This window comes from Mesorhizobium sp. WSM4848, from assembly GCF_055811375.1.
The window spans coordinates 57,672-108,607 of sequence record NZ_JBVVPX010000024.1; the positions used below are offsets into that span (position 1 = coordinate 57,672).

The window sequence follows — 50,936 nt, forward strand, 5'->3', positions numbered from 1 at the left end:
GTCGCCGCTGGAGCGCAGCTTGATTTCCGAGCCTATCCAGCTCGGAATCCGCGCCCTCGATGGGCTTCTCACCTGCGCGCGTGGGCAGCGCGTCGGCATCTTCGGCGAGCCTGGCGTCGGCAAGTCGATCCTGCTTTCGGATATCGTTAGCGGCACCGATGCAGATGTTGCCGTGGTGGCGCTTGTCGGCGAACGCGGACGTGAAGTGCGCGAATTCATCGAGCATCAGCTTGGGCCGGAAGGGCTGGTGCGCGCAGTCATCGTCGTCGCGACGTCCGACCGGCCGGCGATCGAGCGCGTCAAGGCCGCCTATGTGGCAACCAGCATCGCCGAATATTTTCGCGACCAGGGCAAGCATGTGATGCTGGCAATGGACAACATCACGCGCTTTGCCCGTGCGCAGCGCGAGATTGGCCTTGCTTCAGGCGAGCCGCCGACGCGTCGCGGTTTTCCGTCTTCGCTTTTTGCTGTTCTGCCCCGGTTGCTCGAGCGCTCAGGGCCTGGCCGCGTCGGCTCCATTACAAGCCTCTACAGCGTCCTTCTGGAGGGCGATGGCACGCTGGACCCGGTTGCCGAAGAAATCCAGGCGCTTCTCGACGGCCACGTCTTTCTGTCGAACGAGCTTGCGCAGCGCAATCATTTCCCGGCCATCGACGTGCTGCGCAGCCGCAGTCGCCTCATGGACACGGTGGTGCCGGCTGAGCATCGGTCGGACGCCGGCCGCTTGCGGGAGTTGCTCGCCCGCTACGCCGACGTCGAATTGCTGCTGCGCGTCGGCGAATACGAAAAGGGCAGCGATGCGGTGGCGGACGAGGCGGTGGCGAAGATCGACACCATCAACGCCTTCCTGCGACAGCCGTCCGCCACCCACGAGACAATCGAGCAGACACGCGAACGCATGCGGGGGATCGTCAATGAAGGATCGTGACATGATCGCACGATTGCGCGACCTCAGGCGCCACGGTGAACAGCGCGCAAACGAGGCGGTCATCAGGAGATACGCCGCTGCGCAGCGGGCCGCCGGGGCGGTTCGGGAGGCGGCCGCCGCGGTCAGCGAACACCTGCAGCACACAGTCGACGCTGAGGATGCAGCATTCGGTTCGCTTGTTGGACAACCGGTGAAGGCCGCCACCCTCTATCGGCTTCAGGGACAGTTCGAGAACGCCGCCAGGCAAACCGAACAGCTCCGGGAAAACCAGAAGATGGCCGGCGTCACCGAGCAACGACGCAAAACGGAGTTATCGGCCGCCCGCAACGATCATCGCGCCAGCATGAAGGCGGTGACGAAGCTGGACGGGCTGTTGCAGCATCTGACCAAGCGCACTGCGCGTCGCAGCCTGGCGCTTGCCGAGCTTTCAGAGGAAGACGAGCGCAATCCACTGCGCTTGCCCACAGAACGATAGTCCAATCCGTGATCGTGAATATGGAAGTGTGATGCCTCAGGCCTTGGCGTCGGCAAAAAAGAAAGCGCGCGCAGAACCGGTCAGACGCACAGGCTCGAGCGTTAGCGAGCCGCTGACATTGGAATCTGTTGCGGCCGTGGAGGTTGTGGCATTGAACGCCTTCTACCGCCGCCGTGCTCCCGCGCAGATCACCATTGCCGGGAAAACCATGTCGATCGCGGCCGTCTGGCCGGCGCCGAACCGTCAGGACCAGCCGTTGTGCACGATTGCGTTCACTCTCGGAGACGCGACGGGCAAATTGCGCTTGCCGTTTTCTGTTGTCGAACGGGGTCTTGCTAAGGCTGACGAGCTGATCGACGTGAAACGGCTGGCGCCCGCTCACGCCGCACTGCTGCTGGAGTCCGAATTCGAAAAAGATCTCGAATGGATCGAGAGCAGGCTCGGCGCGACGATCACTATTACGTCGATCGAACAAGAAGACAGCGTTCTGGACGAAACCGCGCTGGCTTTCGCCCTGACCGGCAAGGATGAAACCATAGGTTGCGCCTTGCACACCGACAGCGTCGATCTGGCCGTGCGGGCCGGGGCATTTCTCGACGCGATCGGCAAAGCGAGCCCCCCGGTCCCTGCCGAATTCCCGTTGCCCGTCTGCCTCTGGCGCCACGCGCTTACAATCAGCCTTGGCGAGCTTCAAAGTCTGCAACCTGAGGACGTGGTACTCTTCGATGACGAAGAGGAAGAGGCGGCATTGGTCATTGCCGAGCGGCTTTATGCCCCGGCCGTGCTGACTGCCAGCGGGCCGCAACTGCTTGCCGCGCCGACGGCAATCGCTGGATCGAAATGGGAGTGGACCATGAACCAAAACACGCCGCCGCATGCCGACCAGGTATTGGATGAGGCAACTCTGGACGAGCTGCCGGTTGCGCTTGCCTTCGAGCTCGGCCGCACGGCGATGCCGCTCGGCGAGGTAAGGCAGCTTGCGCCCGGCGCCATCGTTCCGCTCGCCAATGTGACGAAGGAGACGGTCGACATCATCGCCAATGGCAAACGCGTCGGCCGTGGCGAGATCGTGCGGATTGGGGAGAGCCTGGGCGTGCGGATTGCCCGCATGTTCGACAATGCTTGACAATTCGCCCAACCTGCTTGGGATCCTGATTGCCGTCGGCTTTGTCGGTTTGCTGCCGCTGGCAGTCGTCACCATGACCGGGTTCCTGAAAATCTCGGTCGTGCTGTTCCTCATCCGCAACGCGCTCGGCGTCCAGCAGATGCCGCCCAATCTGGTCCTCTACGGCATAGCGCTGGTGCTCACGGTCTATGTCACGACGCCGTTGCTGAGCGAGATGTCGGACCGGCTTCAGGAAGGGCAGGTTCAGTTCCAGACGACCGACGACCTCGCCAGGGCGGCGCAACTGGCGAGGGAACCATTGCAGCAGCACCTGATCAAGTTCACCCAGCCGGAAGAGCGGCAGTTCTTTCTCGACGGGACCAACCGCCTGTGGCCGGAACAGGTACGACAAAATCTGAAGGACGACGATCTTTCGATACTTGTTCCTGCCTTTGTCGCGTCCGAGCTTACACGGGCGTTTGAAATCGGCTTTCTGCTTTATCTTCCCTTCCTCATCATCGACATCGTCGTTGCCAACATCCTGATGACGCTCGGCATGATCATGGTCTCGCCGGTCCTCATTTCGGTCCCGCTGAAACTGTTCCTTTTCGTCGCCATAGATGGCTGGTCGCGGCTGATGCACGGCCTGATCCTGAGTTACGTCTGACGCCGCCGGGAGGTTTGCATGAGCAATGACTTCATCCTGGCGAAGGTCCAGGGCGCGCTGCTGACGGTGCTGTTCGCGTCAGGCCCGGCGATTATCGCGGCGCTGGCCGTCGGCATCCTGGTCGGGCTGGCCCAGGCGCTGACGCAAATTCAGGACCAGTCCCTGCCGCAGACGATCAAGCTTGTCGTGATCCTGCTGGTCATCATCGTCTTCGGCCCACTGCTTGGCCAGCAGATCGCCGAGCAGGCCTCGACGGCGCTGGACGAATTTCCCGTCGTCACGCGTTGAGGCGCGCGGATGCCGGTCGAACCTTTCTTCGCGTCGGTCAAGGAGCTTCAGTTGTTTCTTCTGGCGGGAGCTTTCGCGCTCGCCCGCATGACCGGGTTCATGCTACTGATGCCGCTCTTTTCGCGTGTGCCGCTGTCGGGCCTTCTGCGCAACGGCGTTGCCCTGGCGCTGGCGGTTCCGGTCTTTCCGATGATCGTCGACAGACTGACGAACACCGACATCGCGACGACGATGATCGTCGCCTACATGCTCAAGGAGGTCGTCGTCGGGGTAACGCTCGGGCTGGCGATGGGCATTCCGTTCTGGGCGGCCGAGGCCGCTGGCGATATCCTGGACCTGCAGCGCGGCTCGACGATGGGGACGCTGATCGATCCGATGATGACCCATGAGACAAGCGCCACCGGCACCTTGCTCGCCATCATCATGGTTACGGTCTACCTGGCCGCCGGCGGCCTCGAGCTTTCCTTGACCAGCCTTTACGACAGCTATGGCCTGTGGCCGATCGACCAGCTTCTGCCGGTGTTCAGCAAGGACGCAGCCGGCATCTTCCTCGATCTGCTGAACCGCATTCTGATGATGGCCTTGACCCTGGTTTTCCCGCTCATCATCAGCATGCTGTTGTCCGACCTTGTGCTGGCCTTTTTGGCGCGCGCCTCGCCGCACCTCAACGTTTTTGCGCTTTCGCTGATCGTGAAGACGCTGGTGTTTAGCCTCGTCTTCGTCCTCTATTCGGCTTTCCTGCTCTTCTACATGGAGCGCGACCTTGGCTTCCTGCACGAGGCAGGCCGACAGATAGAAGCGATCGGCTGCCGCAGCTGTCAATGACAGCAAGAAGCTTGGGACAAAGGCAAGGTTTGCGCAAGCGTCGATCGTAGGATGAAGCAATCGTTGGCCGGCCAATAAATACAATTTATCGTTGAGGAAAGATTCTGACGATTTGACAAGCAGCCGAGCCGCCAACGATCTTACGCCCTCCCGACTTGTCTCTGAAACGCGCTCGGAATCCATGGCTCGCCTGACCACTTCACCGATCTTCGAGGACCTGCGACTGGTCGATGCGGACAGGCTGCGCAGGCTTGTCAGAATGGGCGCCTATGAGGGGCATACAGGGGGGCTGGTGCACGGCAAGCTCCAGGCCAATGTGGTGATTGTGCCCCGCAGCTTTGCCAGCGATTTCCACCAGTTCTGCATCCGCAACCCGAAACCCTGTCCATTGGTCGGCGTCAATCGCGCCGGCAGCCCATTGATCCCGGCGCTGGGCGAAATCGACATCCGCACCGATGCCCCCCAGTACAACATCTATCATTTCGGCGAGCTGACCCGTCGGAGGACGGACATCATCGACCTGTGGCAGGATGATTTTGCCGCTTTCGCGCTCGGCAGTTCGCTGACCGTCGAAGCTGCACTTGCCGAAAAGAAACTGAGCCGCATCGGCTGCGGCAGGGCCTCACCCAAGTTCAAAACCAGGATCCAGACTTGCCGCGTCGGACCGTTTGGTGGCGAAATGGTCGTCTCGATGCGTCCGATAAGCCGTTGCGATGTCGACAGGGTTCGCGCTCTCACCGCACGCTTCCCGCATGCCCACGGCTCTCCCATCCATGTCGGAGATCCCACGCTCATCGGAATAGCCGACTTGATGGCTCCCGATTGGGGCGATGCGGTGAAAATCATGGACGGGGAGGTCCCTGTATTCTGGGCCAGCAGCATCACCGCGCAGGATGCACTTGCTCGTGCCGAACTGGCGACCTCGATCACGGTATCGCCGGGGCACATGCTGATCACCGATGTGGATGCACGAGCCGATGCCGGCGCTTTCAAAGTCTACTAGCAGTTCATCTGGCTTCGGGCCGGCAAATAGTCCCACGACGTGTTAAGCTTTTGCTAACTCTCCCAAGTGGAAAACCAAAACGAGCTGGCTCCTTTTGCCCTTCATAGATGTTAGGGCTGCTATCCAGCGAGACAAAGGAGAAAAGACCGCGATGGCCACGGTTCTGAACGCCAAGGGCGTTCCACTTCCCTACAGCGGGTCCTCCGTGAAGTGGTACTCGGCGACGAGTTCCAGCTCAACACTTTATGGCAGCACATACAACGACTCGATGTATGGGGACGGCAACGTCACCGTCACAATGCGTGGCGGTAAGGGCGATGACATCTATTATCTGTATTCCTCGAAAAACAAGGCGGTCGAGCTGTCCGGCGAGGGGGTGGACACCATCTCGACCTGGATGAGCTACAAGCTCCCAGCCAATTTCGAGAACCTGACGGTCACCGGCGACAAACGCTATGCTTTCGGAAACGAGCTGAACAACATCGTTAGCGGCGGCTCCGGTCAACAGACGCTCGACGGCTTAAAGGGCGATGACGTGCTCAAGGGCGGATCCGGGGCGGACATTTTCGTCGTCAACCCCGGCAACGGCAGTGATCTGATCCTGGACCTTGGCGCGACGGATACGGTTCGCGTCGGGAGCTACGGCTTCACCTCCTTCGAGGAGGTGCGCGCCAACATGGTCCAGTCGGGAGCGAACGTCCGACTTAATCTGTCCGATAGCGAGTTTCTCGTCTTCGCCAACGAGACCATCGGCGATTTCACCGCAAGCCAGTTCAAGCTGGCCGTGGACAGGTCGGCTCTGGAACTCACCTTTTCGGACGAGTTCGACACGCTGGACCTGTGGAACGGCTCGAGCGGCACCTGGGATTCGAACTACTGGTGGGGGGCCGCGAACGGCAGCACGCTCACGACCACAAACGATCTTCAATGGTACATCGATACCGACTACGCCCCGACACGGTCCGTCAATCCGTTCAGCATTGAGGACGGTGTTCTCACGATTACCGCCGCCCGGGCTCCTGAGGCGATCCGGCCCTATATAAATAATTACCAATACACGTCAGGTATGCTGACGACCTACGAATCCTTCGCGCAGACCTACGGCTATTTTGAGATTCGGGCCGATATGCCCGAAAAACAAGGAGCATGGCCGGCCTTCTGGCTTCTCCCGGAGGACGGCTCCTGGCCACCGGAACTGGACGTCATCGAGATGTTCGGTCAGGATCCAAACAAGCTCATCCTGACAGGCCACTCGAACGCGACGGGAACTCATACAACAGTGGGCTCGACGGCCTATACCGCGGATACCGGAGGGTTCCACACATACGGCGTGCTTTGGACAGAAGACGAACTCGTCTGGTATTTCGACGACGTCGAAGTCGCTCGTGCCGCAACGCCTGCCGACATGCATGACCCGATGTATATGCTGGTGAATATGGGGATCGGTGGCCAAGCGGGAGCGCCCGCCGACGGGCTCGCGACCCCTGCGGAAATGCAGATCGACTACATCCATGCCTATGCGTTGCAAGATTGGATTATCTAACATTTGACAGATGGGCTCGGCACCGACAATTTCGTCATCAGGCCTGATTTCGGGCGCGTCATTGCTGCCTGAGACCGAACTGGAACTGATTTGAAGCCGACGTCGCATCCCATTCCACCTGAACCGCCGCGGACGACACTCGCGGCGGTTCTGGCCGCGTTTCGGCGAGCGTTGGCAGGAATTGCATTGATGAGCGGCGTCGTCAATGTTCTGGCGCTGACCGGCTCGTTCTTCATGCTGCAGGTCTACGATCGCGTCATACCCGGCCGCAGCGTGCCGACGCTCGTCGGGCTTGCCGTGTTTGCCGGCACGCTTTTCGTCTTTCAGGGCGTTCTCGAACTCATCCGGTCGCGTTTGCTGGTGCGCATCGGCATGGCGCTGGACGCGCGCTTGAGCGGACAGGTCTATGCCGCCCTCATGCGTTTGCCGCTGCGCACCAAGCTCGCAGGCGACGGCCTTCAATCCTTGCGTGATCTTGACCAGGTGCGATCGTTCATGTCGAGCGCCGGTCCGACCGCGCTTTTCGACCTGCCATGGATGCCGCTCTATCTCGCAATCTGCTTCCTGTTCCATTTCTGGATCGGCATGACGGCGCTGGCCGGCGTGGTCATTCTCTTCAGCCTGGCATTGCTTGCCGAAATTCGCACAAGAGAGCCCGCCAGAAAGGCAAACAGTCAAGCGGCAGCGCGCAATACACTTGCCGAAGCGACGCGCCGCAATGTCGAGGTTCTGCAGGCCATGGGCTTTGGCTCGCGCATTGCCGAGCGCTGGTCCAGCGTCAACGCTGATTATCTAAACACCAACGCAACGGCCAGCGACCTTGCCGGGACGCTCGCAACGATCGCGAAGATCCTGCGCATGATGCTGCAATCGGGCATATTGGCGATCGGCGCGTATCTGGTCATCCATCAGCAAGCGACCGGCGGCATCATGATCGCCAGTTCGATCATGATGAGCCGGGCGCTCGCACCGATCGAACTGGCTATCGCCCACTGGAAGGGCTTCGTCACCGCCCGCCAGGCCTGGACCCGGCTGACCCAGCTTTTGGTCCTGCTTCCCGAAACTGCGACAAGTGTCTCGCTGCCTGCGCCGAGATCTGCTCTTTCGGTCGAAAGTATCAGTGTCACACCGCCGGGGGAGCGCCGTGTGGTCGTGCAGGACGCCACCTTTGCACTGGAAAAGGGCGTCGGCCTCGGCATCGTCGGACCAAGCGCTTCGGGAAAATCATCGCTGGTTCGGGCAATTGCCGGCATATGGCTCCCGATCCGCGGAACCGTCAGGCTGGATGGCGCAACGCTCGACCAGTGGTCGCCGGAAGAGCTGGGCAGCCATGTCGGCTATCTGCCGCAGGATGTGCAACTGTTCGACGGCACCATTGCCGAGAATATCGCGCGCTTCGAGCCGCAGGCGCCCTCGGACAAGATACTGGCGGCTGCGCGCGCGGCCGGCGTTCATGATCTGGTCATCCACCTGCCGAATGGCTACGAGACGCGCATCGGCGAGGCCGGGTCGGCGCTTTCGGCCGGCCAGAGGCAACGGGTGGCGCTTGCCCGGGCTCTTTACGGCGATCCGTTTCTTGTTATTCTCGACGAGCCTAACTCCAACCTCGATGTGGAAGGCGAGGCCGCGTTGACGATGGCGATCCAGGGTGTTCGCGCTCGAGGCGGTATTGCCATCGTGGTCGCACACCGGCCGAGCGCGCTGGCCAGCCTGGATCAGGTTCTCGTGATGGCGAATGGCCGTATTCAGGCCTTTGGCCCGAAGAATGAGATCTTGAGCAAGATCACCCGCCCAGCCGGCGTTCCCTTGAAGGTCGTTTCCGGGCTTGAGGAGTCGGCATCCTGATGGCGCAACGCACGATATTCGCGGCCGATCGCACTATTCGACGCTATCTGCTTGGCGGTGTCGCAACCTGCATCCTGCTGGTCGGCGGGGCGGGGAGCTTGGCCGCCGTCACCGAACTTTCCGGAGCTGTTATTGCTTCTGGAAAGCTGGTCGTCGATTCCAGCGTCAAGAAAGTGCAGCATCCCACCGGTGGCGTGGTCGGTCAGATCCTCGTCCGAGAAGGCGATGCGGTAAAGGCGGGCCAGGTTTTGATCCGCCTGGATGAGACCATCACCCGGGCCAATCTGGCGATCGTCACCAAGAGCCTGGACGAATTCGAGGCGCGCCTGGCTCGCCTTGAGGCCGAACGCGACGGCAAAGCAAGCATCAGCTTTCCAGCTTCGCTTGTGTCACGCCAGGATGCCCCCGAGATTGGTCGGGCGATGGCCGGCGAGCAATCTCTGTTCGAATTTCGCCGACAGGCGCGCTCCGGTCAGAAGGCTCAGTTGGCAGAGCGCATTGCGCAGCTTGCCGAAGAAGTTTCCGGCTTGACCGAGCAAAGAGAGGCCAAGAGCCAGGAAATCAAGTTGATCGGGTTTGAGCTCGAAGGCATGCGTAGCCTGTGGCAACGCAAGCTGGTTTCGATCGATCGCATCACTGCGCTTGAACGCGATGCCGTGCGGCTCAAAGGTGAGCACGGGCAACTGACTGCGGCCATTGCGCAATCAAAGGGTCGTACCTCCGAAATCCGTTTGCAGATCATCCAGATCGACCAGGATTTGCGCAGCGAAGTGGCGAGCGAACTGCGTGACGTCCAGGCAAAGATCTCCGAATCCGTCGAGCGCAAGGTTTCGGCCGAAGATCAGCTCAAACGCATCGATATACGCAGTCCGCAGAACGGTGTCGTTCATCAGCTTGGCGTGCACACGGTCAGTGGCGTCATTTCTCCGGGCGAGCTCATCATGCTGATTGTCCCGGTGACAGACGACCTGACCGTCGAGGCGCGCGTGGCACCCCAAGACATCGATCAATTGACGCCAGGGCAAAGCGCGACCCTGCGGTTGTCGGCATTCAATCAGCAAACGACGCCGGAACTGAACGGAGCCGTCAGCAAGATTTCCGCCGATCTCAATGTCGATGAGAAAACAGGCACCGGCTTTTACACCGTGCATGTTGTTTTACCGCGCACAGAGCTTAGCCGGCTCAAGGGCGTGGCCCTGGCGCCAGGCATGCCTGTCGAGGTGTTCTTTTCGACCGGCACCCGCACCATGCTGTCCTATCTCGTGAAACCCTTGGCGGATCAGATCCAGCGAGCTTTCAGGGAGCAGTAGGCTCTCTCGGCGAGCCGACGAGCTGAATTCCGGAACAAGGACGCGATTTTGCCGTTTCGCCTAAAACTGGAAGCGGTCCCACATGTCCGAGTTGACGAATGAAGAGATCGAGGGGCGGCTCAATGCCCAGCGAGAGACTCTGGCGCTGGTCGTCGCGCTGCTTGCCGGCCTCGACGCGACTTCCGAGCGAATATGGGCCGAACTGGAGGCCCGTTTTCAATTCCAGAACAATCAGGAAGACCCCGGCGCCCTGCCAAGCAGCGCGTTCGCCATTGAGAGCGCGATGATGCGGGAGTTCAAGCTGATCTTCGAGGAAGCGCGGGCACGCCAGGTGGAATGGAACACAGACAAGCCGTCCACAAGCGGCGCCAGTTCCTCTGGACAGGGGATGGGTCTTTGACTGACGGTGGCTGCCATCATCTCTGACGCTGGGGATTAGCCACAGGCCACCATGCCTTCGTCATCCCAGGGTCTCCGCCGCGTCGCTTCGCTCCTTGCTTGCCCCAGGATGACAAAGGGAGGGATGCATTCGCTAGTCTCAAAGGTTTGCGATTCGCTGCTGACTCGACGTTCACTGCCGATCGCCGATCTGTCAAAATCACTGTGCCGAGGAAAGCTGAAAATCGCGGTCGAGGGCATCGCTGGAGGTTCGTGCGAGCGTTGCGCCCGGGGGGCACAGTACCGAATGGCGGGGCGGCACAGATCCACTCCGGACGGGAAAGCCATATTTTTCTGGCCCGACTCGGAAACATTTCCGGCATGCCGGTGTTTACCGCACTAAGTGGGCGCGAGGCGCAGTTCCAAATTGCCGGGCGGGCCGAGCAAGGCCGAAGCGCATCGCGCCATTGGTCCGCTCTTCCAACGCGAACGGGCCTGGGACTTATGGCAAATCACGGCACGACCCTTCCGACGGTTCTTATCACCGGCAGCAGCGGCTTCCTGGGGCAGGCGATAGCGCGAGGCTCGATCGACCGCTATCGCGTCATCGGCCTCGACGTCGCAAAACCCAAGCATGCCCCCGCCGGCATGGAGACGATCGAGATCGATCTCACCTCCGATGAGGGCGTGAGCAGGGCTGTGCAGGCGGCACGGGAGCGCAGCGGCGACCGCATCGCGTCGGTCGTCCATCTTGCCGCCTACTACGACACAACCGGCGAGGACAACCCGAAATATGACGCCGTCACCGTCAAGGGCACGCGCCGGCTGCTGAAGGCGCTGACGGCGGTCGAGACCGAACAGTTCGTGTTCTCCAGCACGCTTCTCGTCCATGCGCCAAGCCCGGAGAAGGGCGCGAAAATCAATGAGGACTCGCCGCTTGACCCGGCCTGGGCCTACCCAAGATCGAAGGCCGAAACCGAGGCGCTGATTTCGAGGGAGCGCGGCCAGATCAAGACGGTGATCCTGCGGCTCGCCGGCGTCTATGACGAAAAATGCCGGGCGGCCTTCATTGCCCAGCAGATCGCCCGCATCTTTGAGCGCTTGCCGACCGCTTATCTGTTCGCCGGCGATATCACCGCCGGCCAGCCCTATCTGCACAAGGACGATCTCGTCGATGCGGTGGCGCGCACCGTCGACCGGCGCGCCGAACTTCCGGCCGAGACCGTGTTTTTGATCGGCGAAGAAGACACACCGTCATACGAGGAGATGCAGAAGCGCATCGGCCGGCTTATCCATGGCGAGGACTGGCGGACCCTGGCGCTGCCGAAGCAACTGACGAAGCTGGGCGCCTGGGTGCAGACGGAGGTGCTCGATCAGGACACCGACATCAAACCGTGGATGATCGAGAACTCGGACGATCATTACGAGATCGACGTCTCGCGGGCCAAAACCCTGCTGGGCTGGGCGCCCAGACACAATCTGCTGGACACATTGCCGGAGATGATCCGCCGGCTGAAGCATGACCCGACGGACTGGTACGCGGCCAACAAGCTCGATCCGCCGGTTGTCGCGGCTTCCAACCCCGAGATCGAGCAGGCCGAAAGGCGCCTCAAGGGACCGCTCGAGCGAAGCAAGGAAGACGTCGAAGCGGCGATAAAACGGCATCGGTCGAGGACGCTCTGGGCGCCGATGACCAACGCTGCGCTTGGGCTGTGGCTGGTCACCTCGCCAATGACGGTTGGCCTGTTCGATCCCGTCACAGCCGCGATACCTCCCGCTCTGGGGCACGCTGTCGCGGAGCCGCAATTGCGCAACGCAGGCCTCGGCGTCAGCGAGATCGTTTCCGGCCTGCTGGTGACGGTCTTTGCGTTGATGGGCATGTCCCGACGCTGGCGCTGGGTGCAGTGGATCACTGCGTCGCTCGGCGTTTGGGTGATGCTGGCGCCGTTGCTGTTTTGGACGACCAGCGCCGCCGCCTATGCCATCGACACGCTCGTCGGCATGCTGATCGTCGCCTTTGCGGTGATGATCCCGCCGACCCCTGGCATCAGCCGCCGCGCGCTGGCGGCCGACGACGACATTCCGCTGGGCTGGACCTATTCGCCATCGACCTTCACGCAGCGGATTCCGATCGTGGCGCTGGCCTTCGTCGGCCTGTTCGTCTCGCGCTATCTCGCCGCCTTCCAGATGGGCCACGCGGATGGGCTGTGGGATCCGTTCTTCGGCCCCGGCGGCGCGCCGGTGCGCAACGGCAGCGAGGCGGTGGTGACGTCATGGGTCTCAAAAGGTTTCCTGATCGCCGATGCCGGGCTCGGCGCGCTTGCCTATTGCCTGGATATCCTCGCCGGCGCGATCGGCGACCGCCGGCGCTGGCGCACCATGCCGTGGATGGTGCTCCTCTTCGGCTTGCTGATCGTTCCGCTTGGGGTGGTCAGCGTCTCCTTCATCATCATCCAGCCACCGCTGATTGGCGCGCTGTGCACGCTCTGCATTCTCCAGGCGGCCGTCACTGTGGTGCTGATCCCTTACTCCGTCGATGAGGTGCTGGCGACGATCCAGTATCTCTGGGGCGCGACGAGGGCGGGCGAGCCGTTCTGGCGTACCTTCTGGATGGGCGGACCGGCGCTGTCGGAGAACCAGACGCCCGGACCCGACCTCGACCGCCCGGTTTTCGAGGTGCTGAAGGAATTTGTCACCGGCGGCGTCAACTTCCCCTGGACGCTTATAGCAAGCACGCTGCTCGGCGCCTTGCTGATGACGACGCCATTGATCTTCGGCACGCAGCCACCGCTTTACTTCAGCGATCACGTCGTCGGCTGTCTCATCATCATGGTCGCAGTCACGGCCATGGCCGAAGTGGTCCGGCCGGTGCGCTTCCTCAATGTCGTGCTTGGCGCATGGATCGCGGTGTCCCCCTTCTTGCTTGCCGGCGGTGAAACCCAGGCGATCGTGGCGGACGTTGCGATCGGTCTGGCGCTGATCGTGCTCAGCCTGCCGCGCGGCACGCGCAGCGACCAGCACTATGGCGGTTGGGATCGAGCGATTGTCTGACCGGCTCGACTTCAGCACCTGGCCCGCGGCCGATATCGTCAGGGTCCAGAGTGCACACCGGGACATCAGAGCGTCACGACGATGCAGAACCTTTGATGTCGGCGGGACAGCGCCCTGGGGTGCTGTCCCGCCGACCAAGACTTGGGTTTAAAGCCCCCCCCGCGCGGGGGGGCAGGGGGGGCGGCGCGGGCCCGCGGGGGGGCGGTGGTGATTGGGCCGCCCCCCCCCCGAACCACTCTTGGGGCCCCCCCCCCCCGCCCGGGGGGGGTGTGGGGGCCGCGGCGCGCCCGGAGAGGGGGCCTTTCGTAAGGCGCAGCCCCCCTCTCCGTCTCGGCTTCGCCGAGCCACCTCTCCCCCACTCTCGTGGGGGCGAGGAACCCAAGCTGGAATAAAAACCGCGATCCGTCCCACTCCTTGTGGGGGAGATGTCCGGCAGGACAGAGGGGGGCGCGAAGGATCACTGTGTCGAGAAATTAGATCTGCTCGCCGAGCAGGATCCTCGCGTCCTTGGCCGCGACGATAAACGCCTGGCGCGCGACCCTTGGCGGCTTTTCGCCGCGGATAACAGCAAGGCAGGCTGCGATTGCAGCCAGTCGCGTCCTGGAGGCCGGCGTCGGCCAGTCCCTCAGCAGCACTTCGGCCGCATCGGAGACAGACAAAACAACCCTGTCACGATCGATCCGGCCGGGTTGAACGACAATTGGCTTTCTGAAAACGTCTCGTGCGCACGACACTCTCCAAAGCGAGGAGTATGTTAGCCCGTCTGATCTTGTTCGCCGCCTCAAATTGCAGCTGGAAGGCGAGGTTCGGACAACGTCCGCAAAGGCTGTGACGACCATGATCTATTTCACGGCCGACACACATTTCAGCGATCCCCGCATTCTGCGCATTGATCGCCGCCCATTCGGCACGCTGGCCGAACATGATCGAGCGCTGATCTCGTTCTGGAACGAAACCGTCAGCCCCGATGACGAGATCTGGCATCTCGGCGACTTTGCCAAGGGATCGGCCGAATTCGTTGCATCGCTGCTGCCGTCTCTCCATGGCGAGAAGCATCTGATCATCGGCAACAACGATGGCGCGGCGACCATAGAGGCTGCGGGTTGGTCCAGCACACAACATTACAAGGAACTGACGATCGACGGCAGGTTGCTGATCCTTTGCCACTATCCGTTTCGCACCTGGAATCAGATCGGCAAGAAATCGATCAATCTGCATGGCCATTCCCACGGCAGGCTGAGCCGGGTTACGCGCCAGTACGATGCAGGCGTCGACAGCTGGGATTTCCGCCCGGTCACCCTTTCCGCCATCCTTGCAAGCCGACGCCGGCGAACGGTCGGCCGGGAAATCCAACGCGAATGATTAAAAACGCGGATCGTCCCGAGCCTGCCTAGCCGGGCTGAACGTTTCTGCCATCTGCTGCGTTCTCCCGGGGCAGGGCGCGTACGGACCGCAACATCGGCGCCCAATTGGCATAACGATGAAGCAGCGGAACGAGCGAGATGACCGAGCACAGAGGCACTCAGCCGAGCCAGCCAAAAGGCACCGTGATCGCATTCTCCGCGCCGGGCTGCGAGCCTCTCTACGCGCACGAGCGGGAAGCCATAGCTGCCGTCGCCCGCACCATTGCCACCCTCAAGGGGTTTGCCTTCCGGCAGGGTCTAGGCAACAGCAGCGGCAATGGCGGGGGCTTGTACTTCGTGCCGGACGACAGCCTGCTTGCCAGCGATGCGGCGCGGCTGGGCATCAACGGGCCGCAAGACCTCTTCGGCGGCGTGGTGCCTTGGCGCTTCGCAACGACCAAGGCGATAACCCACGAACTGGTCGACGACTTGGCCGCACGACCGAAAGAATGGTCAACCGGCTTCGGCAGAACTGTCGCCGCCGCAGTATTGCCTGGCTACACCGTGTTTTCGCGGCACGATGCGCTGCGAGCAACGCGACGCCTGCTGAGGCTCGGGCCGGCCCGACTTAAGCCGCCGCATGCCTCGCGAGGCCAGGACCAGCACATCGTTCGCACGCTCGCTGACGTCGAGAGACTGCTCGAGCAATACCGCTCCCCCGACTTGGACGAGTGCGGTCTGGTGCTCGAAGCCGACCTTCGTGACGTCGTCACATTGAGTGTCGGCAGAACCGAGATCGACGAAATCATGGTCGCCTACTACGGCACTCAAACGACGACGACCGATAATGCGGGACAATCCGTTTATGGCGGATCGGATCTCATTGTAGTGCGCGGCGGATGGCAAGCTCTCGAAGACCTTCAGCTTCCTCGCGCACTGGCTTTGGCAATTGCGCAGGCGAGGGCCTATGACGCGGCGATGGCTGAGTATCCTGGTTTTTTTGCCTCGCGGCGCAACTACGATATCGGCCAGGGTGTCGATTCGTCGGGTATCTGGCGATCCGGTGTGCTCGAGGCCAGCTGGCGCATTGGCGGCAGCAGTACTGCCGAGCTTGCGGCAATAAAAATTATGAAGCAGGACCCGGAGATCCAACTGGTGCGTGCGTCCGCAGTCAAGACGTTCGGCAATACCAGCCGGCTACCTGACAACGCGGACGTGCACTTTCAAGGAGAAGACCCCGATGATGGTCCGATCACGCGCTATACCGTCGTCACCCATGCGACCCGGGAGCCGCCAAAGAAAGCGGCGGGTTAATGTCCCAAGCTCGGTGCGATCGTCTTGCACTGTTGGACTTGCCTTGCGCGTCGATGGTCGCTGCACAACCCGGTGCCATTTGCGCCGGTTTATGAGCGTCAGATTAAACCCCAAAACGCTTAGGCCAGGGAACATCCGTGGGTAGCACGCGTTCAATAACGTTATCCAGCGGGGCGCCCATGCCAACCATCTACAACAAACGGCAGGATTCGGAGGGCCTGTGGGAAGTCTATGACGACGAGAGCGAGGAAGCCGTCGTGGTTGACGGTTTGCCGCTTTCCGGGCTCGATGAACTCGAAGCCAATGAGGCCATTCGAAAACTCAAGCGGGGTGAGGTGACCTCCGACAACATTCCGCCGACGGCCCAGTCTGGCTGGCCTCCGTCCAAAGACGGCATATAATGGATGCAAGCGTCCTGCCCCTGCGCGAGCGAGGTTGCACGGGCCACATTTCCAGTGCATTCTTGCTGGCGTCGATGACCAAACAGTATCTTAACCACCAGTTGGAATGCCCTTATTGTCTGACAATAAGGCTGAGGATTCCGGCCGACGCCGGCCCTGAGGACCGGATCGTTTGCGACGACTGTGGCGAATTCCTGGGTACATGGGACGATCTGCTTACCGATTTTGAGAGGCAGGGCGGACAGGATGGGGTGTTCCGTCTCGACAAGGGCCGTATCAGGCGGATCGATTGAGCCGATTGCCCGGCGCGGTCTCACGGGGCTCGGGCCCGCAAGAGGAGCGGCTGCGCCTGCGGTCGCCGGCGAAACCCTTTGCAGCATCTGGCCCATGCATGTCGCGCAAAAGCATGCCCTCGGCCTGGCCCAGGGCCTGACCCGAGGGCGTGCAGCGGTTTTGCGATAACGACATGCATAAAACAACAACCTAAAGCGCGTCGGATGAGGCCGGTCAAATGCGACGCGCTTTATACGACCCCGAGGCATCGGAAAATTTCCAGCGGCTCGAATCATCAGGGAACTTGTTGCCGGCCGGCGGGGTTATCGGACGCCTTTCCTAGTTAGGGAGGCTAGCTCCAACCCCAGCGGGAGACGACCATGCCAACTGCGAAGAAAGCCGCGAAAGCGACAACCAAGGGTCTTGAGGACCTGTTCCTCGACGGGCTCAAAGATCTTTACTACGCCGAAAAGAAAATACTGAGGGCGCTGCCGAAAATGGCGAAAGGTGCGGAGTCGGAAAAAGTGACTGCTGCGTTCGAAAAACATCGCATGGAAACGGAAGCTCACGTCGACCGCCTCGAGGAAGTGTTCGAGAAATTCGGCAAGGCAGCACGCGGCAAGACCTGTCCGGCGATCGACGGCATCATTGAAGAAGGCTCTGAAATCCTCGAAGACTATGAAGGTGCTCCTGCACTCGATGCCGGACTGGTCGCAGCGGCGCAAGCCGTCGAGCATTACGAGATCGCCCGGTACGGCACTCTTATCGCCTGGGCCGAACAGATGGGAAAGGCCGATGTTGCCGCCCTTCTCAAAGCGACGCTCAAGGAAGAGGTCGCAACGGACGAAGCGCTGACGGGTCTAGGCGAGGGGGGTGTCAACCAACGCGCTCTTCAAGCGGCCGCATAATTCCTTGTGCCACCGGGTTGCGGAGCCCCGGCAGGAATCGCCAGGGCTCCGCTCCGAAGAGGCAGGTATCGGGCTTGCCATCCGGAATTCTTGAACCGGCCTGACTGACTGGCAGTTGCAGGAAAGGCACTGCGCAGTTGTCAGGCGGAGAGAGCAGGATCATGGATCCCGTGTTGTGGATAGCTTTCCTGGGGACAGTAATCTCGATGCAGGCCCCGCCCGGCCCCGACAGCATGCTTGTGACGGCACGCGGAATTGCTCACGGACGAAGTACGGCGTTTTTCACGGTGCTGGGCATGACCGTTGGTGCGGGGCTCGTTCAATTGCCTCTCCTCGCGTTAGGCGTGTCTTCATTGGTTGGGGCGTCGCCCCTCGCATTCAGTCTGCTCCGATGGTCTGGCGCCGCTTACCTTTGTTGGCTCGGAATAAGCCTATTGCTCTCGTCAGCCACGGAAATTGTCATCGAAGAGCATAGAAATCTTGGTCCGCTAGCGGCTGCAAGAGAAGGAATGATCGCCAACCTCATAAATCCCTGGCCAATGATGTTCATGGTTGCGTTCCTGCCGCAATTCGTTGACCCGGCTCGAGGATCGGTGACGCTGCAATTGCTGTTGCTGGGTGGCACACAAAAAATCACAGGTGTATTGGTGCTAGGCGTGTACGCACTCGCGTCCGGTGCGGTTGGCGAGTGGATCCTGAACCAGCCAAAGATAAGGCTCTGGCAACAGCGCATCGCCGGCTGTTTTATCATTGGCCTGGGCATTCGCATGGCCGTGAGTGGCGGAGCAACCCGTTAAACTAGCCGACCCCCGCGGCTATCGTATCTCTCCTGCCTTCACAGTCGCTAACCAAAAGGCGGGCCGTTGCCCGCCTTCCATGGTTCAGTTGTTCCCGGCGCCGTTCTTTTTGACACTGCTGCAGAATTCAGGGTGGCTGTTGGCGGCATTGGCGTTTGCCGCCTCCTCATCGCAGACTTTTGTCATTGCCATGCGGTCCTCGTCCGTAAGCGCTCTCCATGCCTTCGTGAATTCATCGTCGGACCGCAAAGTCTTCATGCTGGAGTCTGTGTAGAACGGCTCCATCTTTGCGGGGTCATCCAACGCAGACGTGCCTGTGTCAGTGCCTGCCGCGAGACAAACGCCGCTTACCATAGAAAGCGCCATCGCGCCTAAACAGATCATCTTGGAGGTCATGGTAAGACCCTTTCCGTTGTTTAAAGGTCGCTAATGCAACCGCCTGCTGGCAAACGGCGTGTCTTGGAAAAGGTTCCTATCTCACTTGCTGGCAGGCCGCCCGATCGGCGCTTTCTACAATCCGCGAGGCGTCCTGTGCATCCGGCCATTAATGCGGCGCCTACCGACGGAACAAAGCGCCTGCTTGGCTGTTCGATTCCAAACACGAGAACTGTCCGATGATCGCCTGCTGCAGCTTGTTGCCATAGAGGATGATTGTTCCGATGCATGTCTCCATTGGCCTCCACGTCAAGCCAGCGGCAGTGCGTGTTCAATGAGCGAACCGGCTGTCAAGGACCCCGGCCGAAAAAACGCCCGACAGGAGGGTAGCGGCATCGCCCGGGCTCTTGGGCTCGGGCTGATCACCGGCGCGGCCGATGACGACTGCTCGGCCATCGGAACCTACGCCAGTGCCGGGGCCAGGTTCGGCCCCGACCTGCTTTGGACCGCGCCACTTACCCTGCCGATGATGTACACTGTCGTGTATCTCTCATCGAAGCTGGGCCAGGTCTCCGGACGCGGGCTCTTCCAGGTCATTTCCGACTTTTACCCGCGATGGCTTTTGTGGTCGGTGTTGGTGGGCGTGCTGATCGGGAACACCATCGAGGCTGCCGCGGATCTTGGGGCGATGTCCGCGGCTCTCAATCTGTTCGTCCCTCTGCCGGTTCCATTGATCGTGGTTGGCGTGGCGGCCATTATTTTCGCTCTGCAGGTTTTCGGCTCCTACAAATTGATCCGAAACGCATTCCGATGGCTGGCGCTGACGCTGCTTGCCTATGTGGTTTCCGCCGTCCTCGCAAAACCGGACCCACTGTCTGTTCTGTACGGCACTCTGATCCCAAAAATCGAGTTCAGTCGCGAGTACCTGTCCATCCTCGTTGCCATCATCGGCACGACGCTCTCGGCATACCTTTATACCTGGCAGTCCAACCAGGAGGTCGAGGAAGAGATTGCAGAGGGCAGGGCGACTCTCAAAGAGCGCAAGGGAGCGACGGCAGGCGAACTCCGCCGGTCTCGCCGCGACATCTTGATCGGTATGACGTTTTCCAATTTGATTATGTATTTCATCATTCTTTCGACGGGATCAACCCTCTACGAGGCAGGTCAGACCCAGATTGAGACAGCCGCCCAGGCAGCCGAAGCGCTGCGGCCGCTTGCCGGTGATGCGGCAGGAATTGTCTTCGCAGCAGGCGTGATCGGCGTCGGCTTTCTGGCCGTTCCAGTCATGACGACCGGCGCTGCCTTTGATCTTGCGCAGGCGATGGGTTGGAAGCACGGCATGAACGACAAACCTCGCCAGGCTCCCAAATTCTACATCGCGACCGGAGTGATCACACTGTTGGCTGTGGGGCTCAATTTCATGGGCTTCAACCCGATGAAAGCCCTGGTCTGGGCCGGTATTGTGCAGGGCTTCTCCACTCCGCCTCTGCTGCTCCTGATCCTAATTATGACCAACAACCGCAAGATCATGGGCGACAAGGTGAACAGCCCCGGCACAAACGTCCTTGGCGGTGTGACGACGTTGGCGATCTTCGCTGCGTCAGTCGGGCTAGTGGCGACCTGGTTCATCTAGCGATACGCCGGCATCCCGCGATCTGTTGAAGAAGTGCTCGACCAAGTTTCGTAATCAGCAAACGCAACGGCTGAAGCAGATCGGCTGGGCGCAGCGGAACTCGCGCTGAACTCGCCCGTTAGCTTTTTTCAGTCGACATCCTTCGCATAGGAGCCCTCCATGCTTATCGAGCACCAGAGCAAGCGGCCGAACATCAACCGCTTATGTGGTGACGCCGCTACCCCAGATCTTTGTCATATCGAAGTGATCGGCGTCCGTCTCGCCTACGAAGACCTGGCGAAGGCCCGGGGTATTGTTCATCCATGGCTTCATGTTCGAGCGCACGATGTGGCTCGCGCGATAGGCGGCGGTTCGCTGAACGAGAGCGATGCATCGGAGCCGGTGAATGGAACATCTGCCGACAATTGCCGTTGATATGCTCACCAGGTGAAAGGGCTGCATATGTCAAAACTTCAGGCGGCAACTCGAGAGGATTTGCAACGGCTCAAGCTCGAGGCGTCGGCTTACTTCGGCCCGAAACTGCTCCAACAAGCACTATTGCGCCTTTGCCACGCTTGTGGAAGCGATAGCCTTGCCCGGTTCGAGAAGGCCATGGTCGATCAGATCGAGGCAATGCAGGACGATGATATAGCCAACTTCGAAACACTGAAGGAATTTGCCATCGAACAGCTTTATGCCTGTGTTCGAGAGGTCAAGTCGTCACCAGACATGAAGCAGCCGCTGGAAGAAGCAGAATCCCGAAGGACACTTGGTCGGTCGCAAAAGCCGGAAACCTTAGAAGACCAGTTGCAGGCCGGCCTAGAGGATTCTTTCCCCGCGAGCGACCCGCCTGCCGTGGTGTCCACAGCGATCCCCGGCGGGGCGAAAAAGCTGGTCGGGACTGACGAAGTCCTGAAAAAGCAGCGAGAAGAGGCGGCTAAGAACAACGACCGGTCATAGACGGCCGCCCGCCCAATCCGGATTTTCCAGCGCCTTATTTCGATGTCCGGAACGATCCAAACCTTCATGCATTTAGCTACGTCTGCGTTCATCAACTCTTTCTTGCTGGGAGCTGGACCATTGTCCTCCAGGGGCTACCCCTTGGCCAACCAGGAAACGGATGACGTTTCCATCGTTGACCTGATACCCGCCTTGCGAGCCTTCGCCCGCACCTTCTGCCGGGTCCCCGACGATGCCGACGACCTGGTCCAGGAGACATTGACCAAAGGGCTCGCGAACATCGACAAGTTCGAGCCCGGAACGCGTATGAAGTCATGGCTCTTCACCATCATGCGCAATACCTATTATACGCGCATCAAGGCCGCCGACAGGGAGAAGCCAGGCCTGCTTGACTGCGCCTCCGCAATCCCGATTACGGAAGCGACCCAGGAGTGGTCCGTTCAGAGCAAGGAAGTCTCCAACGCGGTGCAGAGGTTGCCGGAGCATCAGCGCGAGGTCCTGATGCTGATCGGGGTTCTTGGCGTCAGCTATGAAGAAACTGCCGAAATATGCGGTTGCGCGGTGGGAACGGTAAAAAGCCGCCTTAACCGAGCGCGTGCCAGCGTGCTTGAATATCTCGGCGAAAGTTCCTTGCAGACATTGGTGGAAAGACGCGATCACTTGTTAGAAGCCCGGCACTTGCCACAAGCCCAGGGAAACTTCGCAGTCGACAGGCGTCGATAGCTAGTCCTGTTTCTTTGCTTTGCATCGACGCTTCTCGACAAGCGCATTCTGCAGTTGAACCGCAAGGTCAGTCAGCCGGTCGGGGACCTTTTCCTGCTCGATAGCAGTCAGCAGAGATGCAATCTTCCGGTCTATTGCCAGCCGGAGTTGCGGGCTGATGCTATCGTCGCTCGAGCGAGACATAGTGTTCTCTTAAACGAATCAGTCCCTTCACCAGTGTGGTGACGGCAATCAGAGTTTGCAACGATTCGCGCGCCGTCCTCACAGTCAGCGCCGTCGCTGCACAGCCCGTCCCTTGCACAGCATTGTGTATCGAAGCTGCTGGTCTCATCGGGGAAGCCTATGCTTTCCCCTCGAGTCCTCCCGGCGCTATTCCCGGGTGCGCTCGACATTTCGACTCTTGCGACCTCGACTGGCCGCTGGTCATGATTGGCGTCTGCGGTTGCAGCAGTCAGTCTTGGGAGAGACGATCTGCGGCGTGATACTGATCGGAGTTGATCCGACTGCCATCGAGCCGGCGTTGCTCGGTGTGCTGCTTGCCAGGCTCTGCTGGACAAAGCCGCGTTTCCTCGACCTTGTCGCTGGCCAAATCGGTCATCGCGCCGGCGCCGGAGCCTTTATCTCGACGGCAGAGGTGATGTCTATCTTGCCGCCGGATGCCATCTAGTCCTCCTTCGGATTGTGAGCACTCTCAGGTGCCCTTGTCTCTTGTGACGCCCGAACAATCATGCGCCGTAATGTTCCGTCGGATGCCGTAAGAAGAAAGGCATTGCCGTCCCACAGCCGGAACGGCTTCTCGCCGTCAACCATCACCTGCATGCCGTAGGCTTCGGCGAGGCGGTGTACATCGGCGCGATCCAGCGCCGTCGATCCGCGATAGGAGTAATTCAGAAGTGCTGCCATGCCTGACGGTTTCAGAACACGCGCAATTTCCTCGAAGTACCGCTCCGCCAGGCCAGCCAGCACCAGGTAGGGGAAACTGTCGACAGCCAGCACGCAATCGAAGCTTGCGTTGCCGAAATCGGCAAGATCGAGACCAGAGGTCGGCCGCAGGTCCACATTGCGCAGCCCGGCACATCGCCGACGAGCGACCGAAATCATTTCTAGGGATATGTCGATGCCGACGATCCGGTGCGCTGCATCCGAGAGCGCGCATTCGAAACGCCCGATGCCACAACCAACGTCCAGTATGTCCTGGTCGGGGCCGGTGAAGCCTTGCCCCTCCAACCATGCGACGATCTCGTCGGTGGCGGCGGTGAGTTTCTCCTCGTCTCCCAACGAAGACAGTTGAACGCTCGCCGCCTCGGAAATCGTCGCCGCGGCATCAAAGCCGGCGGCCAGCCGCCTCACGACCGCGGCGTCAGTTTCCCATTCATCGCGTTTGTGGCGGACGGCCGCACCCGTTTCGCGCAGCGTGGCGAAGATGTCAGGCCTGTGACGAAGCAGATCGGCGATCCGCTCCAGTCTGTCACGTTTTCGAAGGTCGGCTGAACTCATTTCCAGCGCCACATTGGCCAATTCTCCGGCATCGACCCCCGTCTCGAAGCGCAGCGCCAGTCTGGCAATGATGGCTTCGACGCAGGCGCCGTCGGCCATGCACTCCTCGAGCAGCATTTTTGCTGTCGATGCCGCCTGTGGCGATGGCTTTCGTCCGGTGGTGCTCATTGAGCCATGCTCCGCGTCCAGACCTTTCGCATTGTCCATTGGTCGACGGCGCCCCAGCCATACTTGTAGCTCTCCTGGCCGCGCAGAAAGTCGAACTCCCGCGCCCCTTCGCGAGCCGCTTCGGCAATCGCGTGACCGATCAGGATTGCGCCGGGACTTTCCTCGGCATAGGCCGGATCAAAACCGCCAAGGTAGGCGTAGGCGCGGTGGCGATGATGAAATCCGTAATAGGCGCCGACGACCGCATCATCGATAGCAACAAGCCAGCATCGGACAAGACCCTGTGCGGCAAGCATGGGAAGCGCCTGCCGATGGAATTCTTCTGCAGCCGGATCGGCCAGAACGCCGTCGCCGCGCCCGGCCCAACGCGCGCCGTGAAGGCGGACCAGGTGATCGAAAAACGCTTTGAGATCGGCCTGCGCCGGTATGATGGAGACGCAGCCACGCCGGCGTGCGGCATTGTGCGCGCGGCGCAACTGGCGTCTTCGCCGCGCCGGAACGCAGACCGCGAGCACATCATCGCCAGCGATCGGCAGCACGGGACAAGCGGCGTGGTCGACGGGTTGACCCGCTTCCAGCGCAGCGTGCGTAATAGTGAGACCGGCAGCACCGGCCGGTAGGTCCGGTAGAATCCATTGCGACCAATTGATCGCAAGAACCCGGTCGGCGATGACGGCGGCGACAGCCGCTTCGATACCGGGGAAACACAGGACATCCAGATAGTCGCTCAACGAAATCCCAACCGGAAGCAGTCTCGACCCGGAAGTTGCCTGTTCCAGGTAAAGCGGCGCCAATCCCACCAGATCGTCGCCTCGCCAGACAGCGATGGTCGCCAACTCTCCGGGCGCAAATGCGCGCCACCACGGCACCAGCCAGGCGGGGCTTTGGAACGGCGTCGCTGTCCGGCTGTGCACCCAGAGCTCCCGCCATCGCGGCGCCAGCGCCTCAAGGGCGGCCGGATCGTTGATGATCTCGGAGCGGAGCATGAAACCGCTCACTGCACCGCCGCGAGGCGCCTGCGGCCGGCACCAAGCCCTGCCAGCCCATGGTAGGCGTCCATGTAAGACGAAATCATTTGGTCGAGCGAAAAGCGCCGCCGCGCCTCGGCCCGGCATGTCTCGGCATCCAGGCCGGAGGCTGCGACGATGGCCTCCGCCATCTCATGAATGTCGTTGACCAGAAAGCCCGTCTTGCCGTGTTCGACCACGTCCGGGAGCGCGCCGTTTGGAAAGGCGACGACCGGCGTGCCGCAGGCGAGAGCCTCCATCGCGACAAGCGAGCTGGTTTCCGCGGCAAGGCTGGGAATGACCAGGCAGCGGGCGGCGTTGAGAAAGTGCCGCTTCGCGGCGAAGCCGAGCGGGCCGAGGAAGCGGCGGCGCTGGTCGAGGCGCGGCTGGACTTCGTCACGAAAGTACAGCGTGTGCGTTTCATAGGGGTAAACCTTGCCGCCGATGATCAGCCGCACGCCAGCCTGTTTGGCCGCGTCCAGTGCCAGGTGGATGCCCTTTTCCGGGCAAATGCGGCTGAGCACCAGCGCGAAGTTGCGCTTGGACTGCCGACCGCTCAGCGCATCGATATCGACGCCGTTTGGAATGGGTGCCACCAGCCTGGCACCCGGCGGCGCGGTCCTCTGTTGGGCCATCGAGACGGCGTGAAGCCATAAATCGTCGCGGACCGTGCGCAAGGCATCGGCGGGGTACCAGTCGAGCGGCAGGTGCAGGCTTACAAGGGCCGGGCCATCATCAGGCAGATAGGCATCAAAATCGATGCCGTGCAGGTGAACCACGTCGATCGGCCAACGGGCGCGTGCGACTTCTATCGCGGTGCGGTGAGAGCGCTGTGCCCGTTTCTTCGCCGCATCGTCGAGCACACCCGGTTCAGCAGGCGTCTCGATGAGCACGCCTGCCGCTTTGGAGCCCTGGCAACCGATCACGATGGAACCGTGCCCGGCGCGCACGAGTGCCTGGTCGAGCATCGACAGCACCTGCTCGGCACCGCCAACCGCATCCGGGCCGACTGGCGCGAGAGGGTAGGCGACGTTCAGGACGGTGAGGGTCATGGCCGGTCGAGCCCAAGCTCCTCATGCGCAGCGGCCGCGGCGTGAAGCCAATCCGCCGGCTCGAAGCCGAGCGGCAGCGCCTCGTAATAAAGCCTGCCGTTGTTCGGCAGCGCCATGAAATCATAGGCAGGCGCCACCCGGAAACGTTCGACGCGCGCCGTGAACGGCGCCAGCGTCCGTTGCTGCGTCCGGTGGCAGGCCAGCATGCACTGCTTCCGTTCGAAAGCCGCTTCCGTAAGGTGCAATTCGATGCACTCGCTGCCGGCATGGCTGTTGAAATCCTGAAGGACCGCTCCATCAGGTCCGGCCGAATAGAACGCCATTTCGATGATGGCCGGCGCCTGGCGTCCGTCGCGGCGCAGCAAATGGCAGGCCGCATGGACGGCAAAGGCGGTCGCGTCATGATCGGGGTGACCACCTTCGTAAGAATGCGTGCAGACGAAGCTGACGTCGCGCTCGGCCAAAAGCCCGGTCAGCTCCCGTGCGAGCGAGCCAAGATTTCCGGCAGCTTGCTTGTCGGGATAACCGAGGCTGATCAGGGCCGTCGACGGCAATCCCGCTGCCGCCAGCGCCGTCTCCAACTCAATATGGCGGGCCTCGGCATAGTCCTGCCACGTCTCGAAGCCGTATGCTCGCGCATCTTCAAGGTCTCGCGGCGCGCCATCGGTGACATGAACGATGCGAGATCCGCGCAAGCCGGCAAGATGCCCGCCGATGCCGATGGTCTCGTCGTCCGGATGCGCGACAACGATCATGATCTCAGCACCGTCCGAGCCGTGCGGAGCAGCACCTAGCAACAAGGCCGCGAATTCGGCAAGCGGTCCGGACCGGTCAGGTGCGTGTTGCATGACACACTCATGCTGCCGAAGCCCGCACCGCTCTGACCGGCGAGGCAGCCATGGCGGGAGCGTAGCGGCGGGTCATCGTCGCGCAAAACTCCGCAAATTCCTCCGGCACCAGCGGCGGACTGGTGTGATGCGGCATCACTCCGCGGTGCTCTGGCGTGAAGCAGAAGGTGATGGTCACGTCGAAATCGGCAAGTGCTTCCATCTGCCGGTCGTACCAATCCAGCGCGTTCGGCCTGAAACTGTCGGCCCAGGAAAGCCCGGTGCGCAGATTGGTGACGCCCAGCCGTTTCATCCAGGCGACGGCGTCGTCCAGCCGGGGATCTTCGAAGTGGAACCATTGCACCAGCCCCATCCCGGGTGCGTAACGCAGGAATTCTTCGAGCGCTGGCTTGGGCGTGCCGTCTTGGCGGAGCAGGCCCATGTAGAAGTGGCGATAGTAGGAGGAGCCTTCGGCCTCGCGATGACGCGTCGTTGCCCCCCATTCGCGCGGAAGATCGTAGAGGCTGTACCATTGCACGCGCGAGGCATTGCCGAGCAGCAGTTCGGCGCTCCGACGCAAACCCCAGAGCTGAATCTCCTCCGCGCCGAAGCTCGACACACCAACTTCGCTGACCCATACGGGAAGATCGGTGACGGTCGAAATCTCGCCGATCTTCTGCGGCCAATCCTGGATCTGCCAGAGATTCCAGTCGAGTGGGAAGCCATGCACACCGACGGCATCGACGTGATCGAGCACCCCGTATTGCTTCATGAGCGCCATGAAATCGGCATCGATCGGCGAAATGCCGCCCAGGATCCTGGTCACGGCCGGGTTTGCCGATGCGATCGCATCGGCGGCCAGTATTGCCATGTTGGCGAAGCGGCTCCAGTCGGGGTCGAGTTCGGGATCCCAATGGGATTTGTTGTTCGGCTCGTTCCAGATCATCGCGGCTTCAATCATGAAGTTGTCCTTTCGACGGGTAGACGGCGCCGCCGCCGGCCGGCTCACCGGCGGCGCGGCAGAAATAAACCTCTTGCTCCGGGTGCAGCACGATCTCGAAGCCGGCGCTGCGCAGCATCGCTTCAGTGCAGGCGCGATTGGGAATCCACCAGTTGGTCGGGTCGTCGGCATAGCGATGCTCGACGAAATGCAGCTTCGGAAACTCCGGCCGATCGAACAGATCCTGGGTCCAGAATGGATAATTCTCATCGAGTGCAGGCAGTTCGATGCTGCCGCGCTGCATGGACTGGAAGATCATCAGGTCGCCGGCAACGTGCTCCCGGATCAGATCGAGAGCGAGCAGGGGGTGGCGCAGGTGATAAAGCACGCCCATGAACAGAACGATATCGAATTTCCCCCGCAGGGCGCCGACGTCGTAGACCGACAACTGCTGGAATTCGATGTCGCAGTCCGCGATTTCGGCGGCGAAGCGCGCCTGCGCCAGATAGGCTTCATCGAAATCGATGCCGAGGACGCGGCCGGCGCCGCGTCGCTTCATCTCGATCGAGTAGAAGCCAGCGTTGCAGCCTATGTCGAGCACGGCCTTGCCGGACAGATCGGCAGGAATGGCGTCGGCGAACTTGCGCCACTTGATCAGCGGATAATTGCCGAGGAAATGGTCGGGGGCGGTTTCGACGCCCGCCAACTCCATGTTGTGGAACCACGGGCCAAGGGCATCGATGCGGCGGCGGATTTCGGCGTTCGAATGCAGCATGGCTAGCCTCCTTCGCCTGGATGGCTTGGTAATGCCTGCTCCGGCAGCACGAACATGAGGTTTTTCGGGTCGTCCTCCGTCGTGTCGTTGTTCTCGAGCAGCCGGAGCGCCGTGCGGTAGCCGTTGAACGTGCCGACGTCGACATAGGCGGTGCCTGCCTTGACGCCGCAAGCCTCACCGCCGGCCGCCAGATAGGCGTTGATCAGGGTACCGACATATTCGTCGCTTTGATCCCGCTCGCGCCAAAGCGCGGCAAGCTGGTGATGTATGCGGCCCGGCATCTTGAACGCCCCCCAGATCCAGTTCGATGCGGCGCCTTGTTGCTTGACCTGGATCTCCTTCACCCGGTCATCCCTGTCGAGAACGACGGCATCGAAGAGTTCCGGGTGATCCACCGGGAAGAGCAAAAACGACAGCCGGTCGTCCGGCAGGCGGCAAAAGCCATCTTCCGGAAACCAGATCGTATCGGGCAGGCCGACCAGAACCGTCTCGTCCGGCGCGACCAGCGGCGCGGCGCGGAAGATCGCGTCGCAAAGACCGACGGGGTTGGGCTGCACGACAAACAATGCGGCGGCGTCGCCGTACCCGGCGGCGTAGTATTCGAGAATGTCCGATTTTCCCGATCCGATGACGAAGCAGATTTTGTCGACGCCGTTGCGCACCATGCGACGCACCAGATATTCGCTCACCGCGCAAGGACGCTCGGTCTGGCCGTCGATGCGGCTGCCGACCGGCAGGAGCTCCTTTGAGAAGCCGAGCGGTTGAATGCGGCTGCCGCGGCCGGCGGCGGGCACGATGCCCAACATCAGATTGCTTCCTTCAACGGCTCGCCCGCCGTCAGGCCCTGCCCCGCCGTCAAGCCCTGCAATGAATCGGACAGGAGGCGGTCCAGCTCCCTGGCGCGCTGCGCAGAGGTGTGTTCGTCCAACACCCGCTCGCTCGCCCGGCGCCGGATTGCGTCGACTTGGCTGTCGGGCAAGCCGACTGCCGCGACCACGTCGTCGGTGGTGTCCGCCAGGATAATCTCGCTGCCGGGCTGGAAAAAACTGCTCAGCCCGGGCCAGGTGTCGCTCACGATCGCCGCGCCGCAGGCTGCCGCCTCGAACAGCCTGCCCGAAGGACACCAGCCCCTCTTGGCCATCGCCTCGCGCGTCACGTTTAGCGTCAGGCGCGATGAGCAGAAGAAGGCCGGATGATCCGCAGGCGGAAGGTGACTGACAAAGAAGATGTTTTCGCCCCACGGGAATTCGTGCGGATATTGGGCGCCGCCGATGACGAAGCGGTGGTCCGGCAGGCGCGCTGCCGTGCGGACCAGCAGCTTTTCGACGCCGGCCTGGCGATCGGCCGCATAAGTTCCGAGATAGGATAAATCCCCGGCGAATTCAGCTCGGGCCTGGGCTGGCCGGTGTCGCTCGGGATCGACATGGCCGTAGAGAGGCAAGACACGGCGGGCACCCAGCAGCGTTTTCAGCGCATCGATTGCAGTTCCCCCCGTATAACTCAGGGCGAGGTCGAAATCGCGCAGCCCTTCGGGCCCGTAATAGGCCGGTCGTAGACCTTGTTCGATCCGGGCGAGTGTGACGGGGGTGTCGAGATCGTAGAAAACCTTCAGCCCGCGACAGGCCTGCTGCGCCAGGCGCGATGCTTCCACGGCGTCGGGGCAATAGGACGTGACGATCACGACGTCCGATTGCCCGATCGCCTGCTCCGCGACATGGCGAATGTCCTCCCACTCCGGATAGAGAACGACATTGCCGCCATCGAGATGATCAAGATCGCGTGCGCCGGCATAGTACGGGGTGTTGCGTTCGAAAAAGCTGACCGACCAGCCCAGCCGGCCGAGCGCACGGATCAGCCCGCGCCACAGCGTCGCGTGTCCGTTTCCCCACGAGGAGGTGACGGTGAGACCGAAAATGACCATACGCATCCGGCAGTCCTCGTCAGGCGGCTTCGTTCAGTCGGATCAGCTTGGAGCCCCAGTCACCGGACACGACCGTGGTGATCGAAGCGGGGTCGATGTCGAAGCGAAAACACTCTCCCAGCGGCAAGCCGACCACCTTGCAGACGGCGGCTTTGATCACGTCGGCATGGCTGACCAGTGCCACAGACTGGTTCTGGTAGCATTTGCGAAGCTGCTGCATCAGCGAGATGACACGTTGCTGGACGTCCAGCATTGTCTCGCCGCCGGGCGTCCTCGCCTGCTGACGTTGACTGTTCCACACCCGCCAGTCGGCGTCCTGGCTCAACTCTTCGAAGGTCTTGCCCGACCACGCGCCGAAGTCGATCTCATCGAGCTCTTGGCAGATTGTGATCTTCTCGGCATTGGAGGCGATTGCGATCGGTTTTGCGGTTTCCATGGTTCGTTCGCGCGGGCTGCAACAGATGGCTGCCAGCGGTCGCGGCGCCATGTGGCTGGCCAGGCGCAAGGCCTGTGCCTTGCCGGTTTCGCCGAGGCAGACTCCAGCCATACGTCCGGCAAGATAGCCGCCGACATTGTCGTGCGCCGCATGGCGGATCAAAAAGAACGTCGTCGTCATTCCGCGGCATCAAGCATCGGCTCGTCCCTCCCGGCGATGAAAGACAGCGTGCGCAGGCGTGCCTCGGCATCGGTGAACTGCTCGGGCGGCGACTTCATGAAATAACTGCTAGGGCCGGTCAGCGCTCCTGCGATGCCGCGGTCAAGCGCCAGTTTGGCGCAGCGGACAGCGTCGATCACGACTCCGGCCGAGTTGGGCGAATCCCATACTTCCAGTTTGAGCTCTGCATTCAGCGGCACGCCGCCGAACGTCGTGCCTTCGACGCGGATGTAGGCCCATTTTCGATCGGTAAGCCAGGGCACATGGTCGCTGGGGCCGACATGGATGTTGCCGGCCTCCAGGGGGACGTCGAACTGACTGGCTACGGATTGTGTCTTGGAGATTTTCTTCGATTCCAGCCGCTCGCGCTCCAGCATGTTGAGGAAATCGGTGTTGCCGCCGAAATTCAGCTGATAGGTGCGGTCGATGCGGACGCCGCGCTCGCGGAACAGATTGGCGAGCAACCGGTGCACGATCGTCGCGCCGACCTGGCTTTTGATATCGTCGCCGACCAGCGGCAGACCGCGCTGTTCAAAGCGCCGGCGCCATTCGGGCCGCGATGCGATAAAGACCGGTATGCAGTTGACGAAGGCGCAACCGGCCTCGAGCGCGCACGCGGCATAAAAATACGTAGCTTCTTCCGAGCCGACCGGCAGATATGAGACCAGTACGTCTGCGCCGCTTTCCCGAAGCAGCGCGCTGACATTCGCGACCGGCTCTTCTGCCTCCTCGATCTCATCGCGCAGATATTTGCCGATGCCGTCAAGTGTTGGTCCGCGCTCGACGCGAACGCCGGTTGCCGCAACATCGGCAAAGCGGAATGTATTGTTGGGCGCATTGTATATGGCTTCGGCCACATCGCGCCCAACTTTGCCCTTGGCGACGTCGAAAGCACAAACCACCTCGATGTCACCGACGTGATAGCCGCCGAGATCAGCGTGCATCAGGCCCGGTATCGGCTCATTGCCTCTGGCGTCCCGATAATATGAGAGGCCCTGGACAAGGGAAGATGCGCAATTGCCGACGCCGGCTATTCCAATCCGTACCTTTTTAGATCCCACGACACTGCCGCCATCGCTGTTGAAGGTAAGTTCCTCGCGCCGAACTGTCAGCTGCCGGGAATGTTCCTTGCGACCTGCAAAAATCACGAACCTCTATTCGGATCAAAGCTGCGCCCTGTGTTTTGCGTTGCCTGGGCCGATCGACGCCTGAGCCGCGAGCCTCAGTCGAGCGTTCGCAGCATATCCGCTTCTTTTTCCAGGATGGTGGCCACTTCCTCGGGCTCCAGATGCGTCATCATCAGGCTCACACAGCATTCGAGGTAGGTGATCGAGGCGCGTCTCAGAAAGGCAGCCGTTTCCCGTTCGGCCATTTGCTCTATGTCCTTGGCGGATCTTTTTCGATGCACGGGTCCGTTCTCCATGCCGATATCCACGCCCAACGGCGAGCTCGACCGGATGTTCCCACAATGAAAAAAAGTGAAAGCGCCTCTCGGGACGGTCACGGACCCCACCACGACCATGCCGAGGGCGCAGCGATCCCCGACTTCAGGCCGGCAGGTTTTGCAGTCGGCCTGAAGCGGACCTCACGCTTGTCGCAATTGGGGAAATTCGGTCCTCGTCACGGCTGGCCTCGATCTCCGTAAAATAGCTGATCGTCTGCATCAGACCTTGCTTGAGCGGCACCTTCGGCGACCAGTCTAGAAGGGCTTTTGCACGGGAAATGTCCGGTTGCCGCCGGCGAGGGTCGTCTTGCGGCAGTGGGAGGAATTTGAAGACCGAGTTGCTATGGGTCAAATCTCTCACCAATCCGGCCAGTTGAAGAACGGTGAATTCCCCAGGATTGCCCAAATTGACCGGTTGGCGCGGATTGGGATCGACATCCATGAGGCGGACCAGACCGTCGACCAGATCGGAGACGTAGCAGAACGACCTGGTCTGCAGCCCGTCGCCGAAAATCGTCAGTGGCCTCTTTTCGAGCGCCTGCATCACCAGGTTCGAGACGATCCGGCCGTCGGCGGGATCCATCCTCGGCCCATAGGTGTTGAAGATGCGCGCGACCCGGATGTCGGCCATTTCGGTCCTCAAATAGTCGAAGCACAAGGTTTCGGCGGTTCGCTTGCCCTCGTCGTAGCAGGCACGAGGACCGGTGCAGTTCACGTGACCGGCATAGTCTTCCCTTTGCGGGTGCTGTTCCGGATCGCCATACACTTCGCTTGTCGATGCCTGCAGGAAGCGCGCGTTGTTTCGGGCGGCGAGCTCGAGCAGATTGAGGGTTCCGATCACGCAGGTTCGCGTGGTGTGGATCGGATCAGCCTGGTAGCGCGGCGGCGACGCGGCGCACGCCAGGTTGAAAATGCGGTCGACCGGCTCAGCAAGGTCCAAAGGTCGACAAATATCCTGCTCGATCAGCCGGAAACGAGGACGGTCCATCATCGAGACGATGTTTTCCATCCGACCGGTAAGAAAATTGTCGACACAGATCACCCGGTACCCGGTCTGAAGCAGCGTTTCGCAAAGATGCGAACCGAGGAAACCCGCGCCGCCGGCGACGAGCGCCGTCTTGGTCCGTTGCGTCCTTCTTGATCGCCGCATCTCTATTTTCTCCTGTCTGCCAGTCATGCTGCACTTTCGATGTTCAGATCGAGAGCTGGACGTGCCGATCTTGGCCGCGCCAGCAGCGAAACGAATTCGCGGGCTCTCGCGGCGCTGGTATGTGCCGCCAGGATCGTTGCACGCGCTCGCTTGGCCATAGCCAGCCTGACGCGGTCGGATTGGCTGGACAGGATATCGATCACGTCTTCGGCTTGGCCGGCCGTGTTGATCGTGGCCGTCGGAAAGAAGCTATCCAGACCGGTCCAGCGATCGCTGATGATCGCGGTGCCACAGGCAGCCGCCTCGAAGAGGCGTACGCTGGGAGACCACCCAGCCGCTATCATGGAGCTGCGCGTGACGTTCAACGTATAGCGCTGGCGGCTGTAGAACGAGGCATGATCCGCCGGCGGCAAGTGCTCGATGCGATCGACGTTGCTTGGCCAGACGGTCTCGGACGGGAATTGCGAGCCGGCCACGACGAAGCGACGGCCCGGCATGCGTCTTGCCGGTTCTAGCAGGAGAGCATCCAGCGTCGCCTGCCGGTCCGAGCTGTAAGTGCCGAGATAGCCAAGGTCCCAGCAGATTGGATCGGCCGTTCGGCGATGCCGCTCCGGGTCGACGGAGCAGTAGAGCGGCTCGGCGCGCCGTGCACCGAAGTCCGCCGCCAAACGGGCGAGCGTTGGCCCGCCGGTGAACGAGAAATAGACGTCGAAATACGGGATTTGCCGTCGGCATAGGTAGTCGCAATCATCCGCGTCGAGCTTTGCCAGCGTGACCGGCGTGTCGATGTCGTAGAAGCAGAACTGGCCCGTGCACAGGGACGCGACGATCTCGGTGACGGCTCGCCCCTCCGGAACGAACGACCCGACCACCACGACATCGGCTTGCTGCAGGCAGCCGGCATAGGTCCGACGAAGATCGTTCGTCGTTTCGTAGTAGCCCAACGTGCAGAAATCTGGGTCACGCAGATCGCGATGGTTCGCATACCATGGCACGTCGCGCTCCAGGAAGGTGACGCGATGGCCGAGCTCGCGCAGGCCCTTCAGCAACCCCCTAAAGGTCGTGGCATGGCCGTTTCCCCATGAAGAGGACAAAGACAGGCCAAGAAAGACGATGTCGAGCCGCTTGGTCATTCCGCTGCCTCCACAGTGGGGCGCTCGAAATGACGCCTGAAGACAGCGTCGGCCACAGCGGCCCGTAACGCATAGGTATGCTCGGCGAGAACACGCCGAAGCGCAGATGCGCCGATCGCCCTTGCCCGCTGGGGGGTGAGGGTGCGCATGATTTCGGTGACATCGTTGCCATCGCGCGCCACCAGGATCTCCTCCCCGGGGGCCAGAAACAGTTCGACGCCGAGCCAGGCGTCGGTGATGAGGCATGCGCCGGCACCCGCAGCCTCGAAGACGCGCGTGGCAGGCGAAAAGCCGTTGGCGGCCATGCTGTCGCGGCTGATGTTCAGCACCGCCTTGGGGGTGACATTGAACGCATTGTGGTCCCGCGTCCCGACGTGGCCGAGCCATGCGACATTTGCTGGTAGCTGCTTGTCACCCCAACCCGATCCGCCGAGCAGGAAACGCTGATCGCCCGAACGGCTGGCCGGATCGAGGAAGAAAGCTTCGACGCGTGCTTCACGGTCCGGCAAGCGGTTGCCGAGAAAGGCAAGGTCGCAGGCGAAACGCTTGTCCTTCGCGACCGGATGGTGCGTTTCGGGATCGAGCGCATTGTAGATCGGCACGCATTCGGCAGCCCCCAGCGCACGATAGGCCCAGACGACCGGATCGCCGCCGCCATAGGTGAGGACAAGGTCGATCTCCCGCAACGCGCGGTGCAGGGGATGATCCGGCTCGTCGCGCAATTGGCCCAGAGTGGCCGGTGCGTCGACATCCCAGAACACTGTCAGCGCATCCGTCCGGGCGTGGTCGAGTACGGCGCGCAGCAGCGCCTCGTCTTCGAAGCCCACTCCGCTGGCCTTGACGACGATATCAGCTTCGCCTGCGCTTGCTGCCACCTGCATCAGCGCATGCGGGGTCGCCTCGTAGATGACGACGTTGCACCAGTCCGGTGCCTCGATATCGCGGTTCTTCTGCCGGTCGTAGACGTCCGGCTCATAGAAAGTGATCTTGTAGCCGAGCTGAGAAAGCGCCTTGAGCAATCCGCGGTAATAAGTCGCCGCGCCGTTCCAGTAGGACGACAGCAGGCTCGATCCATAAAATGCAATCTTCATGCGACTGTCTCCTCTATGACGATGCGATCGATGGCTTGGCGGTTGCCGCATTCGGCGAGCACGTCGAACAGCTCGTCCGCCCGGTGCCGGCAAGTGTGTCGCGTCCGGATGGTTTCGAGGCCGGATCTCACCAGAGAGGCGGCTAGGTCAGCATCGTCCAGCACGTCGCGAAGATGACGGCACATCTGCGATCCGTCGCGCGCGAAAAGAAAGTCGATGCCTGGCCTGAAGAGTTGTTCGACATCGGCCCAAGGCGCCGACACGAGCGGGATGCCACAGGCGAGCCCCTCGAACATGCGGATCGTCGGGATGCCGGGCAGGTTCTCCCGATAGGGGCGCCGCGGAATGTGGACGGTAACGCGGTGTGCCGCGAACGCCTTAGGCACGTCGGCATTGGCAATCCAGCCTTCATAACCGAGGCCGGCGGCGGCAAGGTCGGCGAGCGCTTCGCGTGGATAGCGCACGCCATGAACACTGCCAGCCAGGCCAAGTTCTTCCACCGGATCGATCAGGAATTCCTTGATTTCGGCACTGCGCTCGTCATCACCCCAGTTGCCGATCCAGATCAGCTCGGCTGTAGGATCGATCTCCGGGTGCGGCTTGAACAGGCGCTCATCCGCCGCCTCGTGCCAGGTGAAGGCACGTTTGCCCCAGCCGGCGCGAAGGTAGCTTTCCCGCAACGCCTCGCCGAAGGCGAGCACGCCGTCATAATGCTCCAGCCGCAGGGCCGAGATCGCCTGGGTCGCCGAGACGGCGCGGTGGTGGGTGTCATGGAACAGAAGCGTAAAGCCCCCTCCATTCGCCCTGGTCCTGCCGATGCGCTCGACAACCTCCGGATCAGTCCATTCGTGGACAATCACCACATCGGCGCCGGCAATCCAGCCTTCATGGTCGAAGGAGGCGTCGTAGGTCACCGACATCAGCTCCGGAAAATCCTTTCTGAAGCGCTCGACCGCGAAGGACCCTTTCTCTGCCAGCAGGTTCGAACGGCTCCAGCCGTCTGCCGGCTCCAGCGCGATCGCCTGGTGCCCGCGTGCAACGAGCTCCCGCATGATGCCACGCAGGAAATGTGCGTTGCCGTGGTTCCAATCGGAAACGACTGAATGGGTATAGAACAGGAACCGCATTGTCAGCGTTCCGCAACGGCCAGGGCGGCCCGATTGTAGATGTCGTGCATGGCCGCCGCTTGCCTTGCCAGTGAAAACTTGCGCGCTCGGCGTGCGGCGGCGTCGCCGAGCCGGCGCCTGTACTGGGCGTCGTCAGAGAGACATTCGACACATCTGGCGAGATCGCGTGGATCATGGACGTCGTAGAACATAGCCGCGCCATTCCACAATTCGCGATAGGTCGGGATGTCGGCAAGCACCAAAGGTGTCGCGGACGTTGCTGCCTCCAGTGCGGCAAGGCCAAAGGGTTCATAGACGGACGGCGATACGAAGATGCCGGCCCGCGCCATCAAGCGACGCACCTCATCGTGGCAGACAGAACCCAGAGGAACGACATTGCTGAAATTGGCGCGTTGGCCATCGCCGCCCTCGATCGGCCCGGCAGCAAAGACCGGCCATTTCGTCAGCGATGCTGCCTGGTCCAGCGTAGCTGCATTCTTCCCTTCGTCCCACCAGCGCGCGGCGGCGAGAACCACTGGTTCGCGTCTCTCTGCCTTTGGACCCGGCCGTGTGCCGTTGCTGACAACGCTCAGGCGGGCGATCGGCCCGTAGCAGGCCTCGAGCATGTCGGCATGGCTGCGGCTGGGCGCGATTACCGCATTGGCCCAATCGAAACCGCGTCTGTTGCGGTCCTTCTGCCAAGCCCATTCGCCGTCCACAGCCTGTCCCCTGACAGCGTGGAGCCAGGTCACAACGCATGAGTGCGAGACCGTCACGACCGGGCAGGGCAGATCAAGTCCAACGGCCTGGGTTGGCGTATTGAGATGGACGAGGTCGATCGTGTAATCGCGAACAAGCGCGCGCAATTCCTGAGGCAACATTTCCAGATCGTCCTCATTGCGGGTCATCCAGTCCGGCGGTGTCTTGAGCCACGCCAAATCAGCGAAAGCCTGTGCCTCCTTCGCCTGCTCTTCGGACGGTGCCGGGCCTAGCCCGGCGAGCACAATGCTGTCGCCGCCATGAGCCAACTCCCGCGCCAGATCGACCGCGTAGCGCCAGACGCCGCCGACGGCATCGACGGTCATCAGGATTCGCCGCGAGCGGCGGATCAGTGACTGCAACATGTCGCCTCCAACTCGGCCAGCGCTCGCGGGCGCTTCTCCTGGATGTCGCTGAACGTCCGGAACGAGGCCAGGTAATGCTCGTGGGCGCGCTCCCAGGCGAGATCGTCGGGCTCGCCCCAAAGCTCGCGATAGCTGGGCGAACTGGGGTAGGGATAGAGCGGCACCGGCTCGTTGGCCCACACGCCGCGGTCAATGAGGTGCTTGCGCCAATGATCGACCAGAGCCGGATCGTCCTCGACGACGCCGATCAGATTGGCCTGGACGAACGGAACGTGACGTCGTGCGTTGACCAGCAAAGCGGCCAGTTCCTCGGTGCCCAGCCGGCAACGCTTTGCCAGCATGGCCCGGCCTTCCACCGTCAGGCTTTCGAGGCCGGCTTCGATCGAAACGCAGCCGGCGGCGCCCAGCAGTTCCAGGAGCTCCGGCTTCCAAAGATCGATGCGGGTCTGCACGCCGAACTTGACGTCGCGATCGACCAGTGCCTCCAGCAGCGCCTTCTGCGGCAGGAAGATCTCGTCGATAAAATAGATGTAACCGACGCCTTGTCCGATCAGCCGATCGATTTCAGCGGTGATCGCATCGTGGTTCCTGCGGCGGTAGGCGTCGCGGAAATCGATCTTGGCGCAGAAGCTGCAATTGTAGGGGCAGCCGCGAGACGCCTCGACCTCCGCTCCGAAACCCAGCTTATCGTCGTCGAACCGGTGGTGATGGTGCAAATGCGCGGCAATCCAATCGGACGGCCAGCTGAGGGGCGGATGATCGACAAACGAACTGGCGTGAACGCCGCCATTGCCGACAAGTCTTCCCTGGTCGAGATGAGCGGTGTGGGGCACGGCGCTCCAATCGTCACGGCGGGCGAGTTCGGCGACGACCTCTTCGCATTCGCCGCGCACGACGACATCGACGCCCAGCTTGCGCAGCGTCGGCGCCGGCGTCGCCGAGCCGTGCGGCCCGACAGCCACTGTGCGGCCGCCGCGCCCGGCGAGGCGGTTGAGGAAGTCGGCGGGCACACGCAACTCGGGCGGCGCGCAGCGCCAGAACAAATAGGTCGGCGCCGTGCTGACGACGGTCATAGCTGGTGCGAAAGCGGCGACGCGATCGGCAAGTGCTGGGTTGACCAGCTTCTGGATTTGCCCGTCCAGCATCAGCACCTGATGGCCGTCGGCCTCCAGCAAGGCTTTCGAGTAGCCCAGTTCCAGCGGCAGATGTGGCTGGCGACAGCCGAAATAGATGCTGTCCTGGTAGGTCCAGAACGGATTGACCAAGGCGACTTTCATGCCACGTACCTCGCTGGTTCAGGCTCGAGGCGATGACGCTGGAGCCAGTCGGCGAGATCGCGGACGCCGTTGCGCCAGGAGACATGCGCTTTCCAGCCGAGCGTCGCTTCTATCTTGCGGGTGTCGGCGACAAAGAAAGGTTGGTCGCCGGTGCGTTCCCGGTCGTAGCGGATCGAGAGGTTCCGCCCAGTCAGCTCGCTGATCTCCTCGATCAGCATGCGCAGGCTGACGGCGTTGCCAGATCCGCCGCCGAGATTGAATGCCTGGCCCTTGATGTCGTCGACCCTGGCAAGTACCCCGCGATAGGCCGCAACGGCGTCGGAGACATGAAGGATATCGCGCACCTGCTTGCCGTTGCCGTAGATCGTGATCGGCCGGCCGGAAAGCGCGCTGAGCAGAAAATGGGCGACCCAGCCCTGGTCCTCCGTGCCGAACTGGCGCGGCCCGTAGATACAGCTCATGCGCAGGACCGCGGTCGGCAGATCGTACGACTTGGCATAATCGAGCACATATTGGTCGGCCGCGCCTTTGGAGCAGCCATAGGGCGTGCAGAAATCCAGCCCGCAGGTCTCGTCTATGCCATTGGCGCGGATGCCGGCATCGCAGGGCACGCACCGATCGTCCTCTTCGCGCACTGTGACGTCGGGTAGGCCGCCATAGACCTTGTTGGTGCTGGCGAAGATCACGGGAATGCGTCGGCCGCTGCGGCGAGCCGCTTCCAGAACGTTGAAGGTTCCGCGAAGATTGATGTCGAAATCTTCGCTTGGCTGGACCAGGCTCGTGGTGACGGCGGTCTGCGCGGCGAGATGGAATATCGCCTTGGCATGCGCCAAAAGCGGCGCCAACACGTCTTCGTCCCGGACGTCGACGGTTTCAACGGCAAGCTGATTGCCGTGCTTCTGCGTAAGCCAGGCCAGGTTCTGCTCGACGCCCGGGCGGCTGAGATTGTCGATGACCAGCACCGGCACCCCATCCGACAACAGGCTGTCGGCGAGGTTCGAGCCGATGAAGCCGCTGCCGCCGACGATGGCAACCGGCGCTTCACGAAAACCGTCCGGCCTCATGATACCAGTCCTCGCTCTTCGAGTTCTCGTTTCATGTCGGCGCCGCGGTCGATGGCGACCGTGTTGCGAACCCATGCGACGAACTCGTCGAGTGAATCCTCCAGCCGGTGCTGCGGCTCGAAACCAAGCAGTTCGCGCGCTTTCGAGATATCGGCGAAGCAATTGCGGATATCGCCGGCGCGCGCCTTGCCGAGGATATCGGGCAGCTGTTCGGGCACACCCATGGCGTCGGCGAGCAGCCGGGCGACCTCGCTGATCGCATAGGCCCGTCCGCTGCCGATGTTGATGACGTGGCCACGCGCCTGGCGTTGTTCCAGCGCCAGGCGGAAGGCGCGGGCGACGTCGCGCACATGCACGAAGTCGCGTTTCTGCTCGCCATCTTCGAAAATCATCGGCCGCTGTCCGTTGGCGAGGCGGGAAGCGAAATTCGCCAGAACGCCGGTGTAAGGGTTTGACAGCGCCTGTCCGGCGCCGAAGACGTTGAACAGGCGCAGCGCCACAGCGTCGACGCCATAGGCATCGCCGAAGATCAGCACGGCGCGCTCCTGGGCATATTTCGTCAGCGCATAGATCGAGGCGAGGTCGACCGGCTTTTCCTCGTCTGTCGGCAGCGGCGACAGGCTTTCATCCGCCGCCGACAGCGGATTCCATTGGCCGCTCTTGACGTCGTTAGCCTGCCGCCGTGCATCGTCGACGCGCCGGCCGCCTGGCGTGGCATAGAGACCCTCGCCGTAGACGCTCATCGACGAAGCGACGACGATCCGCTCGACCGGATGTTTGATCAGTGCCTCGAGCAGGGTGGCGGTGCCGAGGTCGTTCGCGCCGACATAGCGGGCGATCTCGTACATGGACTGGCCGACGCCGACCTCGGCGGCGAGATGGATGGTGGCGTCGACGCCCTGGAGCGCCTCGGCGACGGCGTCGCGATCGCGAACGTCGCCTTTGATCAGGTCGGCTCCTGCCGGCAGGCTGATCGCCTCGCTGCCGTGCACCTGTTCCAGCAGTGCATCGAGAATGCAGACAGCATAACCATGTTTAACGAGTTCCTGGACGACGTGGCGGCCGATGAAACCGCACCCTCCTGTAACCATTATGCGTTCCACGACAACTCCTCACGCAGTTGGCCTTGGCGCCCCGAACTGTTTGGCAAAAGGTTTGTTCCCTCTGCTTCAACAAAGATGGTTTTGGGCAGGCTGCAACCTGCGGTGAACGCATAGCGAACGAGCCTTGGGCCATGCGCTGGAACATTGCAGCATCTTTGGGGTTAGGGCGCTCATCCGGTCCGTGGGCGGCCTGTGGGCGCAAGCCAAGAGGCCAACACGCCTGCACAGCCTGGATCAAACGGAGATTTCAATGTCTGAATCGAAAACAACCACCAATCATGACGAGATCCGTCAATGGGCCGAAGATCGTGGTGGCCGACCTGCGGTTGTGCGAACCAAGGGCGAGGGCGGCATCCTGCGGATCGATTTTGGCGAGCCCGAGGAGAAGCTCGAACCCGTCGAATGGGATGAGTTCTTCCGGATTTTCGACGAGAACGATCTGACCTTCCTTTACCAGGACGAAACCGGCTCTGGCAAAAACAGCCGGTTCAACAAATTCATCGACCGCAAGAACGGCTGAGGAAGCTGCTATGTCGGCGCTGTCGGGTAGCTCAGGCGCGCCTCGCGTTCTGACAGAGAACTTCACTACAGCTTGCTGTTTTTGCCTGTTTTTCGGACTGTTGGAAAAACCAGTCGACCTTTTCAGATAGTTCGGATTTGGAAACGCAATCAGAGGTTTAACCCGCAGCGGTTGCCGAACGGTCACAGCCTCAGTGCAACAGGCTCGTTCCGCCCGATCTGGCGATGTTTCGCATGATGCCGTTCAGCCAGTCCTCGGTCGACACGCCGGCCCGCCTCCTGTCGATCTCGCCGATGGCGCGCTCCAGCGTTCGTTCGACCAGCCGATCGGAAGCACCAACGTCGCCCAGAAGCAGCCGCGCCACGAGCCTGAGCTTCGGCAGGAGTGAAAACACATTGTCCGACAAGTTCACGGCAGGGCGACCCGCCAGGGCCGATCGTTCCGGAGGGAACAAGGCATCGAAGACGGCGTAGCTATCCGACGACTTCCGAAGATTGCTGGCGTGGCGGAGACGTTCGGGAATGACGATGTCCTCGTCACCGCTGAAAAAGACGAAGGGAACGCCGCGGCGCATCAGTTCGTCTGCGATCGGAAACACCCGCCGGCCGTTGAGATTGACGTCGAGGATCGCGGCCTCAGCCACCTCGGTATGCAGAGAGGCGTGTTCGACTGTCGCCGCAGGGCCGAGGACGACCGCGCCCATATTGCCAAAATATCTTGCAAGATCGCCGGCCAATACCCAATCGTCTTCGACGATCAGTAAGCGCACCCCTCGGAGATCGCGCACCTCATCGTCCTTTCTTCGAGCGTGATTTCCAATTGTCCGCACGGGCTTGTTCGGGATGTTCCTGCAAGGCTGCCTGCAATCGTTTCGCCAACACCAGCATGCGGGGAGGAATGGATTCGTTTCCCGGCAAGCTCAGCAAATCCTCGAATCGCGACGACGCTCGTTTTGTCAGCTTTAGGTCAGGTGTGCGTTTTGACATTGGAGTTCCACAACAATCCCGACTTTAACGCTATCTGCACGGACTTGTTCCGGCCCTCTTGCACGTTATATGCTGGGCGTTGTGTTCAGCCCGGTCGTGGGTTTTGGGTCGATGTGGCGGCCTTGTCGTCTAGGCTGTTCAACCGAGGGCTTGCGGTGACATCCCAGATAAAGAGATTTCCAATTGTCGGCGTCGGCGCGTCAGCCGGCGGCATTCCTGCAATGGAGGGTCTGTTCAAAGGCATCACCGGCCGGCCCGGCATGGCGTTCGTCATCGTCACCCATCTCAGTCCCGAGCGCGAAAGCCTGCTTCACGAGATCGTCGGACGTTACACCCAAATGCCGGTTGTCGTCGTCGAGGACGGCACCACTGTTCTCTCCGACCACGTCTATGTGATGCCGCAAAACGTCGTTATCACGATCGAGAAGGGAGTGCTTTACCTGCGGCAATCCAACGTGCTCAGCCGTGAGCGAAAGCCGATCGATGTCTTCTTTAGCGCCCTGGCCGAGGATCAGGGCGAATATGCGGTAGGGGTCATTTTGTCGGGCGGCGATTCCGACGGCACGCTGGGTGCGAAGGCCATCAAGGAGCGTGGCGGACTGACGGTCGCCCAGGCCGCCGACGGCTACGGTCCGCGCAATCCGGACATGCCGAAAAGTGCGATCTCCAGCGGGCTGATCGATATTGCGGCGCCGGCGGAGGACATCGGTGCGAAGCTCGAGGGGTTCGCCCGCAGCTTCGATATGCTGAACGGCGTTGCCGGAGACGGCGAGCACGAGACGGCAGAACTGGGTCGGATCCGCGATGAGATCTACGGTATTCTGCAGGGCCAATCCGGCCACGATTTCTCCGGCTACAAGACCAAGACATTCCTGCGTCGCATAAAGCGGCGCATGCAGATCGCACAGCTTGATTCGATTGAAGACTATGTCGAATGGCTGAAGAAGGACCCTCGCGAGGTGACGAACCTTTTTCGTGATCTTTTGATCAATGTCACCGATTTCTTCCGGGACCCCGACGCGTTCAAGCTGCTCGAGGAGAAGATCATACCGCAGCTTTTCGAGGGCAAGACCGCCAGCGACGCCGTCAGGATCTGGGTGCCTGGCTGCGCCACCGGCGAGGAGGTGTTTTCCATCGGCATGCTGTTGCGCGAACATCTGGAGACGCTTCCGGTTGTGCCACGCGTCCAGATATTTGCGACTGATATCGATGAGCCGGCGCTTGCGGTGGCGCGCGCGGCGCGCTACCCGGCGGCATTGCTGCAGGGGCTATCGCCCGAACGCAAGCAGCGTTTTTTCAGCAGCGACGGCGAGAGTTACGTGCTCACCAACGAGGTACGGGAGCTGTGCGTCTTTTCCTCCCACAGCGTCGTCCGGGACCCGCCTTTTTCACGCATGGATATGGTTTCATGCCGCAACCTGCTGATCTATTTCGGCTCGGACATCCAGAACCGGGTCGTTCCGATCTTCCATTACGCGCTGAAGCCGGGTGGTTATCTTTTCCTCGGCACGTCCGAAAGCGTCGGCCAGCACGACAACCTCTTCGCCACCGTCGACAAGAAACAGCGCATTTTTCAGGCGCGCGAACATGCCTCGCCACACATTGGGCTGCCGATGCTGATCGGCGATGGCCGTTCGGGCGCCTTCATGCCCGAAGGCACGGGGTCGAAGAAAGGAACTTCCAGCTATCCGCTTCGACAGGCTGTCGAGGCGCAGGTGCTGGAGCGTTTCGCGCCGCCGCATGTCGTAGTGAATGGCGATGGTGACGTCGTCTACTATTCGGCCCGGACCGGCAGATACCTCGAGGCGCCGCAAGGTATTCCGAGCCGGCAAGTGCTGACTTTGGCCCGCGCCGGGCTAAGGCTCGACCTGCGCGCGGCGTTGCGGGAAGCCGCCACGACGCGCCGCACCGTTGTGCGGGAAAATGTCGTCGTCGACGAGGACGACGAACAGGCGCAGTCGATCAAACTCACTGTCGAGCCCCTGGCGGAACGCGGCAAGGGCGAACGGCTTTATCTCGTCCTGTTCGAACCGTCGGGGCCGGTGCAGGCGCGTTCCGATCTGGAACGCGAAAATCGCGATGGCGAAGGCGCTGCTGATCTCGAGCGGGAGCTGCGCGAGACTCGCGAGCGACTGCAATCGACGATCGAGGAGTACGAAACCGCACTGGAAGAAGTGAAATCGTCGAACGAGGAACTCGTCTCGGTGAATGAGGAGGCGCAGTCGACCAATGAGGAGCTTGAGGCTTCGAAAGAGGAGATGCAGTCGCTCAACGAGGAGCTCAACACCATCAATTCGGAACTGACCAACAAGATAGAGGAGCTCGATCGCGCCAACAGCGATTTGCGGAATCTGTTCGAGAGCACCCAGATCGCAACCATTTTCCTCGACCGCAATCTGGTGGTGCGGACCTTTACTCCGCCGGCCTCGTCTTTCTTCAGCCTGCGTCCCTCCGACGTCGGTCGGCCGCTGACCGAGCTTTCGAGCCAGCTCGACTATCCCGAGCTGAAACAGCATATCGATGCCGTCTTCGAAACCGGAGAGACGCTGAACCATCATCTGGCGCGCGACAACCAGGGCCGGTTTTATATGGTTCGCATCAATCCGTATCGCGACAAGGACAACAGGATCCAGGGCGTCGTGGTCACGCTGGTCGACGTCACCACATTGGCCGAGACGGAAGAGCAAAACCGGGTGCTCATTTCGGAGCTGAACCACCGCGTCAAGAACATGCTGGCGGTGGTTGCCAGCATCGCCAACCGCACCCGTGAAAGTTCGGAATCGAAGGAAGAGTTCGCCGAAGCGCTGATCGGTCGCCTACACGCCATGTCGCGGGCTTACGGTCTGCTGTCGAAGGAACGCTGGAAAGAAGCTTCGATCAACGAACTGCTGGATCAGGAACTCGAGCCTTTTAACATTGACCGGTTCGAACTCGACGGCGCTGAAGTGAAGCTTAGCCCGCAACAGGGCCTTTCCCTTAGCATGGTCATTCATGAACTGGCGACCAACGCCGCCAAATATGGCGCGCTGTCGACGCCCGAGGGCAGGGTCGTTCTGAAATGGTCTGGCGAGGGCGATGTTTTCACGCTCGCCTGGCGCGAGAGACACGGGCCGCCGGTCAGAAAACCCGAAGTTAGCGGCTTCGGACTTTCCCTGCTGCAGGGTGAGATCGGCTACCGGCTTGGCGGAAACGTCGAGACCACCTTCAATCGTGATGGTCTTGAGGTCCAGATCACATTTCCGATGATGCGCAAGGAGACGCCATGAGCGAGCCGCTGCGCGTTCTGGTGGTCGAGGATGAATGGCTCATCGCCGAGGACATCGCTGCTTGTCTGCACGCTTCTGGACATCAGGTCGTCGGCCCCGTCCCGTCGGTGGCGGCGGCCGTTCGCCTTATCGGCGAAAATCATATCGACGTGGCGCTGCTGGATGTTCAACTGCATGGCGAAACGAGCCTGGCGATCGCAGAAGAATTAAAAACCCGCCACATTCCTTTCGCGTGTCTGTCCGGATTTGGGCCGCACGATTTTCCGTCCGCCTTCGCCAGCTTCAAATTTGTTTGCAAGCCGGCAGATCAGGCGGCTATTCTCAGGGCCTTGGCTGAATTGGTGCCGACGTCCTAGTGGCTCTGCACAGGGGATTTGTTTCTTTGACTGACGGTCGCGCTGCCGGCCGGCCCGCAGCCACCATCTCTGACGCTGGGGATTAGCCACAGGCCACCACGACTTCGTCATCCTAGGGTCTGTGCCGCGTCGCTTCGCTCCTTGCTCCGCCCTAGGATGACGAAATGGAGACATGCTTCGGCTAAGCTCGAAGGTTTGCGATTTGCCATTAACGGGAATTATCGACGTTCGCTGCCGATCGCCGATCTGTCAAAATCACTGTGTCGCCGAACTAGCTTTTTCCGGCAGCCGCTGCCATCGCCCTTCAGCCCAGCGGCTTTTTGGTCGGCCGCGGCGTGGTGCCTTGCTGGCGCGGCCGGCCGGCATTGCGGTTCGCCACCAGATTGTCCAACGCAGCGGCCTCATCGTCCGTCGTTGAAATCCCTCCTGCTGACGTAAGCGATTTCTGGCATTTGCGTAGGGGAAGCACGGCGTGCTCAGTCTCCGGAGGCGATAGCCGGCCGATCCAATTCCTTCTTGCCAACGCTTCTCGATTGGCCCTTGCTGCGAGCCACTCCGCCCGCTCCCGCGGCAAGCCGATAAGGCAAATACCAGCGAAGTGCGCAGGCACATCCACGGTCGTATCGAATACGGCCCATGTGTTGGTCGGCTCTTGAACGGGCAAAAACCTCATAATAGCACCTGCTAATATATAGCACGAACTTACCGACGGAGCATTGTTCAGGCATCAACCAAACGAAGGAGAATTTTTCGTTTTGCCACGCTGCAGCGCGCTGAGCCTCGCGAATTGATCCACAGCTTCTGCATCGCGGCTGCGACGTGGCCGAATAGGTGGCAGATCTCGACGAGCGAACGCATCCAGGAGCCGGCCAAGCGGCGGCGCTTTGCGTCAGCTATCCGCCTTCACTACCCCGTCTCGCGGGGCCTCGGCGTATCACTCAAGGAACTGTCCTTGGGAGCGCTGCTCGGGATCAGGAATCCACCCTTTAGCAACTCCAGGGCGTCGAGTGCCTCCTCATCCAGCAAATTTGTCAGAGCCACCCCCTCTGCGAAGACTACCCTGTCGTCGTCTATGTCGTAGACCTCCCAAAGCCCTTCCTTGATCCGTCGAATGGCGTGTCGATGCTCCATAAGCAGACGCTAATTGAGTCGCGGAAATGGTGGGTAGAGAAAATCAGGGGTAGGCCGACATTAGCAGTGGAAAACCTCAGGCGCCCTGACGCGTGATGCGTGCGCAAGTCAAGGGTATGCCGGCCGCGCCTGGTCCGAGGGGATTGCGTCGACAATGGGCAAATAGCCAGGGTGAGAAACCGTGTGACGATCATTGCGAACACTCGGCCTCTGATGTAATTTAGGGACCGATCAAGTGAGGAATATACCGCTGTCGCGACGGCTTTTCTCTCTTTTCTGTCTCGGCAGATAGCATGCTCTCTAACGGACCTTGGCACTGCAAGCTGTGTTCTTGTGGTCGCCAGGTAACGACGGTTAAGGGATTTGCCATGCTCCGACGTTGCGGATTCGTTGCGGCCTTGACGCTCGCAAGCGTCGCGACTTTCGATGCTTCTGCAGTCGAACGAAGGGTCGCCTTTGTAATCGGCAACTCCGACTACCAGGAAATCTCGGCCCTCAAGAACCCGGCCAAAGATGTGGTGGACGTGTCCAACACGTTTCGATCGGCTGGTTTTGATGTTTTTGTCGCGAGCAATCTTACAAAGCTGCAGTTTGAAGACCAGTTCCGCAACTATCTTGCCGCCGTGGACGGCGCGGATGTAGCTGTCGTCTACTATTCCGGCCACGGCTTTCAGATCGGCGGCGAAAATTTCCTGATCCCTGTCGATGCCTCGTTGAAAGATGCGGCGGACGTCGAGGTTCAGGCAATCAAGCTGAACGATGTGCTGCAGCAGATGCGTTCGAAATCGAAGATCCAGGTGATCATCCTCGATGCCTGCCGCAACAATCCATTCCCTCGCAAGGACTATTGGCTCAGGGACCAGCTTCTTACCGCCAGCGGCACCGGACTTGCGCAAGTAAGAAGCTCATTGAACACACTGATTGCTTTCGCCACCGAACCCGGCGCGGTCGCCTATGACGGCGCCGGCGACCTCAGCCCTTTCTCATCGGCGTTTTCTCGTCGCGCGCTCGCCCCGAACCAGGAGATCCGCACGGTCATGTCGGCCGTCCGCCGGGATGTGGTTGAGGCGACCAAGGGCCTGCAGGTTCCCTGGGAGAACTCTTCGCTGATCGACGAAGTCGTTCTGATGCGCCGCACCAGCCGCCCATCGCTGCCGCCGGTATTGGAGAAGGTCGTGCTGTCTGGGGCCGGCCCCATCGATCTGGATCTTCCGCAACCGGTCCAGGTCGACGGCGGGACAATAACCGTCAGCATCGATAGACCGCCCGCCTTGGGACGCCTGATGCTGGACGGCAAGGTCGTCGAGGCGGGAGAACTGATCCAGGGCAAGGATCTGCCGCGTTTGCAGTTGGATGTTCCCAAGGGAACCGGCGAGCCGGAACAGATGGATATGCTGGTCTACGCCGCACGTGACAGTTGGGGCGGGGAAGCCAGGGGCATGCTGGTGTTCCGGGTCAAGAGCGGCGAAGGAGCCGAGGGCGAACAGGTGATGGCCTCGCTCGAGGCCGAGCAGAAGCAGCAGGTGCTGCAGCGCGGCATTCATGTCACCGGTGCGGCCGAGGCGATCGAAAATCGGGAGGTCGACGTTCCCATCGGCATCGGTGCCGTTGCTCTGAACCTGGATGTCCCGACAGACGATGCGGCGGTCAGCCTGAAAGTCACGAACTATCCGGCAACGGGAACGCTCTCGCTGCCGGATCGGACCCTGTCGCCCGAATCGAGCTTGACGGTCGGTGAGGTCGAGGGGCTGCGCTATGAACCCCAGATAGGAGCCAGTGCACCGGTCGAGGTCGGCTTCGAAATTCGGGCGGACAGCGGAGCATCCAAACCCGCCAAAATGAAACTGTCGCCCAGCGTCGATCCGTGCGACTTGGCTGCCGGCGAACCTCTCGACCTTCAAGGCGTGGTCCCCGGCCTGCTGCCAAATGAAATCGGCGCCGACGCGGTGAAGCTGTGCGAGGCTGCGGTGAAGGCGTATCCCGATGTCGCCCGTTTCCGTTATGAACTGGGACGCGCGCTGCTTGCAGCCGGCAAGGTCGACCAGGCCAGGAAAGCCATACAACAGGCCGCCGACAGGGGGCATGTGCGCGCTGTGTTCGAACTCGGCTACCTCTACGCGACGGGAACGGGCCAGGCTGTCGACCGCAAGCAGGCCAACACCTTCTACGCGGCTGCGGCCGACAAGGGCGATCCCTACGGGATGACGTCGTGGGGCCGTGCCTTGTTCCATGGCTACGGCGTCGAGCGCGACACCGGCAAGGGGCTGGACCTGCTGCTCAAGGCGGCCGCGATGGGGCACACCTATGCCATGAACGATCTCGCGGCGATCTTCACCGAAGGCCGCAACGGTGTGCCCGCCGATCAGGCCCGCGCCGTTGCCTTCCTGGAGGCCGGCGTCCAGCGCCAGGACATGTATTCGATGAACTTGCTCGGTCGCAATTACCTCAGCGGCCGGGGCGTCGAGAAGGATCCGAAGGCTGCGCTGACGCTTTTTCAGAAGGCCATCGACCTCGGCCAGCCCTATGCGCCGGCCAGTCTTGCGCGCATGTACCGTGATGGCGTTGGCGTGGAGCAGAACCTTGATGAAGCCCAACGTCTGTTTGAACTGGCAACCTCGCGCGGTGACCAGTCCGGCGCCTATGATCGGGCGGCTCTCGAGATGCAGAAGGGCGACCAGCTCGACCAGGCCGTCGCCGTGCGTTTCCTGGCATTCACGGTTGCGCTCGATGTTCGCAATGAGCTGCCGGACGCCCGGGCGACGTTGGCGAAATTCGGGTCCAAGACGAAAGCGGCGGCGTTGAAGCAACTGCGTGGGGAACTCAAGTCGAAAATTCCGTTGAGCGGTTCTGTCGACAAGCAACTGGTCAAAGTGGCCAGGGCGGTCTGGGAACAAGCCAATCCGCGTCGGGATTTGTTCTGATCAACAAGGAGGCAATGGTGGGCAGAAATCTGAAGCAGGCAACAATCGGGATAACTCTGTCCATCGCCCTCGCGGGGGTCATGGGCTGCACATCCTGGCCACCCCTTCAACCGACGCCGCTGGTGGCGACGCCCGTGCCGGCGCCGAAGGTCGTTCGCAGAGCCGCGGCGCCGAAGGTCGTCAACCCCGCTCCCAAACCGGTGGCCGCCAGGAAAGCGGTTAAACCGGTGGCGGACGAGCCTGCTGCTGCACCTCCCGTAATCATTCCTTCTTCGGGAGGTGGCGGGGGTGGCGGGAG

At 61.4% G+C, this 50,936-nt stretch carries 51 protein-coding genes (1 of these 51 only partly in view); 27 read left to right on the top strand and 24 right to left on the bottom strand.

The annotated features are described in order from the left end of the window. From AC0L16_RS21175 to AC0L16_RS21230, 12 genes are all read left to right on the top strand, one after another. Positions 1–928, top strand: the 3' portion of a protein-coding gene (locus AC0L16_RS21175) for a FliI/YscN family ATPase (RefSeq protein WP_473623025.1). The gene continues 431 nt to the left of window position 1, outside the view; only the last 928 of its 1,359 coding nucleotides appear in the window; its start codon lies beyond the left edge, outside the window; the stop codon is at positions 926–928. Next, complete coding sequence (locus tag AC0L16_RS21180; RefSeq protein ID WP_473623026.1) at positions 915–1,403, top strand: hypothetical protein; 489 nt, start codon at positions 915–917, stop codon at positions 1,401–1,403. Before AC0L16_RS21175 ends, AC0L16_RS21180 begins: the two co-directional genes overlap by 14 nt. Continuing rightward, positions 1,345–2,529 carry a type III secretion system cytoplasmic ring protein SctQ gene (gene sctQ, locus AC0L16_RS21185; protein ID WP_473623027.1) on the top strand — a complete coding sequence of 395 codons (1,185 nt, stop codon included), beginning with the start codon at positions 1,345–1,347 and terminating at the stop codon, positions 2,527–2,529. The genes AC0L16_RS21180 and sctQ overlap by 59 nt, the downstream gene beginning before the upstream one ends. Next, entirely contained in the window at positions 2,522–3,175 is a 654-nt protein-coding gene (gene sctR / locus AC0L16_RS21190; RefSeq protein ID WP_473623029.1) for a type III secretion system export apparatus subunit SctR, read from the top strand. Before sctQ ends, sctR begins: the two co-directional genes overlap by 8 nt. Positions 3,176–3,193: 18 nt before the next feature. Next, positions 3,194–3,463 (top strand): EscS/YscS/HrcS family type III secretion system export apparatus protein, encoded by a 270-nt coding sequence (locus AC0L16_RS21195; RefSeq protein WP_287205261.1) that lies wholly within the window; start codon positions 3,194–3,196, stop codon positions 3,461–3,463. Positions 3,464–3,472: 9 nt separating this feature from the next. After that, on the top strand, positions 3,473–4,288 hold the full coding sequence (gene sctT, locus AC0L16_RS21200; RefSeq protein ID WP_473623030.1) for a type III secretion system export apparatus subunit SctT: 816 nt from the start codon (positions 3,473–3,475) through the stop codon (positions 4,286–4,288). 181 nt (positions 4,289–4,469) lie between these two features. Then, the gene (locus AC0L16_RS21205) at positions 4,470–5,291 is read left to right on the top strand and encodes a D-glutamate cyclase family protein (RefSeq protein ID WP_473623031.1); all 822 of its coding nucleotides are present in this window, start codon (positions 4,470–4,472) and stop codon (positions 5,289–5,291) included. A 151-nt stretch (positions 5,292–5,442) separates the two neighbouring features. Continuing rightward, complete coding sequence (gene eglC, locus AC0L16_RS21210) at positions 5,443–6,834, top strand: endo-1,3-1,4-beta-glycanase EglC (RefSeq protein ID WP_473623032.1); 1,392 nt, start codon at positions 5,443–5,445, stop codon at positions 6,832–6,834. Positions 6,835–6,924: 90 nt separating this feature from the next. Beyond that, complete coding sequence (locus tag AC0L16_RS21215; protein WP_473623033.1) at positions 6,925–8,679, top strand: type I secretion system permease/ATPase; 1,755 nt, start codon at positions 6,925–6,927, stop codon at positions 8,677–8,679. Beyond that, positions 8,679–9,989 carry an HlyD family type I secretion periplasmic adaptor subunit gene (locus AC0L16_RS21220; RefSeq protein ID WP_473623035.1) on the top strand — a complete coding sequence of 437 codons (1,311 nt, stop codon included), beginning with the start codon at positions 8,679–8,681 and terminating at the stop codon, positions 9,987–9,989. The genes AC0L16_RS21215 and AC0L16_RS21220 overlap by 1 nt, the downstream gene beginning before the upstream one ends. Before the next feature lie 82 nt (positions 9,990–10,071). Beyond that, positions 10,072–10,389 (top strand): hypothetical protein, encoded by a 318-nt coding sequence (locus tag AC0L16_RS21225; protein WP_473623036.1) that lies wholly within the window; start codon positions 10,072–10,074, stop codon positions 10,387–10,389. Between the two features lie 482 nt (positions 10,390–10,871). Further along, positions 10,872–13,418, top strand: a complete 2,547-nt coding sequence (locus tag AC0L16_RS21230) for an NAD-dependent epimerase/dehydratase family protein (RefSeq protein WP_473623038.1) — start codon at positions 10,872–10,874, stop codon at positions 13,416–13,418. A 473-nt stretch (positions 13,419–13,891) separates the two neighbouring features. On the opposite strand, the gene AC0L16_RS21235 is transcribed toward AC0L16_RS21230, so the two are convergent. Beyond that, a complete protein-coding gene (locus tag AC0L16_RS21235; protein ID WP_473623039.1) occupies positions 13,892–14,257 on the bottom strand; it encodes a DUF982 domain-containing protein in 366 nt (121 codons plus the stop codon). Between AC0L16_RS21235 and AC0L16_RS21240 the strand changes: the two genes are divergently transcribed. The 6 genes from AC0L16_RS21240 to AC0L16_RS21265 all read left to right on the top strand — a co-directional run bounded on the left by AC0L16_RS21240 (position 14,256) and on the right by AC0L16_RS21265 (position 18,454). Next, complete coding sequence (locus tag AC0L16_RS21240; RefSeq protein ID WP_473623040.1) at positions 14,256–14,780, top strand: metallophosphoesterase family protein; 525 nt, start codon at positions 14,256–14,258, stop codon at positions 14,778–14,780. The genes AC0L16_RS21235 and AC0L16_RS21240 overlap by 2 nt on opposite strands. Positions 14,781–14,920: 140 nt before the next feature. Further along, complete coding sequence (locus AC0L16_RS21245) at positions 14,921–16,075, top strand: DUF3182 family protein (RefSeq protein ID WP_473623041.1); 1,155 nt, start codon at positions 14,921–14,923, stop codon at positions 16,073–16,075. A 179-nt stretch (positions 16,076–16,254) separates the two neighbouring features. Further along, positions 16,255–16,476, top strand: coding sequence for a hypothetical protein (locus tag AC0L16_RS21250; RefSeq protein ID WP_473623043.1), 222 nt, complete (start codon positions 16,255–16,257; stop codon positions 16,474–16,476). Continuing rightward, positions 16,476–16,769, top strand: coding sequence for a hypothetical protein (locus tag AC0L16_RS21255; protein ID WP_473623044.1), 294 nt, complete (start codon positions 16,476–16,478; stop codon positions 16,767–16,769). The genes AC0L16_RS21250 and AC0L16_RS21255 overlap by 1 nt, the downstream gene beginning before the upstream one ends. Before the next feature lie 360 nt (positions 16,770–17,129). After that, a complete protein-coding gene (locus AC0L16_RS21260; RefSeq protein WP_473623045.1) occupies positions 17,130–17,657 on the top strand; it encodes a YciE/YciF ferroxidase family protein in 528 nt (175 codons plus the stop codon). A gap of 206 nt (positions 17,658–17,863) precedes the next feature. Further along, positions 17,864–18,454 (top strand): LysE family translocator, encoded by a 591-nt coding sequence (locus tag AC0L16_RS21265; RefSeq protein WP_473623088.1) that lies wholly within the window; start codon positions 17,864–17,866, stop codon positions 18,452–18,454. Between the two features lie 84 nt (positions 18,455–18,538). Here the strand turns inward: AC0L16_RS21265 and AC0L16_RS21270 are convergent, their stop codons facing one another. Then, positions 18,539–18,850 carry a hypothetical protein gene (locus AC0L16_RS21270; RefSeq protein WP_473623047.1) on the bottom strand — a complete coding sequence of 104 codons (312 nt, stop codon included), beginning with the start codon at positions 18,848–18,850 and terminating at the stop codon, positions 18,539–18,541. 313 nt (positions 18,851–19,163) lie between these two features. Between AC0L16_RS21270 and AC0L16_RS21275 the strand changes: the two genes are divergently transcribed. The 5 genes from AC0L16_RS21275 (at position 19,164) to AC0L16_RS21295 (ending at position 22,791) form a co-directional block, all read left to right on the top strand. Then, complete coding sequence (locus AC0L16_RS21275; protein WP_473623048.1) at positions 19,164–20,462, top strand: Nramp family divalent metal transporter; 1,299 nt, start codon at positions 19,164–19,166, stop codon at positions 20,460–20,462. Between the two features lie 159 nt (positions 20,463–20,621). After that, positions 20,622–20,876, top strand: coding sequence for a hypothetical protein (locus AC0L16_RS21280; RefSeq protein ID WP_473623049.1), 255 nt, complete (start codon positions 20,622–20,624; stop codon positions 20,874–20,876). 27 nt (positions 20,877–20,903) lie between these two features. Then, complete coding sequence (locus tag AC0L16_RS21285; RefSeq protein ID WP_473623051.1) at positions 20,904–21,401, top strand: hypothetical protein; 498 nt, start codon at positions 20,904–20,906, stop codon at positions 21,399–21,401. 141 nt (positions 21,402–21,542) lie between these two features. Then, positions 21,543–22,124: a sigma-70 family RNA polymerase sigma factor gene (locus tag AC0L16_RS21290; protein ID WP_473623052.1), complete on the top strand. Its 582-nt coding sequence runs from the start codon at positions 21,543–21,545 to the stop codon at positions 22,122–22,124. Between the two features lie 457 nt (positions 22,125–22,581). Then, on the top strand, positions 22,582–22,791 hold the full coding sequence (locus AC0L16_RS21295; protein ID WP_473623054.1) for a hypothetical protein: 210 nt from the start codon (positions 22,582–22,584) through the stop codon (positions 22,789–22,791). Here AC0L16_RS21295 and AC0L16_RS21300 read toward each other — a convergent pair. The 19 genes from AC0L16_RS21300 to AC0L16_RS21390 all read right to left on the bottom strand — a co-directional run bounded on the left by AC0L16_RS21300 (position 22,788) and on the right by AC0L16_RS21390 (position 41,458). After that, the gene (locus tag AC0L16_RS21300) at positions 22,788–23,789 is read right to left on the bottom strand and encodes a class I SAM-dependent methyltransferase (protein ID WP_473623055.1); all 1,002 of its coding nucleotides are present in this window, start codon (positions 23,787–23,789) and stop codon (positions 22,788–22,790) included. The two genes, AC0L16_RS21295 and AC0L16_RS21300, sit on opposite strands and share 4 nt — an antisense overlap. Then, the gene (locus AC0L16_RS21305; RefSeq protein ID WP_473623056.1) at positions 23,786–24,775 is read right to left on the bottom strand and encodes a GNAT family N-acetyltransferase; all 990 of its coding nucleotides are present in this window, start codon (positions 24,773–24,775) and stop codon (positions 23,786–23,788) included. The genes AC0L16_RS21300 and AC0L16_RS21305 overlap by 4 nt, the downstream gene beginning before the upstream one ends. An 8-nt stretch (positions 24,776–24,783) precedes the next feature. Beyond that, positions 24,784–25,764, bottom strand: coding sequence for a glycosyltransferase (locus AC0L16_RS21310; RefSeq protein WP_473623058.1), 981 nt, complete (start codon positions 25,762–25,764; stop codon positions 24,784–24,786). An 80-nt stretch (positions 25,765–25,844) separates the two neighbouring features. Further along, positions 25,845–26,696: a PIG-L deacetylase family protein gene (locus AC0L16_RS21315; RefSeq protein WP_473623059.1), complete on the bottom strand. Its 852-nt coding sequence runs from the start codon at positions 26,694–26,696 to the stop codon at positions 25,845–25,847. Between the two features lie 7 nt (positions 26,697–26,703). After that, positions 26,704–27,636 carry a glycoside hydrolase 5 family protein gene (locus AC0L16_RS21320; RefSeq protein WP_473623061.1) on the bottom strand — a complete coding sequence of 311 codons (933 nt, stop codon included), beginning with the start codon at positions 27,634–27,636 and terminating at the stop codon, positions 26,704–26,706. Further along, positions 27,629–28,390: a TIGR04290 family methyltransferase gene (locus AC0L16_RS21325; protein ID WP_473623062.1), complete on the bottom strand. Its 762-nt coding sequence runs from the start codon at positions 28,388–28,390 to the stop codon at positions 27,629–27,631. The genes AC0L16_RS21320 and AC0L16_RS21325 overlap by 8 nt, the downstream gene beginning before the upstream one ends. 2 nt (positions 28,391–28,392) lie before the next feature. Beyond that, complete coding sequence (locus AC0L16_RS21330; protein WP_473623063.1) at positions 28,393–29,196, bottom strand: sugar phosphate nucleotidyltransferase; 804 nt, start codon at positions 29,194–29,196, stop codon at positions 28,393–28,395. Continuing rightward, positions 29,196–30,317: a CgeB family protein gene (locus tag AC0L16_RS21335; RefSeq protein WP_473623065.1), complete on the bottom strand. Its 1,122-nt coding sequence runs from the start codon at positions 30,315–30,317 to the stop codon at positions 29,196–29,198. Before AC0L16_RS21335 ends, AC0L16_RS21330 begins: the two co-directional genes overlap by 1 nt. Before the next feature lie 13 nt (positions 30,318–30,330). After that, complete coding sequence (locus AC0L16_RS21340) at positions 30,331–30,927, bottom strand: histidine phosphatase family protein (RefSeq protein ID WP_473623066.1); 597 nt, start codon at positions 30,925–30,927, stop codon at positions 30,331–30,333. Continuing rightward, on the bottom strand, positions 30,924–32,027 hold the full coding sequence (locus AC0L16_RS21345) for an inositol-3-phosphate synthase (RefSeq protein WP_473623069.1): 1,104 nt from the start codon (positions 32,025–32,027) through the stop codon (positions 30,924–30,926). Before AC0L16_RS21345 ends, AC0L16_RS21340 begins: the two co-directional genes overlap by 4 nt. A 161-nt stretch (positions 32,028–32,188) precedes the next feature. Beyond that, a complete protein-coding gene (locus AC0L16_RS21350) occupies positions 32,189–32,401 on the bottom strand; it encodes a hypothetical protein (RefSeq protein WP_473623090.1) in 213 nt (70 codons plus the stop codon). A gap of 112 nt (positions 32,402–32,513) precedes the next feature. Continuing rightward, positions 32,514–33,560: a UDP-glucuronic acid decarboxylase family protein gene (locus AC0L16_RS21355; protein ID WP_473623070.1), complete on the bottom strand. Its 1,047-nt coding sequence runs from the start codon at positions 33,558–33,560 to the stop codon at positions 32,514–32,516. 23 nt (positions 33,561–33,583) lie between these two features. Then, on the bottom strand, positions 33,584–34,693 hold the full coding sequence (locus AC0L16_RS21360; protein ID WP_027153509.1) for a CgeB family protein: 1,110 nt from the start codon (positions 34,691–34,693) through the stop codon (positions 33,584–33,586). Continuing rightward, positions 34,690–35,784 carry a CgeB family protein gene (locus AC0L16_RS21365; RefSeq protein ID WP_473623072.1) on the bottom strand — a complete coding sequence of 365 codons (1,095 nt, stop codon included), beginning with the start codon at positions 35,782–35,784 and terminating at the stop codon, positions 34,690–34,692. The genes AC0L16_RS21360 and AC0L16_RS21365 overlap by 4 nt, the downstream gene beginning before the upstream one ends. After that, the gene (locus AC0L16_RS21370) at positions 35,781–36,911 is read right to left on the bottom strand and encodes a CgeB family protein (RefSeq protein WP_236388251.1); all 1,131 of its coding nucleotides are present in this window, start codon (positions 36,909–36,911) and stop codon (positions 35,781–35,783) included. The genes AC0L16_RS21365 and AC0L16_RS21370 overlap by 4 nt, the downstream gene beginning before the upstream one ends. A gap of 2 nt (positions 36,912–36,913) precedes the next feature. Continuing rightward, complete coding sequence (locus tag AC0L16_RS21375) at positions 36,914–38,014, bottom strand: glycosyltransferase family 4 protein (protein ID WP_473623073.1); 1,101 nt, start codon at positions 38,012–38,014, stop codon at positions 36,914–36,916. Then, a complete protein-coding gene (locus AC0L16_RS21380) occupies positions 37,999–39,291 on the bottom strand; it encodes a TIGR04295 family B12-binding domain-containing radical SAM protein (RefSeq protein ID WP_473623075.1) in 1,293 nt (430 codons plus the stop codon). The genes AC0L16_RS21375 and AC0L16_RS21380 overlap by 16 nt, the downstream gene beginning before the upstream one ends. Continuing rightward, complete coding sequence (locus AC0L16_RS21385) at positions 39,288–40,355, bottom strand: NAD-dependent epimerase/dehydratase family protein (protein ID WP_473623076.1); 1,068 nt, start codon at positions 40,353–40,355, stop codon at positions 39,288–39,290. The genes AC0L16_RS21380 and AC0L16_RS21385 overlap by 4 nt, the downstream gene beginning before the upstream one ends. Next, positions 40,352–41,458, bottom strand: a complete 1,107-nt coding sequence (locus AC0L16_RS21390; RefSeq protein ID WP_473623078.1) for an NAD-dependent epimerase/dehydratase family protein — start codon at positions 41,456–41,458, stop codon at positions 40,352–40,354. The genes AC0L16_RS21385 and AC0L16_RS21390 overlap by 4 nt, the downstream gene beginning before the upstream one ends. A gap of 250 nt (positions 41,459–41,708) precedes the next feature. On the opposite strand from AC0L16_RS21390, the gene AC0L16_RS21395 reads away from it, so the two are divergent. Further along, positions 41,709–41,978: a hypothetical protein gene (locus AC0L16_RS21395; RefSeq protein ID WP_473623091.1), complete on the top strand. Its 270-nt coding sequence runs from the start codon at positions 41,709–41,711 to the stop codon at positions 41,976–41,978. Between the two features lie 190 nt (positions 41,979–42,168). Here AC0L16_RS21395 and AC0L16_RS21400 read toward each other — a convergent pair whose 3' ends face one another. After that, positions 42,169–42,765, bottom strand: a complete 597-nt coding sequence (locus AC0L16_RS21400; RefSeq protein ID WP_473623079.1) for a response regulator — start codon at positions 42,763–42,765, stop codon at positions 42,169–42,171. A 1-nt stretch (position 42,766) separates the two neighbouring features. Beyond that, the gene (locus AC0L16_RS21405) at positions 42,767–42,964 is read right to left on the bottom strand and encodes a hypothetical protein (protein ID WP_473623081.1); all 198 of its coding nucleotides are present in this window, start codon (positions 42,962–42,964) and stop codon (positions 42,767–42,769) included. Between the two features lie 155 nt (positions 42,965–43,119). Between AC0L16_RS21405 and AC0L16_RS21410 the strand changes: the two genes are divergently transcribed. The 3 genes from AC0L16_RS21410 to AC0L16_RS21420 all read left to right on the top strand — a co-directional run bounded on the left by AC0L16_RS21410 (position 43,120) and on the right by AC0L16_RS21420 (position 50,638). Then, positions 43,120–46,230, top strand: a complete 3,111-nt coding sequence (locus AC0L16_RS21410) for a CheR family methyltransferase (RefSeq protein WP_473623082.1) — start codon at positions 43,120–43,122, stop codon at positions 46,228–46,230. Continuing rightward, entirely contained in the window at positions 46,227–46,586 is a 360-nt protein-coding gene (locus tag AC0L16_RS21415; RefSeq protein ID WP_473623083.1) for a response regulator, read from the top strand. The genes AC0L16_RS21410 and AC0L16_RS21415 overlap by 4 nt, the downstream gene beginning before the upstream one ends. A 1,529-nt stretch (positions 46,587–48,115) precedes the next feature. Beyond that, on the top strand, positions 48,116–50,638 hold the full coding sequence (locus tag AC0L16_RS21420; protein WP_473623085.1) for a caspase family protein: 2,523 nt from the start codon (positions 48,116–48,118) through the stop codon (positions 50,636–50,638). Between the two features lie 106 nt (positions 50,639–50,744). Here AC0L16_RS21420 and AC0L16_RS21425 read toward each other — a convergent pair. Further along, the coding region (locus AC0L16_RS21425) for a hypothetical protein (RefSeq protein WP_473623086.1) at positions 50,745–50,936 on the bottom strand (192 nt) is incomplete at its 5' end.

Bases quoted from the DNA above. Each gene is read 5' to 3' on its own strand.
- AC0L16_RS21415 (WP_473623083.1), top strand. From the start codon at position 46,227: ATGAGCGAGCCGCTGCGCGTTCTGGTGGTCGAGGATGAATGGCTCATC.
- eglC (WP_473623032.1), top strand. From the start codon at position 5,443: ATGGCCACGGTTCTGAACGCCAAGGGCGTTCCACTTCCCTACAGCGGG.
- AC0L16_RS21270 (WP_473623047.1), bottom strand. From the start codon at position 18,850: ATGACCTCCAAGATGATCTGTTTAGGCGCGATGGCGCTTTCTATGGTA.
- sctT (WP_473623030.1), top strand. From the start codon at position 3,473: ATGCCGGTCGAACCTTTCTTCGCGTCGGTCAAGGAGCTTCAGTTGTTT.
- AC0L16_RS21315 (WP_473623059.1), bottom strand. From the start codon at position 26,696: ATGCAACACGCACCTGACCGGTCCGGACCGCTTGCCGAATTCGCGGCC.
- AC0L16_RS21235 (WP_473623039.1), bottom strand. From the start codon at position 14,257: ATGGTCGTCACAGCCTTTGCGGACGTTGTCCGAACCTCGCCTTCCAGC.
- sctR (WP_473623029.1), top strand. From the start codon at position 2,522: ATGCTTGACAATTCGCCCAACCTGCTTGGGATCCTGATTGCCGTCGGC.
- AC0L16_RS21310 (WP_473623058.1), bottom strand. From the start codon at position 25,764: ATGCTCGACCAGGCACTCGTGCGCGCCGGGCACGGTTCCATCGTGATC.
- AC0L16_RS21205 (WP_473623031.1), top strand. From the start codon at position 4,470: ATGGCTCGCCTGACCACTTCACCGATCTTCGAGGACCTGCGACTGGTC.
- AC0L16_RS21285 (WP_473623051.1), top strand. From the start codon at position 20,904: ATGTCAAAACTTCAGGCGGCAACTCGAGAGGATTTGCAACGGCTCAAG.
- AC0L16_RS21260 (WP_473623045.1), top strand. From the start codon at position 17,130: ATGCCAACTGCGAAGAAAGCCGCGAAAGCGACAACCAAGGGTCTTGAG.
- AC0L16_RS21220 (WP_473623035.1), top strand. From the start codon at position 8,679: ATGGCGCAACGCACGATATTCGCGGCCGATCGCACTATTCGACGCTAT.
- AC0L16_RS21325 (WP_473623062.1), bottom strand. From the start codon at position 28,390: ATGCTGCATTCGAACGCCGAAATCCGCCGCCGCATCGATGCCCTTGGC.
- AC0L16_RS21280 (WP_473623049.1), top strand. From the start codon at position 20,622: ATGCTTATCGAGCACCAGAGCAAGCGGCCGAACATCAACCGCTTATGT.
- AC0L16_RS21195 (WP_287205261.1), top strand. From the start codon at position 3,194: ATGAGCAATGACTTCATCCTGGCGAAGGTCCAGGGCGCGCTGCTGACG.
- AC0L16_RS21360 (WP_027153509.1), bottom strand. From the start codon at position 34,693: ATGACCAAGCGGCTCGACATCGTCTTTCTTGGCCTGTCTTTGTCCTCT.
- AC0L16_RS21245 (WP_473623041.1), top strand. From the start codon at position 14,921: ATGACCGAGCACAGAGGCACTCAGCCGAGCCAGCCAAAAGGCACCGTG.
- AC0L16_RS21240 (WP_473623040.1), top strand. From the start codon at position 14,256: ATGATCTATTTCACGGCCGACACACATTTCAGCGATCCCCGCATTCTG.
- AC0L16_RS21340 (WP_473623066.1), bottom strand. From the start codon at position 30,927: ATGACGACGACGTTCTTTTTGATCCGCCATGCGGCGCACGACAATGTC.
- AC0L16_RS21250 (WP_473623043.1), top strand. From the start codon at position 16,255: ATGCCAACCATCTACAACAAACGGCAGGATTCGGAGGGCCTGTGGGAA.
- AC0L16_RS21365 (WP_473623072.1), bottom strand. From the start codon at position 35,784: ATGAAGATTGCATTTTATGGATCGAGCCTGCTGTCGTCCTACTGGAAC.
- AC0L16_RS21275 (WP_473623048.1), top strand. From the start codon at position 19,164: ATGAGCGAACCGGCTGTCAAGGACCCCGGCCGAAAAAACGCCCGACAG.
- AC0L16_RS21320 (WP_473623061.1), bottom strand. From the start codon at position 27,636: ATGATTGAAGCCGCGATGATCTGGAACGAGCCGAACAACAAATCCCAT.
- AC0L16_RS21355 (WP_473623070.1), bottom strand. From the start codon at position 33,560: ATGCGGCGATCAAGAAGGACGCAACGGACCAAGACGGCGCTCGTCGCC.
- AC0L16_RS21375 (WP_473623073.1), bottom strand. From the start codon at position 38,014: ATGTTGCAGTCACTGATCCGCCGCTCGCGGCGAATCCTGATGACCGTC.
- AC0L16_RS21230 (WP_473623038.1), top strand. From the start codon at position 10,872: ATGGCAAATCACGGCACGACCCTTCCGACGGTTCTTATCACCGGCAGC.
- AC0L16_RS21335 (WP_473623065.1), bottom strand. From the start codon at position 30,317: ATGCGTATGGTCATTTTCGGTCTCACCGTCACCTCCTCGTGGGGAAAC.
- AC0L16_RS21385 (WP_473623076.1), bottom strand. From the start codon at position 40,355: ATGAGGCCGGACGGTTTTCGTGAAGCGCCGGTTGCCATCGTCGGCGGC.
- AC0L16_RS21305 (WP_473623056.1), bottom strand. From the start codon at position 24,775: ATGCTCCGCTCCGAGATCATCAACGATCCGGCCGCCCTTGAGGCGCTG.
- AC0L16_RS21380 (WP_473623075.1), bottom strand. From the start codon at position 39,291: ATGAAAGTCGCCTTGGTCAATCCGTTCTGGACCTACCAGGACAGCATC.
- AC0L16_RS21255 (WP_473623044.1), top strand. From the start codon at position 16,476: ATGGATGCAAGCGTCCTGCCCCTGCGCGAGCGAGGTTGCACGGGCCAC.
- AC0L16_RS21265 (WP_473623088.1), top strand. From the start codon at position 17,864: ATGCAGGCCCCGCCCGGCCCCGACAGCATGCTTGTGACGGCACGCGGA.
- AC0L16_RS21330 (WP_473623063.1), bottom strand. From the start codon at position 29,196: ATGTTGGGCATCGTGCCCGCCGCCGGCCGCGGCAGCCGCATTCAACCG.
- AC0L16_RS21370 (WP_236388251.1), bottom strand. From the start codon at position 36,911: ATGCGGTTCCTGTTCTATACCCATTCAGTCGTTTCCGATTGGAACCAC.
- AC0L16_RS21405 (WP_473623081.1), bottom strand. From the start codon at position 42,964: ATGTCAAAACGCACACCTGACCTAAAGCTGACAAAACGAGCGTCGTCG.
- AC0L16_RS21180 (WP_473623026.1), top strand. From the start codon at position 915: ATGAAGGATCGTGACATGATCGCACGATTGCGCGACCTCAGGCGCCAC.
- AC0L16_RS21225 (WP_473623036.1), top strand. From the start codon at position 10,072: ATGTCCGAGTTGACGAATGAAGAGATCGAGGGGCGGCTCAATGCCCAG.
- AC0L16_RS21395 (WP_473623091.1), top strand. From the start codon at position 41,709: ATGTCTGAATCGAAAACAACCACCAATCATGACGAGATCCGTCAATGG.
- AC0L16_RS21300 (WP_473623055.1), bottom strand. From the start codon at position 23,789: ATGAGCACCACCGGACGAAAGCCATCGCCACAGGCGGCATCGACAGCA.